Source organism: Streptomyces sp. NPDC001270 (genome assembly GCF_042896695.1).
Classification (GTDB): domain Bacteria; phylum Actinomycetota; class Actinomycetes; order Streptomycetales; family Streptomycetaceae; genus Streptomyces.
Genome location: NZ_JBIAXM010000001.1, coordinates 280,507 through 337,303, shown reverse-complemented (window position 1 = coordinate 337,303; position 56,797 = coordinate 280,507). Strand labels below are relative to the sequence as shown.

The following is a 56,797-nucleotide window of genomic DNA, read 5'->3' as shown; positions in this document are numbered from 1 at the left end:
GAACGCCCTGCCCGGACCGACGGGCCCACCGGGACCGCCGGCCGCAGGACCGGACCCGTCCGGACCCACGTGACCGGGCCCACCGGAACCACCCTCGCCGCTCGGCCCAGCCGGACCGCCGGACCCACCAACCGCACGACCTCCACCGAGGCCACCCGCACCACCGGACCCGAACGTCCCACCAGGTCCGACAGGCCCACCGGCACCACCAACCGCACGACCAGCCCCACCGGCCCCAAACTCACCGCCGGGACCGCCGGGACCGCCGGGACCGAGCGCACCGCCGGTCCTACTCGACAGGCCGGGCCCCACCGTGCCGCCGGGCCCGAGCGCGCCGCGGGGTGCCGGAGCCTGTCCGGCCGGGTCGCTCCGGCCGACGGGTTCGCCGGGGCCGCGAGGGCCGACAAGGCCGCCGGGGCCGGAAAAGCCCTGCGGGCCGGTGCCCTCCGGCTCCTCCGGAGGCGGTACCGGGTCGTAGCCGGACAGCGCCTCCTCAGCCGCGCCGACCGCGAGACCGGTCAGCATCACCCGGCCGTCGTCGCAGACCAGGACCGTACGGGCGGTGATGTTGCGGTGCACCCAGCCGTGCGCGTGCAGCACCCGCAGCGCCATCAGGACGTCGGAGGCGACCTCGGCCGCCCGATAGGGCGTCAGCGGGTGCTCGACCAGCAGCGCGGACAGCGGGCGCGCCGCGACCCATTCACTGACGATCCACAGCGAACCGCCCTCGGCGAACACGTCGAAGACCTGGTCGAGCCGCGGATGGTCCGGGATACGGGCGGCGGCCTGCGCCGCCTCGACGGCGCGCCGCACCGCCGGGTCCAAGGGCCGCCGGGTCGCCGCGCGGGCCTCCGGGGGCCGCCGCGAGCCGTGGTCACGGGCGGTGAAACCGTCGGGCAGCCCGTCCGCGTCGAGTACCTCCGCCTCGACGACCTCGGGCAACGGCACCTGCCGGATCAGCACTTCCTGCCCGCTGTAGGTGTCGAAGGCGCGGGTCTCGGTGAGTTCGTACTCGTCGGAGGGCGGCAGGGGCAGGCGGTAGCGGTCGGCGAGCACCCGACCCGCGTAGTCGTCCACGTTGCCTCCCCCGGCTGCCCTGTCTCTCAATTCCGTTCGCCGTACGGCCCGTTCGGTTGGGATTCCTGGATGCGTACGGTCCGCAACCACTCACGATACGTGCCGGAGGCAACCCGCATTGAGGGCTTGACCGGATTGTCACTCCCCGAAACCGGAGCGGCCCGTCTCAGACCTTGGGTTCGAAGGACGCCGTCAGCGTCTTCCAGGTGCCCGTGCGCAATTCGCTGTTCCACTGCGCGGACTTCGCGGTGTACATCAGCGCGTATCCGGCCCGCCCGTCGACCACGAAACCCCGGTCGACGGTGCGGTACTTCGTGCCGCCGTCCACGTAGGTGAACTCCCAGTCGGCCGTGTTCCAGCCGCGGTAGTCCACCTTCGCTATGCGGATCCGCTGGTACTGGGAACGTCTCATGTCGCGTTCCTGGTTCTTCCAGTCCGCCACCGGGTCGTCCTTGGGGGTGCTGGTCCAGGCGACGAGGAGCTTCTGTCCGTCGGGTCCGGTGAACCGGTCCCCGGCGGCGTCCGAGGACTGGTACTTCCAGCCCGCGGGCAGGCCGATGGAGTACTGCTTCCCCTGGTGCGTCGCCACCACGGGCGCTCCGCCGTTGCCACTGGAGTTCGATGCGCCGGAAGTGGCGTCGTGGTCCGCGCTCTTGCTCGGGTCGGCGCCCGCTCCGGACGCGGAGCCCGTCGCGGTGTCCGCCGTGCCCGTGGCCGAGGAGTCCGCGGTCTCGCCGTCCGTGCCGGTGCCGCCGCCCTTCTTGCCGTCCTTGCTGTCCGCGCTGACGCCCGCACTCGCCACCGGCTTGGTGTCCCCGCCGTCCTTCGCGTTCTTGGAGCCGTTGCCGTCACCGAGGGTGAGGGCGAGCACCGTGCCGAGCACCACGAGTGCCACCACCACGGCGATGATCACCAACGTGCGCTTGGGCACCACGTCCGTGAGCGGTGCCCGGGGCACCGACCGCGGCGGCAGATCCGGCGGCGGCACCACGGGCCACCCGGAACTCGGTCTCGCCGTCGCGGGCTTCGCGTCCGCGCCCGATGCCGCCGGGCCGGCCGAAGCGGACGGGGAGGCGGAGCCGGTCGCGCCCGACGCACCGGAAGCCGGGGCGCCCGCGTCCGGCGCGGCCTCGTCCGCGTCCGCCGCCGTGCCCTCGCCGCTTCCCGCCGCCCGGCCCGCGGCCGCGGCCGTGGCCGCCCCCGCGGCCTTGCGCACCGAACGCAGCGCGCCGCGCAGCCTCTCCGCGGCCTCCTCGCTCCGCTTGCCGCCGCTCGACGGGGCCTTGTCCGCGGCCCCGTCGGGCTGCGCCGGCAGCGGAACAACCCGCGTGGCGTCCAGCGGCTCCGGCTCGGGCTCCGGCTCAGGCGCGTGGATCACCGCGTTGAGCATGGCCCGGGCGCCCGCGTCGTCCAGCCGCTTGGCCGCGTCCTTGGTGAGCAGCCCGCGGATCACGTCCTTGAGCGGGCCCGCGTTCTTGGGCTCCTCCAGGGGCTCCGTCATCACCGCGGTCAGCGTCGCGATCGCCGACCCCCTGTCGTACGGCGGGATGCCTTCCACCGCCGCGTACAGCAGGCCGCCGAGGGACCACAGGTCGGCCGCCGGTCCCGGTTTGTGCCCGCGGGCCCGCTCCGGGGAGATGTAGGAGGGCGCGCCGACGAGCATGCCGGTGGAGGTGATGGACGGGTCACCCTCGACCTGGGCGATGCCGAAGTCGGTGAGCACGACCCGGCCGTCCTCGGCGATCAGCACGTTGGACGGCTTCACGTCGCGGTGCAGGATGCCCTCGCGGTGGGCCGAGCGCAGCACGTCGAGGATCGCGAGCCCGACCTCGGCCGCGCGCTTCGGCGTGAGCAGGCCGTCCTCGCGGATGGCCTCGGCGAGGGATTTCCCCTCCACCAGTTCCATCACGATCCACGGCCGGTCGTCCTCGTCGACCACGTCGAAGACGGTGACGGCGCTGTTGTTGCGGATCCGCGCGATCGCCTTGGCCTCGCGCAGGGTCCGCGTGATCAGGCGCCGCTTCTCGTCCTCGTCGATGTTGGACGGGAACCGCAGCTCCTTGACGGCGACGGTCCGGCCCAGGGTCTCGTCCTCGGCCCGCCACACCGTGCCCATGCCGCCGCGGCCGAGCACTTCTCCCAGCCGGTACCGCCCGGCGAGGAGACGTCCGCTCTTGTCCTGACGGGATGTCCCCGCCCGCTCCGCGTCCGACATGCGTCCCCTCATGCAACCCGCCCTGACAGAGCCACCATTGTCTCTCACCCGACAAGTGGCCGACGCCCAGGGTGCCGTCGTCCTGCCCCCGTCCGTCCGCCGCCGCCTGCTCCCGGCCCGCCGCACGCGGCCCGGGTGCGGCGGCGGAAGCGGGCCGCGGACCCTCCCCGCTCCTGGCCGAATCCCGCCCCCACATCTCTTGGAACGGGCGGGCCGCGAACAAAGATCCCGGTTCACGGCACCCGTTCGAGTGATGTCGGGCCGCGCCGCACGGAAGCGGAGCGACAAGGGCCGGCCGGCGGGCACGCCGCGTCCAGCCGGCCGGGCCGGGGCGGCGCGACGCCCGGTCAGAGGGGCACGATGTCCGGCGCCCCCAGCCGCGCCGCGTCCGCCGTGAGGTCGTCGGGCTGCAACTGGGACTCCCGCTCGGCCTGCACCCGCTTCTCGTAGTGCGCGACCTCACGTTCGATCTGGTTCTTGTCCCAGCCGAGGACGGCCCCCATGAGTTCGGCGGCCTCGCGGGCGCTGCGGGTGCCGCGGTCGAAGGTCTCGATCGAGATCCTGGTCCGGCGGGTCAGCACGTCGTCCAGGTGCCGCGCGCCCTCGTGCGTGGCGGCGTACACGATCTCGGCGCGCAGGTAGTCGTCGGCCGCCTGCAAGGGCTCGCCCAGCGAGGGGTCGGCGGCGACCAGGTCCAGGACCTCGTCCGCCATCGACCCGTACCGGTTCAGCAGGTGCTCGATGCGCACCACGTGCAGCCCGGTGCGGGCGGCGATCCGCGCACGCGCGTTCCACATCGCCTGGTAGCCCTCCGCGCCCAGCAGTGGGATGTCCTCGGTGACGCAGTCGGCGACGCGCATGTCGAGGCCGTGCACCGCCTCGTCGACCGCGTCCTTCGCCATCACCCGGTACGTCGTGTACTTGCCGCCGGCGACCACGACGAGCCCCGGTGCCGGATGCGCCACGGTGTGCTCCCGCGAGAGCTTGCTGGTCGCGTCGGACTCCCCGGCGAGCAGCGGGCGCAGTCCCGCGTACACGCCCTGGACGTCGTCGCGTGTCAGCGGCACCGCGAGCACCGAGTTGACGTGCTCCAGCAGATAGTCGATGTCCGCGCTGGAGGCGGCCGGGTGGGCCTTGTCCAGGTCCCAGTCGGTGTCGGTGGTGCCGACGATCCAGTGCCGCCCCCACGGTATGACGAACAGGACGGACTTCTCCGTACGCAGGATCAGCCCGGACGAGGAGTGGATGCGGTCCTTGGGCACGACCAGGTGGATGCCCTTGGAGGCACGGACGTGGAACTGGCCCCGCTCCCCCACCATCGCCTGGGTGTCGTCGGTCCACACGCCGGTGGCGTTGACGACCTGCTTGGCGTGGATCTCGTACTCCCCGCCCGCCTCCACGTCCTGCACCCGGACGCCGACCACCCGCTCGCCCTCGCGCAGGAAGGCGGTCACCCGGGCACGGTTGGCGACCTTCGCGCCGTACGACGCCGCGGTGCGCACCAGGGTCGCCACATAGCGGGCGTCGTCCACCTGGGCGTCGTAGTACTGCAACGCGCCGACCAGGGCGTCCTTGCGCAGGGCGGGGGCGACGCGCAGGGCGTGACGGCGGCTCAGGTGGCGGTGCACCGGCAGCCCCCGGCCGTGGTCACGGGCCATCGACATCGCGTCGTAGAGCGCGACGCCCGACCCGGCGTACAGCCGCTCCCAGCCCTTGTGCTGGAGCGGGTAGAGGAACGGCACGGGCTTGACCAGGTGCGGCGCCAGCCGCTCCAGCAGCAGGCCGCGCTCCTTCAGGGCCTCACGCACGAGCGCGAAGTCCAGCATCTCCAGATAGCGCAGGCCGCCGTGGATCAGCTTGCTGGACCTGCTGGACGTGCCCGACGCCCAGTCGCGGGCCTCGACCAGGCCGGTGGTCAGGCCCCGGGTGACCGCGTCCAGCGCGGTGCCCGCGCCGACCACTCCGCCGCCCACCACCAGAATGTCCAGTTCGCGCTCGGCCATGCCCGCGAGTGCCTCCGCGCGCTGTCCCGGCCCCAGTGTCGCTGTCCTCACCGCTGCCTCCCGCTGTCGGTCGCATCGGCCGCACCCGGTGGGCGAAGCCCGGCTCGTCCCCACCCCCTGCCCAAATTCTGACCGGGTTGCCCGACTTCAGCCACCACGCGGCCCCGGCCTGTGGACAACGACCGCGTGACCAGCGAGGGACCACCGGAAGACACAGGAACACAATCCCACATCACGGTCATATTTACTCCTAGTGTGACAGTGCGCTCGTCCGTCCTGTCCACCGGGCTTGCGCACCTGCCCCGCTTCGGTTATTGGGAAGGACGGCCCACGCCATGCCCGCAGACCTCGCCGTCATCGGACTCGGTCCCTACGGCCTGCCCCTCGCCCAGGCAGCCGTGGCCGCCGGCATCCCCACACTCGGCTACGCCACCGGACCGGAGGCCGGCCCGCTCAGTCCCGCCGAACTGCGCCGGATGCTCTCGGAGGGCTTCCGGCGGGCCACCGACCCGGCCGGGCTCGGCCGGGTGCGCACCGCCGTGATCTGCGCGCCGACCCCCCGGGCCGCGGACGGCGGACTCGACCTGAGCCAGGTGGAGGCCGCCGCCCGCACCCTGGCCGAGTGGCTGCGCCCGCACACCACGGTGATCCTGGAGTCGCCGGTGCACCCGGGCACCACCGAGGAGTTCCTGCGGCCCCTGCTGGAGCAGGGCTCGGGGCTGCGCGCGGGCCGCGACTTCCATCTCGCCTACGCGCCCAGCCGGGTCGACCCCGGCAACCGGGAGCACACCCCGGCCAACACGCCCAAGGTGATCGGCGGCCTCACCCCGGCCTGCACCGAGTCCGCCGCGGCGTTCTACGCGCGGCTGACCGACAAGGTGGTACGCGCGCGTGGACCGCGCGAGGCGGAGACGGTGCAACTGCTGGAGACGAACTTCCGGCACGTCAACATCGCCCTGGTCAACGAGATGGCCGTCCTGTGCCACGACTTGGGCGTCGACCTGTGGGACGTCATCCGCTGCGCGGAGACCAAACCGTTCGGCTTCCAGGCGTTCCGGCCGGGCCCCGGGGTCGGCGGCCACGGCGTCCCGCAGGACCTGACCGGCCACGCCGGCCGCCCGCTGCGCATGGTGGAGCTGGCCCAGCAGGTCAACGGCCGCATGCCCCGGTACGTCGTCCAGCGGGCCGCGGCCCTCCTCAACGAGCACGGCAAGTCGGCCCGCGGCGCGCGCGTGCTCCTGCTCGGCGTCACCTACAAGGCCGACCTCGCCGACCAGCGGGGCACCCCCGCCCGCGAGGTCGCGATCCGGCTGATGGAGCTGGGCGCCTCGGTCAGCTACCACGACCCCCACGTGGCCTCCTGGAACGTCCTGGACCGTCCGGTCCCCCGCGCCGACTCGCTCTACGAGGCCGCGGCCGACGCCGACCTCACGATCCTCCTCCAGCAGCACCGCACCTACGACATGCAGGGCCTGTCGGTGAAGGCGCAACTGCTGCTGGACACCCGGGGGGCCACACCCACGGGGGCGGCGCACCGGTTGTGAAGGGGGGCGCGTGCGGCGCGGGTTGCTCCAGCGCCGGTGGCAGACGGCGTTCGCGGGCCGGTACCGTACAAAGAGGTGGAGCCCACCGCAGTGGCCACTGCGGTGGGCTCCAGAAAAGTGAACGGAGTGTCCACCCCTAGTCTCTATAGGGGTGGCCGCTCACTTTCCGTAAATCCGCAAGATCCACCTCCTCCGGCGCCGGACCGCCCCACAACGAATCCGGTACCGTACAAAGAGGTGGAGCCCACCGCAGCCGGTACTGCGGCGGGCTCCAGAAAAGTGAACGGAGTGTCCACCCCTAGTTCTCTTGGGGGTGGCCGCTCACTTTCCGTAAATGCGCAAGATCCACCTCCTCCTGAACTTCACCAGCCGGAGCCGGATGTCGTCCCAGCGGGTGGGCCTGCGGTGACGGCCCATGGGCGCGCCCCCTTCCACGATGCCGCCCAGAGGCCCGGTAGGGCGGTCCGTCGGAATTCGGGCCGGGCCCCGAGGGCCGGGGTCCGGAACCGTGTCCTTGGAAGGGGGCGCCCCGGAGAACCGGGTCGCCGATCACTGAAACTACCGGCTGGATACGCCCGTTCAGCCCACAATCGCCCCGAATGCAACCGCGTGCCCCACGCACGCCGTTCACGCCCCCGCCCGGCCGTGACCGCCCGCCCTTCGGGCATACGGACCCTCAGGCATGCGGAAGGGCCCGGCCGTCCGCACAGGCTCACAGGCTTGTGGCGGCGGCCGAGCCCTTTGGACCGGCTCGGGCGCCCTTGCTCAGGCCGGGCGCCGTCGCTCAGGCCGGGCGCGCTGTCACCGTGGCTCAGCGCCGGTGCTGCGAGTCCGCCACCGTGACCTCCACCCGCTGGAACTCCTTCAGTTCGCTGTAGCCGGTGGTCGCCATGGCACGGCGCAGCGCGCCGAAGAAGTTCATCGAGCCGTCGGGGGTGTGGGACGGACCGGTGAGGATCTCCTCGATCGTGCCCACCGTGCCCAGGTCGACCTTCATCCCGCGGGGCAGTTCCTCGTTGACCGCCTCCATGCCCCAGTGGTGGCCCTTGCCGGGCGCGTCGGTGGCGCGGGCCAGCGGGGAGCCCATCATCACCGAGTCGGCGCCGCAGGCGATCGCCTTGGGCAGGTCACCGGACCAGCCGACGCCGCCGTCCGCGATCACGTGCACGTACCGGCCGCCGGACTCGTCCATGTAGTCGCGGCGCGCCGCGGCCACGTCCGCGACCGCGGTCGCCATCGGCACCTGGATGCCGAGCACGTTGCGCGTGGTGTGCGCGGCGCCGCCGCCGAAGCCGACCAGCACACCGGCCGCGCCCGTGCGCATCAGGTGCAGGGCCGCCGTGTACGTGGCGCAGCCGCCGACGATCACCGGGACGTCCAGCTCGTAGATGAACTGCTTGAGGTTCAGCGGCTCGTGCGAGGACGACACGTGCTCCGCGGAGACCGTCGTACCGCGGATGACGAAGATGTCGACGCCCGCGTCCACCACGGCCTTGGAGAACTGGGCCGTGCGCTGCGGGGACAGCGCGGCCGCCGTGACCACACCGGAGTCGCGCACCTCCTTGATGCGCGCGCCGATCAGCTCCTCGCGGATGGGCGCCGCGTAGACCTCCTGGAGCCGGCGCGTCGCCGCCTCGGCGGGCAGTCCGGCGATCTCGTCGAGCAGCGGGCGCGGGTCCTCGTACCGCGTCCACAGCCCCTCCAGGTTCAGCACGCCCAGGCCGCCCAGCTCGCCGATGCGGATCGCGGTGGCCGGGGAGACGACCGAGTCCATGGGGGCGGCCAGGAAGGGCAGCTCGAAACGGTAGGCGTCGATCTGCCAGGCGATCGAGACCTCCTTCGGGTCCCGCGTACGGCGGCTGGGGACGACGGCGATGTCGTCGAAGGCATACGCCCGGCGGCCCCGCTTGCCACGCCCGATCTCGATCTCAGTCACGTCCTGGCCTTTCCCTGATGCGTTCAGCGTCTTCCAGTATCGCCGACGGGCCCGACACCGGCCCCCGCGCCCGTGCGACGAGGGCGGCCCCGATCCGGGACCGCCCTCGGACACGCCGCACGCGCGCGTGCGTCACTTCCGGCTGTAGTGATCAACACCTCTGGCGGGCTGTGGCTTTGTGCCGCGGCCCGCCAGTTTCCTAGCCTTATGCCGTCAACGCCTGTCGTCATCTGTCGCCGTTGGCCACCCTAGGACGGCCCACAGACGGCCCGGCTCGGAGCCCGCAGAGCCTCCAGCGCTAGCAGCAGGGACCGATAACGTTAGCGCCCCCGATAGCGGCCAAAACGGCTGGTGACCAGCACGTTAGCGATTAGCGAGCTATCTGGACAGACCCCCGAATCGGGCCGTTCGGCGCCTCTGCAAGGGGTACCGCCGGATCGCTAGCGGGCCCGGCCGGACCGCGCCCGGCCGCCGGGCCGTCGCAGGGAAGGACAAGAAGGAGCGGCCCAAGGCCGCGCGCCCCTTGGTGGCTCGCTGCGCTCGCGCGGGGCCGCCGTCGGAGTTGGGCGCCGTGCTCCTCTTGGAAGGCCCTCGTGGGTGCCTTCCAAGGGGCAGACGGCAGGCGAGGCGAGGCGTCGTCGGCCTCTCCCCCGCTGGAAGTCGCTCATGGCTCTTCAGTGGGGGGGCATGCGGCCGTTCATGCCGCGATCCCCCCTCCTGAAGAGCCCTCTTTCTCTCTTACTAGAGAGTTGAGGGAAGATAGCGTCCGCAGCGTCCGCCGGACGCTGATCACCCCCTCTGACCTGCACCGTTCCTGCGGACGCTAAACAAAATGTTTAGCGTCCGCTAGCGTCCGCAGCGTCCGGACACGCTCTGTTACTAAGAGCCTCTTTTTGCAGGTCAGGGATGCTCTTAGTAGGGGGCGAGTTGCGGACGCTGCGGACGCTGAGCCCGCGGGAACGCAGAAGACACCACCTCCGGCCGGGCAAGGTGGTGTCTTCATCTGACCGCCGCAGTCCGCCGATGCATAGGGCAAGAGGAGCACCCGCGGCGGGCCGTGCTCCTCTTGCTTGTGCAGAGCGGTCGACCGGTGACGAGCGCGACGGCGCCGTACGGGCTACGGCGGCCATCGCGCGCGAGCGGAGCGAACTGCCAAGGGTCGCGCGGCCGTGGGCCGCACCTCATTTCGTGCTACTGGCGCTGCCGTTGCGGTACTGCCAGCCTTGGCCGGTCCCTCGATATTTGGCTACTGGAATCGGCTCCACTCCGGGCCGCATTCGCTTTCGGTAAAGGACTCCTTCGAGGTGGTCGATTTCGTGCCCAACTAGCCGGGCTACTCCGTGCTCAAATAGCGTGATGTGTCGCTCGCCATTGATGTCTTGGTGTTCCACGCTGATACTCAACGGGCGCGGGACCATTCCGCGCACGTCGAAGAAACTCCAGCACCCCTCGTACTGCTCGTCAGCCTGTGCGGATTCTTCGATGACGTGTGGATTTAGCAGGGTAATTGTCTCACCGCTAGGCGTTCGAACGATTGCGGCTGCCCGGTCGATGCCGATCTGAGGCGCCGCCACCCCCATACCCTTACTGAATACGTGGATGGTGTCGGCGCGATCGGCCGCAGATGCCAATTCGGCTACGACCCGACGTGCGTCTTCTGCTTCTTCCGGAAGGGAGAAAGGCCGCGCAACCCGAGAAAGGATCGGGTCTCCTTCTTGGATAATCCCGATGCTCTGCATCTTCTGACTGGCGCTCGTCGGCGTCATGTCGGAGCCGGTCTCCTCAGTGTTCGGGCGGGCGCGGAATTTCCATTCCAGCCGGTAGCGGGCATGTAGCGGTGGTTCGTCGGTGCTCCAGGAAAAGACTCGCCGGTCTCCATTTTCATCGCGCTGGATAGCCGTCCGAAAGGGGAAGGCTTCGGCTGTCATGGTGGTCTCTGACCCCCATACCACGGGGTCCAGCGAGGTAGGGAAGTCCAGCTTTACGCTGAGCCGATTGGTGGGTAGACGAATGGCGCGCTGAAACCAGGTTCCCCACTTTTCATCGCTGACTGTGTATGAATACTCCAGCCATGCCGTCTCGCCGGGGTATAGTGGATAGCGTCCGTATTCATTCTCGAAGAGGAGCCAGACCTCTTTGAATGCGTCGCGATCATGCTGGACTCGCCACCCTATAGATTCGCCTGCAATGCTTGCTGTGAGCCCCAACTCATCCCAGTTCAGAGGATTCTCTCGGTAGAGCTGATTGGAGCGCTCTGGGTTGCCAGGGTGGCGATCCACAGAAATGCGAATCAGGTATCGAGCAATCGGGTCTGAGCTAGCGTTGTACAGCTTTCGCCGCTGTGTTGCCCGATAACTTCGGCCGTCATAGAACAGCTCTGAGTCCTCGTGCTCTACAACGATGCTGGTCGGCTGAGCTACGCCGTGTTGAGCGTCGGATTTGTGGGCGTGGGGGGTCGCGCCACCATTCCGCCCCCGTGCTTCGAGGTCGGCGAAGCTCCGTCGGATAGCCCCGCCGGCGCGTAGGAAGCGATCGGCTTCATCGGCGAAGCTGACGGACGGCCGTTGTTGCCCACTCTCCACCTTGGAGACGTATGAGGGCGTGTAGCCAACTGCCTTGGCGAGAGCGGACTGTGAGACCCCCCGCACGTCCCTCCATCGTTTGAGTTCGGCGATGAACAACTCTTCCGTCGGGGCCTCGCCCGTCATCTCGTCCCCTCCGCTGTGATCGTGAGTGACCTGTGAGTGAGTCGGTCTCAGCCTGCAATCACAGGCCCGACCTGGTCTTTGCTGTTCTTGCCGCTCCGGAACCTACATGAGAGGGCAGAGACCAATGCTCAGCGCTTCAACGTCAGTGACGGCTCATCAGTTCGCGGACGCATCGGCGGTTCGCTCACCTTCGAGGCGTGCGAGACGTTCGGAAATTTCGCTCACGGTAGCCGTAAGAGCCTGCACCTGCTCAGTGAGCCGAGCGACTTGGTCACCATCCTGCGGAGTGGCTTCGCCGGAGCTCTGTTCCCGAACGAACGTGCCTCGCCCTGGAGTTGAGAACACAAGCCCGTCCTCCCGCAGAGAACGCAGCGCGTTGTTGACCGTCATCGCGGCGATGTTGAAGCGCTCTGAGAGATCTCGGACAGATGGCAACTTCTGACCGGGCTTGTAGCGGCCGGTCTGGATCTCTCTGCGGAGTTCGTCCGCGACCTGCACGTACGGCGGGCGCGGGTCATCAGTCTTCAGGGCCATGCAATGAGGCTACCGCCTAGGTCGGCCTAAGACACCTAACGAGACCGGTTGACAACCTAGGACACCTAGACCAACCTAGGTCATGCACGCCAAGGAAAGAGCGGCGCCCAACCGCCAAGTCAGAACGCCGCTCTCACACCCATCGAAGGGGTACATCCATCATGCCTGGAACTGCCACGACGCGGAGCGGCAAGCAGACGAACTCTCGGGGCAACGGCCCCGACGGGCGGAAGTTGGAGCGGGGCGAGATCATCGCTCTTACGCCCGAGCAGTCGGAGCGGCTGGCTGAGTTGTACGCCGAGTGGGGCGGGGGCCGTCTGGAGAGCTACACCGCCCGCAAGCTGATGAACTACGGGGTGGGTGGCGCCAAGGCCCGTGAGCTGGCTGAAGACCTCACACAGGACGTGTGGGTGGCCGTGGCGAGGGAGACCACCAAGCCGCTCATGACGGCCGAGGACCTGAGCGCGGATGAGCGCCGGATCTTCCTGTTCGGGCGAGTCAAGACGGAGGTTCACCAGTACTTCCGCCGGAAGTCCACCTCGGAGGAGCCGGTGGACTGGACGGACCCGGTGACGTGCAACACCCTGTGCCCGGTGCTGCCGGGCGGGTGCGCCCGTACGACGCTGCCCGCCTACCTGGACGCCATGGTGGCCAAGCTTCCGGAGCGTGAGCGCACGGCCCTGCTGCTGCGGCTGGAGGACATGCCCATGCGGCGGCTGGCTGAGCGCATGGGCGTCAGCTACCCGACGGCCAACCGGCTCGTCGAGACGGCGCTGTTGCTGATCCAGATCGACAACCCGGAGTTGTCGGCGGACCCGGTGCCGGTGGAGTCGCTGGCGAAGTGGGAGCGCGATGAGCTGGCGCGCATGAGTGCTGGCCAGCGGGCGGCCCTGCTGCGCATGGATGAGACGTCCCGCCGGGCCCTGCTGCTGCACGTGGGCCAGGGCCTGAACATCACCGAGGTGGCCCGGCGGCTGGACGTCCCGCGCTACCAGGTGCTGCCGGTGCTGGGTGCCTGCGCGACCGCGCTGCGCTCCCTGACCGCCGATGACATGGAGCAGGCGGCATGAGGCACGCTCACCCGCTCAACTCCGCGCAGCGGCGTGCGCGTAAGGAGCAGCTTGCGCGCCGTCACGGGCAGCGCTGCGCCTACTGCCGCCGTCCGTTCACCAGCCTGCGTGAGGCCACCCTCGATCACATCGCGCCGTGCTCGCTGTGGCGGTCATGGTCGGTCACCTCGCTCATGCTGGCCTGCGTCGACTGCAACCGGGCCAAGGCCGACCGGTTGCCGCTCTCCCTCGCGCTGGTCCTGCTGGCCTGGACCGACCCGGGTACGCCGGTCGTCGAGCCGATCGTGTGGCCGCTGCTGGCCCGACTCGCCGCCGCCCACCACACGGCGCTGACCAGCATGACGACCCCCGTCACGACCGGCGTCACGCCCCGGCCGGTCGATCCGGTCGGCGCACGGTCTACCCCCTGCCTGCATGAATCGACCCCGCACGCCCCCGACCAACGGTCGATCGTGCGGCCCGACTGCCTGCACACGCCCCGACCCGTAAGGGCGTGCGCGGGCCCGACCGGAAAGGCGGTGTCCGCGTGAACACGGTGAACGCCCCCGTGAACGGTGCGCCCCGACCCCTGAACGCCATCGAGCCGACCGTGAACACCTCCGAATCGGCCGTGAACGTCCCCGCGCCGACCGTGAACGAGTCGAGTCGCCCCGTGAACACGCGGCGACAGTCGGGGGACGGCGCGGGCAAGCAGCCTCCCGCTGCCGCGCGGATCGTGGGCATGGCGCGTGAGCGGTACCGGTTCGTGATGTCCCCCGACGGCCGCCCGTACGCGGTCGCCATCGACGGCCCGAACATCGCGCTGCCGCTGCGGAACAAGGGCGGACTGCGCCAGCGTCTGGCCCGCCTGTTCGCCGACGCCTACCCCGGTGAGGTGGCCTCACAGTCCGCCCTTGCGGACGCCATGACCGTGCTGGAGGGCATCGCCGACGACGGCGACCCCGAACCGGTGCACCTGCGGGTAGGGCGTGACCCTGGCGGGGCGGTCGTGGTGGATCTCGGCAGCGCCGACGGCCGCGCGGTCGTGGCCACCGGTACCGGCTGGAACATCGTGGACCGGGCCCCGGTCCTCTTCCGGCGCTCCGGGGCCATGGCGCCCATGCCTGCGCCGGTCCTGGACGGTGACGGGCTGGCCAAGCTCCACGCCCTGGTGAACATGGACACCCCGGAGTTCCGTCAGCTTGTGGCCTGGCTGGTCGCCGCCTGGATTCCCGACATCCCGCACCCCGCCCTGGTCTGCAAGGGCGAACAGGGCACGGGTAAGTCCAAGGCCGCGCAGATGTTCATCAACCTGATCGATCCCTCCCCCGCCGCGAAGCGCAGTCAGCCGCGGGACGAGAAGGCGTGGTCACGGCAGGCGTTCAGCTCTTGGGCCTTGTGCCTGGACAACATCTCTACGATCCCGCCGTGGCTGTCGGACACCCTGTGCAAGGCGGTGACCGGTGACGGTGTTGTCGACCGGGCCCTGTACACCGATGACGACGTGGTCGTGCTCACCTTCAAACGGGTACTGGCCATGACCACCATCGACGCGGGAGCTCTCGCCGGGGACCTGGCCGAACGCGTCCTCTTGCTCGACCTGCAACTCATCGACTCCGGTCGGCGCCGGTCGGAAGAGGAACTTGACGCGACGTTCGAGGCGGTACGGCCTGCCGTGCTCGGGGCCCTGTTCGATGTGCTGGCGTGCGTGCTCGCGGTCCTCCCGTCGGTGCGGCTTCAGTCCATGCCGCGGATGGCGGACTTCGCCCGCGTGCTGGCGGCCATCGACCAGACGCAGGGCTGGAACACCCTCGGGGACTACCTGGCCACCTCCGCGAACGTCGCCACGGACGCGATGGAGGGCGACCCGTTCGCCATGGCCATTGCCCGCCTGGTCGACCAGGCCGGAACCTGGCAGGGCACCGCGGGGCAGCTGCTCGAAGCGCTTCCCGCGCCGCCGGTCCGGCCGCCGAACTGGCCCAAGGACGCGACCCGCGCCAGCGGACGCGTCAAGCGGCTCGCACCTCTGCTGCGGTCTATCGGCATCACCGTGGACGACACGCAGCGTAGCCGGGACCGGACCCGCCACAAGCTACTCACCCTCGCCCGCGCCGCCCCGGACGAAGACACAGCGTCCGCAGCGTCCGCACCTGACCAAGACCCCCTGTGGCCCAACGACACCCCGACCGCACACGACAACACCCCTCCTGACCTGGACTGACGTAGCCGGAACACCTCCGGACCGGGCCGCACACCAGCGACCCGGGACACGTCCACCGTGCGGACGCTAGAGCCGTCCACCACCCCTAGCGTCCGCATCAGCGTCCGCACCTCTCACCCCCTCTGGCCTGCACGAACACCGGCGTGCGGACGCTGGAACGCTGCGGACGCTGAAATACACCAACTCTCTAGGACCGCGACCGCCACCACTCCCACGCACCGCCCAACGGACACGAGGAGTCACCAAAACCATGGCCACCGAGCCGACCGACCCCCGCGCCATCCTGCGTGGCGGCCTCCCGGACCGCTACCTCACCCCCGAAGACCTGGTCACCATGTTCAGCCTCCCGAGCGTCGAGACCGTGTACGCCTGGCGACGCAAGCGCATCGGACCGCCCGGCTTCCGAGTCGGCCGCTACCTCCGCTTCAACCCCACCGCCGTACAAGCCTGGGAGGCCGAACGGACCGCCCTCGAAGACGCCGCCTGAACCGCGCGCCTGCGCGGCAGGTGCGCGGCAGGTGCGCGGTTGCCGCGCGGCCGGAGGTAAAGCCCCCTCCCCCTACCTCTGCCCCGCGGACCGCCCAGCGGGCCAGCCACACCGAAGCCTCTACCCGACCCGTGAGGGTAGAGGGAGCCCTTTACCCCGGTAGAGGGGGAGATAACGGCCCCTGACCTGCAAGGTAAGGCAGGTAAAGGGGGCGCCGCCCGACCCCCTCACACCCCCGGAACCGGGTCTAGGAACGGGGGGAGGCACCACCGCAACCTCCCCGAAAACCTCCTCTGGAAGCCCTCGCCAAGCCCCTGCTTCTGCCTCCCCCGCAGGGCCCCAGCGGACCCGTGAACGGCAGGGAGGCACCGCCCTCCGCCCAAGGGAGGCAGGGAGAACTCCCTGACCGCCTCCCTGACCCGCCTCCCCCTGTCTGACCAGCACATATGGCCTCCCAGGGAGGCAGGGAGGCACACCCCGCGCACCCCCGAAAACCCGCTCTGGAGGCCACCCGAGACCCCCTGTCTCTGCCTCCCTGAGACCCCATCACACCCACCACCAAGAAAGGAGTCAGCCCCGCATGGCTGGCCACATCCAAGACCGCTGGTACAAGACCGAAACCGACACCAACGGCAAGACCGCCCGCGTCAAGACCGACCGCCACGGCACCGGCATGCGCTACCGGGCCCGGTACATCGGCCCCGACGGCACCGAGAAGTCCAAGAGCTTCCCCGACGGACAGAAGCGCGTTGCCGAGAGGTGGCTGTCTGGGATCGAGGCCGACATGACGCGCGGCCAGTACATCGACCCCAAGGCCGGACGCCTCACCGTCCGCCAGCACGCCGACCGCTGGCTGAGCTCCCTCACGATGGACCCCGGCACCTTCGTGGGCACGGAACAGCGCGTCCGTCTTCACATCCTGCCCAACCTCGGCAGCCGCCCCCTGGGCTCGCTCCGGCCGATCCACATCCGCGAGTGGCTGCGGGAGCTCCAAGACGCGGGTATCGCACCGTCGTACCAGCGGGTCATCTACGCGACCCTGAGTGCCATGCTGACAGCGGCCGTCGACGACCAGACCATTCCGAGCAACCCGTGCCGCTCTAATTCCGTGCGGGCGCCCAAGGCGGACCCTCGTCGTGTCGTTCCGTGGGAGCGCGAGCGGGTGTTCGCTGTCCGGGCCGCCCTGCCGACGCAGTACCGGGCATTGGTGGACCTAGCGAGCGGCTGCGGCCTGCGTCAGGGGGAAGTCTTCGGCCTGGCAGTCCAAGACATCGACTTCGCCGCGAACGTGGTGCACGTCATCCGTCAGGTCAAGCGCATCCGGAACCGGCCCCTCTTCGCTTCACCCAAGAGCGGCAAGCCGCGCACCGTCCCTCTCCCGGCTTCCGTCGCCCGGCGGCTACGAGAGCACATCGTCGAGCACCCGCCAGCGGGCGTGACGCTGCCATGGCGCGTGCTCGACGGGCGGCCCGTCACGGCGACTCTACTGTTCCACCAGGGCGCCGCTGAGCCCGTGAACCGCAACAGCTTCAACAGGTGGACGTGGCGGCCCGCTCTGGCTGCCGTGGGCGTCCCGGACGGCCGGGAGAACGGCACGCACGCGCTGAGGCACTTCTACGCCTCCGTGCTACTGGATGCGGGCGAGTCCATCAAGGCTCTGTCCGAGTATCTGGGCCACCATGACCCCGGCTTCACCCTCCGGACGTACACGCACCTCATGCAGAGCAGCGAGACCCGTACACGGTCGGCCGTTGACCGGGTGTTCGGCGGCTCTCCGGAGGACGACGACGGCCCCACGACGGCCCGAGCGGCCTGACCTACCGGCAAAGCGGCAGGTCAGACCCCATGTGGCGTTACTTCCGGCTGTAGTTGGGTGCCTCGACCGTCATCTGGATGTCGTGCGGGTGGCTCTCCTTGAGGCCGGCCGAGGTGATGCGGACGAAGCGGCCCTTCGCCTCCATCTCCTCGATGGTGCCGGCACCCACGTAGCCCATGGTCTGGCGCAGGCCGCCGACCAGCTGGTGCAGCACGTTGGCCAGCGGGCCGCGGTAGGGCACCTGACCCTCGACGCCCTCGGGCACGAGCTTGTCGTCGGAGGCGACGTCGGCCTGGAAGTAGCGGTCCTTCGAGAACGAGCGGCCCTGGCCGCGGGACTGCATGGCGCCCAGCGAACCCATGCCGCGGTACGACTTGAACTGCTTGCCGTTGATGAACAGCAACTCGCCGGGCGACTCCTCACAGCCCGCGAGGAGGCTGCCCAGCATCACCGTGTCGGCGCCGGCGGCCAGAGCCTTGCCGATGTCGCCGGAGTACTGCAGACCGCCGTCGCCGATCAGCGGGACACCGGCCGGACGGGCCGCGAGGGACGCCTCGTAGATGGCGGTGACCTGCGGGACGCCGATGCCGGCCACCACGCGCGTCGTGCAGATGGAACCGGGGCCCACGCCCACCTTGATGCCGTCGACACCGGCGTCGATGAGGGCCTGTGCGCCGTCCCGGGTGGCGACGTTGCCGCCGACGACGTCGACGGACACACTCGACTTGATCTTCGACATCCAGCTGAGGGCGTTGCTGTTGTGGCCGTGCGAGGTGTCCACGACCAGGAAGTCCACACCGGCCTCGGCCAGGCCCTGGGCGCGCTCCAGCGCCTCCGGGCTGGCGCCGACGGCGGCGCCGACGATCAGCCGGCCCTCCGAGTCCTTGGCCGCGTTCGGGTACTGCTCGGCCTTGACGAAGTCCTTGACCGTGATGAGGCCCTTGAGGATGCCCTGGTCGTCGACCAGCGGGAGCTTCTCGATCTTGTGCTGGCGCAGCAGTGCCATCGCCTCGACGCCGGAGATGCCCACCTTGCCGGTGACCAGCGGCATCGGCGTCATGACCTCGCGGACCTGCCGCGAGCGGTCGCTCTCGAAGGCCATGTCCCGGTTGGTGACGATGCCGAGCAGCCGCCCCTCCGGGTCGGTGACGGGGACACCGCTGATGCGGAACTTGGCGCACAGGGCGTCCGCGTCGGCGAGCGTGGCCTCCGGGTGCACCGTGATCGGGTCGGTGACCATGCCGGACTCGGACCGCTTGACCAGGTCGACCTGGTTGACCTGGTCCTCGACCGAAAGATTGCGGTGCAGCACGCCGACGCCGCCCAGCCTGGCCATGGCGATGGCCATGCGGGACTCGGTCACCTTGTCCATCGCCGCCGACAGGAGCGGGATGTTGACCCGCACGTTGCGGGAGATGCGGGACGAGGTGTCGACCGCGTTGGGCAGCACCTCGGATGCGCCCGGCAGCAGCAGCACGTCGTCGTAGGTCAGCCCGAGTGTCGCGAATTTACCGGGCACTCCGTCGACGTTCGCAGTCATGACACCTTCCCCAATGGCCTTGATCGGTGCGGATGCCCATGCTAACGGGAAGCGCACCTCACGGATTCCACGGTCCAGGTCGGTCCCGGCCTTCGTATGTCCGTACGGACCTCGTGCGCCGTCCGTCGGCTACTGCTCGGCCAGGGCCCGCAGCCGACTGAGCGCTCTGTGCTGGGCCACCCGTACCGCGCCGGGTGACATTCCCAACATCTGACCTGTCTCCTCCGCGGTCAAGCCCACCGCGATGCGCAGCAGCAGCAGTTCGCGCTGGTTCTCCGGAAGGTTGGCCAGCAGCTTCTTCGCCCACTCGGCGTCGCTGCTGAGCAGGGCCCGCTCCTCGGGGCCCAGGGAGTCGTCCGGCCGCTCCGGCATCTCGTCGGAGGGGACTGCGGTCGAACCGGGGTGGCGCATCGCGGCGCGCTGCAGGTCGGCGACCTTGTGCGAGGCGATGGCGAAGACGAACGCCTCGAAGGGGCGGCCGGTGTCCCGGTAGCGGGGCAGGGCGAGGAGGACGGCGACGCAGACCTCCTGCGCCAGGTCCTCGACGAAGTGACGCGCGTCGCCGGGGAGCCGGGACAGCCGGGTGCGGCAGTAGCGCAGCGCCAGGGGGTGGACATGGGCGAGCAGGTCGTGCGTGGCCTGCTCGTCTCCGTCGACGGCGCGATGCACGAGCGCACCGATCGCCCCTGGGGCCGTGCTCGCCTCGTCGTCGCGCATCGGTCCATGGTGCCCTGAGGCCGTCCGGTCCGTCGCAGGGTGCTGATGGTTGTGCATCGAAGCGTTATGAGCAGGTGCGCCGGCACTCATCTCCTGCGCCCTCCCCTTCCGCTCGACCGACTCGTCCCCGAGAGACTCCACACCTCAAGGATGCGGCATCCGCGGCGAAACAAGCAGCGGGCACCCGCCGGACGGTGCCGTCCGGACCGGCGACCGCGCCCCCGAGGGGGCGCGGGGAACCGCGTGACCAGCAACGAACGGCCCGCACTTCGCCGACCCGGGCACTCTTCGCGACCCTTGGGCCACTTGAGCGGACCGCACGCCCGGCCGGGGTCTAGCGGACCAGACCCCAGCGGAAGCCGAGCGCCACCGCGTGGGCCCGGTCCGAGGCGCCGAGCTTCTTGAACAGACGCCGGGCGTGGGTCTTCACGGTGTCCTCGGAGAGGAACAGCTCGCGGCCGATCTCGGCGTTGGAACGGCCGTGGCTCATGCCTTCGAGCACCTGGATCTCACGCGCGGTGAGCGTCGGCGCGGCGCCCATCTCGGCCGACCGCAGGCGGCGCGGGGCGAGCCGCCAGGTCGGGTCGGCCAGCGCCTGGGTCACCGTGGCGCGCAACTCGGCACGCGAGGCGTCCTTGTGCAGATAGCCCCGGGCGCCGGCCGCGACCGCGAGCGCCACGCCGTCGAGGTCCTCCGCGACGGTGAGCATGATGATGCGCGCCCCCGGGTCGGCGGACAGCAGTCGGCGCACGGTCTCGACGCCGCCCAGTCCGGGCATGCGCACGTCCATCAGGATGAGGTCCGAGCGGTCGGCGCCCCAGCGGCGGAGGACTTCCTCGCCGTTGGCCGCCGTCGTTACGCGCTCGACACCGGGCACGGTCGCGACCGCGCGGCGGAGCGCCTCTCGGGCAAGCGGGGAGTCGTCGCAGACGAGGACGGATGTCATGACCGCCCTCCGCAGCTGATGCGCATCACCTTGAGCCTCCAGGCTGGTACGGAATCGTCACCTGTGCGGTCGACCGTCTCGGACGCCTGCCCGAGCGCTTGTGTTCTCAACCGCCTCCGCACTCTCAACGACGGTCACTCGAAAGAGTTACGGGGCTGCGTGCCATCTTCGGCACTCTACGTGAGGGCGCGCACACGGTGCATACATGCCCGACAGACTCTCAACTTTTCATCACAACCTATGCCCCGTTTAGCCCCTTTTCTTCCCCTTTGACGGTGTCTGGGGCTAGATTCGCAATGAGTCATATTTTCATCTTCTTAGACCGGACATGTACGGTCGTTGGCACCGTATCCGCCCAGAACGGCTGCAAGGGGTCACGTAATGGCAGATTTCTCCCGCCTTCCCGGACCGAACGCGGACCTGTGGGACTGGCAGCTGCTGGCTGCCTGCCGTGGGGTCGACAGCTCGCTCTTCTTCCACCCGGAAGGGGAGCGCGGGGCGGCTCGGAGCGCTCGCGAGAACTCGGCCAAGGAGGTCTGCATGAGGTGCCCGGTCCGTGCGGAGTGTGCGGCGCACGCGCTGGCCGTGCGCGAGCCGTACGGCGTCTGGGGCGGCCTGACCGAGGACGAGCGCGAGGAGCTGATGGGGCGGGCGCGGAACCGACTGGTTTCGGCATCGTCGACCAGCGGGAATACCGCCCCGAACGCCTGAAGGAACGTTTCTTTAAATTGCATACCATTGTGCAGGGTCTGCGGCGTTTGCGGCGTGTGCCGCGGTTGCCGCGTGCTCCGCGCTCTCTGCGTTCTCGGCGTCCACCGCGCCGTCCCGGTGCCGTGGTCCGCGTACGTGTGCCCGCGTCCGTGGCCGCACGACGCACGGCCCCCGGCCCTTTCGCCACCGCGTGACGCGGCCCGCACGGCTCGTCACCGCATGCGGCGCCCACCGCACCCGCCGCCACGCAGCAGCCCCGCCGCGCCCGTCACTGCGGTCGCGCGGCCCGCTCCAACTGCTCCAGCGTCGCCGCCACCGCCGGCACCAGCGCCAGGTCGGGCAGGGTGAGAGCGACGATCTCCCGCCGGACCGCCGGCTCCAGCGCCACCGTGCGCGCGCCCCTCGGGCGCACCGACTCGATCGCCAGCTGCGGCAGGACGGCCACGCCCAGTCCGGCGCCGACCAGGCCGACCACCGCCGGATAGTCGTCGGTGGCGAAGTCGATGCGCGGGGTGAAGCCCGCGGCCGCGCACACCTGCGTCAGCTGGCCGCGGCAGCGCGGACAGCCCGCGATCCAGGGTTCCTCGGCGAGGTCGCCGATGGCGACGCTCCCCGCGCGGGCCAGCCGGTGCCGCTCGGGCACCAGGGCGACCAGACGGTCCGTCAGCAGCGGCCGTACGACGAGGTCGTCCCACTCCTCGGCGCCCGCCGCGCCCGCGTACCGGAACGCCAGTGCCACGTCGCAGTCGCCCGCGCGCAGCAGCTCCACGGACTGCGGAGGCTCGGCCTCCTCCAGAGAGACCCGGGTCCCCGGGTGGGCGGCGCGCAGCGCGGCGAGGGCGGTGGGCACCAGGGTGGAGCTGCCGCTGGGGAAGGACACCAGGCGGACCCGGCCGGCCCGCAGCCCGGCGATGGCGGCGATCTCCTCCTCGGCCGCGGTCAGCCCGGCGAGGATCCCCGACGCGTGCCGCACGAGCACCGCGCCCGCCTCGGTCAGCCGCATCTCCCGGCCGCTGCGGACCAGCAGCGGGGTGCCGACCGAGGTCTCCAGGGCCTTCATCTGCTGGCTGACGGCGGGCTGGGTGCAGCCCAGTTCCCGGCCGGCCGCCGAGAACGAGCCGGTGGTGGCGACGGCGCGCAGGACGCGGAGATGACGGGCCTCGATCACCCTTCGAGCATAAGCCGTCCTTGGATCAGATGGCCAATATTGAGTCGACGCTTTGAGTGAGGTGACGTAGCGTGGCCGCATGGAGCTTCTTTCGGTGAATCTGGGGCGTCCGAAGGCCGTCGGCTACACGGACCAGCCGGAGGGTCTGACGGGCATCGACAAGCGTCCGGTGGACGGACCGGTGCGGGTGGCCGCGCCGGGCCCGAAGGGGAGCGGCGCGAGCGGGCTGGCCGGGGACGCGGTCTGCGACCTGCGCCACCACGGGGGCGACGACCAGGCGGTGTACGCGGTCGCGCGCGAGGATCTCGACGACTGGGAGCGCGAGCTGGGCCGGACGCTCGCCAACGGCGCCTTCGGGGAGAACCTCACGACGAGCGGTCTCGACGTCTCCGGAGCGCTGATCGGCGAGCGCTGGCGGATCGGCCCGCGGGTCGTACTCGAAGTCACCTCCGGGCGCATCCCGTGCCGGACGTTCCAGGGCCATCTGGGCGAGCGGGGGTGGGTGAAGAGATTCACGCGGAAGGGTGCGCCGGGTGCCTACCTCCGGGTGATCGAAGCGGGCGAGATCCGGGCCGGCGATCCGGTGGAGATCGTGCACCGGCCGGACCACGACGTGACGGTCGCCGTGCAGTTCCGCTCCGAGACGACCGACCGGGAACTGCTGCCCCGGGTGCTGGCGGCGGGCGCGGCCCTGCACCCGGAGTCGCTGGCCGACGCCCGCGCGTACGTGGCGAAACACGGCGGCGGCCAGGGCGGCTGAGCGGCTGTCACGAGCGGCCCGCGCGCGGGGCGGCGCGGGAGCGAACGGCCCGGCGCAGGCAGCGAGCTCTCGCGCTCCGGGTAACTACTCTTGGGCCATGACAACGGCTCTGATTACGGGATCGACGTCGGGGATCGGTGCCGCGTTCGCGCGGCGGCTGGCGGCGGACGGGCATGACCTCGTCCTGGTGGCCCGGGACACCGACCGGCTGCGCGAGCAGGCCACCGAGCTGCACGACCGGCACGGCATCGAGGCGGAGGTGCTGACCGCCGACCTGTCGCAGGACAAGGGCATCGAGACCGTCGCGGCCCGGCTGGGCGACCGCAAGAGCCCCGTCGACCTGCTGGTCAACAACGCCGGCTTCGGCAACAAGGGCCGCTATCTCGACGTGCCCATGACTGACGAGCTGCGCATGCTCAAGGTGCACGTCGAGGCGGTGCTGCGGCTGACGTCGGCGGCGGCCGAGTCGATGCGGGAGCGCGGGCGCGGCGGAATCGTGAACGTGGCCTCGGTGGCGGCCTTCGTGCCGCGGGGCACGTACGGGGCGTCGAAGGCGTGGGTCGTGCAGTTCACCCAGGGAGCGGCCCGGGACCTGGCCGGTACGGGCGTCCGCCTGATGGTGCTGGCCCCCGGCTTCGTGCGCACCGAGTTCCACGAACGGGCCGGGATGCGCACGGACAGCATCCCGGGGTGGATGTGGCTGGACGCGGACAAGCTGGTCGCGTCGGCGCTCACGGACCTGGCACGCGGCAAGACGCTGTCCATTCCGGACCCCCGCTACAAGACCCTGATGGGCCTGGCGAAGGTGGCCCCGCGCGGGCTGGTGGGCGGGATCAGCTCACGGACCCGCAAGTACGGCCCGCAGTGAGCACCCGGCGGGCCCGGTTCGCGCCGGGGGTGACGGGCGCCGCCGCGGTGGGAAAATGGGCGTGACGGAACCGGACCCAGGGGGGCCGGAGGCGGCGTCATGACGTTCGTACAGCTCATCGAGTGCAGGACCAGCCGGTTCGACGAGATGAACCGCTTGCTGGACATGTGGGTCGAGCAGACCAAGGGGAAGCGGACCGCGACGTACGACCTGGTCGGCAAGGACCGGTCGGACGCGGCGCACCTCGTCGAACTGGTGGAGTTCCCCTCGTACGAGGACGCGATGCGCAACTCGAACCTGCCGGAGACGGACAAGGTCTTCCGGCAGCTGGTCGCCCTGTGCGACGAGCTGCCGACCTTCGTCGACCTGGACGTCGTACGGGAGGAGCCGCTGGGCGCGGGCACGGTGCGCCGCTTCTTCGAGACGCTGACGACGGCGGGTGAGCTGCCGCCGCTGAACGACCTGCTCGACGAGGACGTGCACAGCCACGACCCGCTCAATCCGCAGGACACGATCGGGCTGGACTCGGTACGGGCCGAGTTCGAGATGTGGCGGGCCGCCTTCGACTCCGCCTTCACCGTGCAGGACCTGATCGTCCAGGGCGAGCGGGCCTGCGCCCGCTGGAGCTGGCACGGCACGCACAAGGGGGAGTTCCTGGGGATCGCGGCCACCGGCCGGCGGGTCACGACGACGGGTACGACCGTCTTCCGGTTCGGCGCGAACGGGCGGATCGCCGAGACGTGGTGGCAGCACGACCAGCTGGGGCTGATGCAGCAGTTGGGCGCGCTGGACCAGCTGGAGCAGTAGCGCCGCCGCGCCGGCGACGCGCGAGGGCCCGGCTCCCTTCCGGGTGCCGGGCCCTCGATCGACCGACCGGTGTCAGTGGGCGTGGCCGTGGCTGTGGCCCGCGGCGGCAGCCGGCTCCTCCTCTTCCTTCTTCTCGACGACCAGGGTCTCGGTCGTGAGCAGGAGGGAGGCGATGGAGGCGGCGTTCTCCAGGGCGGAGCGGGTGACCTTCACCGGGTCGATGACGCCGGCCTTCACCAGGTCGCCGTACTCGCCGGTGGCGGCGTTGTAGCCGTTGCCCTTGTCCAGTTCCTTGACCTTGGAGACGATGACGTAGCCCTCAAGGCCCGCGTTCTCCGCGATCCAGCGCAGCGGCTCGACGACGGCGTTGCGGACGACCGCGACACCGGTGGCCTCGTCGCCGGACTTGCCGAGGTTGCCCTCCAGGACCTTCGCGGAGTGGACGAGCGCGGAGCCACCACCGGAGACGATGCCCTCCTCGACCGCGGCGCGGGTCGCGGAGATGGCGTCCTCCAGACGGTGCTTCTTCTCCTTCAGCTCCACTTCGGTGGCGGCGCCGACCTTGATCACGCACACGCCGCCGGCCAGCTTCGCGAGGCGCTCCTGGAGCTTCTCGCGGTCCCAGTCGGAGTCGGTGTTCTCGATCTCGGCCTTGATCTGCGCGATCCGGCCCTGGACGTCCGACTTGTTGCCGGCGCCGTCGACGATCGTGGTGTCGTCCTTGGTGACGGTGATGCGGCGGGCGGTGCCGAGCACGTCCAGGCCGACCTGGTCGAGCTTGAGGCCGACCTCCTCGGAGATGACGGTGGCGCCGGTGAGGATCGCCATGTCCTCCAGCATCGCCTTGCGGCGGTCGCCGAAGCCGGGGGCCTTCACCGCGACGGCGTTGAAGGTGCCGCGGATCTTGTTGACGACCAGGGTCGACAGGGCCTCGCCCTCGACGTCCTCGGCGATGATCAGCAGCGGCTTGGAGGAGCCCGCCTGGATGACCTTCTCCAGCAGCGGCAGGAGGTCCGAGATGGCGGCGACCTTGCCCTGGTTGATGAGGATGTACGGGTCCTCCAGGACGGCCTCCATGCGCTCCTGGTCCGTGACGAAGTACGGCGACAGGTAGCCCTTGTCGAAGGCCATGCCCTCGGTGAAGTCCAGTTCGAGGCCGAACGTGTTGGACTCCTCGACGGTGATGACACCGTCCTTGCCGACCTTGTCCATGGCCTCGGCGATCAGCTCGCCGACCTGCTGGTCCTGGGCGGACAGCGCGGCGACGGCGGCGATGTCGGACTTCTCGTCGATCGGCCGGGACGAGCTGTGCAGGTCGTCGGAGACGGCCTTGACCGCGGCGTCGATGCCCTTCTTCAGGGCGGCCGGGGAGGCACCGGCGGCGACGTTCCGCAGGCCCTCGCGCACCAGGGCCTGGGCCAGCACGGTGGCGGTGGTGGTGCCGTCACCAGCGATGTCGTTGGTCTTGGTCGCCACCTCCTTCACCAGCTGGGCGCCGAGGTTCTCGTACGGGTCCTCGACCTCGACCTCGCGGGCGATGGTGACACCGTCGTTGGTGATGGTGGGGGCGCCGAACTTCTTGTCGATGACGACGTTGCGGCCCTTGGGACCGATCGTCACCTTCACCGTGTCGGCAAGCTTGTTGACGCCGCGCTCAAGGGCGCGACGGGCGTCCTCGTCGAACTTCAGGATCTTCGCCATGGCAGCGGGAGCCCTCTCGGAAATCTGGGAGAAAAAAACGCTGCGCCCCAAGGCGCCCGGCTTCTTATCGATCGCGGGGGCCAGGGGCGCAGCTCACAGCAGGACTGCTCGGGGTGAATTACTTCTCGATGATCGCGAGCACGTCGCGAGCCGAGAGCACGAGGTACTCCTCGTTGTTGTACTTCACCTCGGTGCCGCCGTACTTGCTGTAGAGCACGACGTCGCCGACGCTGACGTCGAGCGGAAGGCGGTTTCCGTCCTCGAAACGGCCCGGACCGACGGCCAGGACGACGCCCTCCTGGGGCTTCTCCTTGGCGGTGTCCGGGATGACCAGGCCCGAGGCCGTGGTCTGCTCGGCGTCCAGCGGCTGGACCACGATGCGGTCCTCGAGCGGCTTGATGGCAACCTTGGTGCTGGCGGTCGTCACGATCCGACCTCCCCCTTCGGAGATCTCACGGGGTTGACTGTCTGAGGTGGCGACCAGGTGGATCCGTCGTCGCGGGTGCCGGACCTGCCCGTCGCGTTGTTGGCACTCTCCGGTGGGGAGTGCCAGAGCCGAGACTATGACTGCGATTAGCACTCGGTCAAGCGGAGTGCCAATTGGCGGCGGCGCGTCCTGCGGAGGTGGCCCCTCCGGCGCACGGCCGGATCACAGGTAGTCCCCCAGACGGCCGACCGTCAGCCCCTCGGACTGGATCCGCCGCAGCAGCCGCGTCGTGCGCTCCCGCAGCGCCGGCCCGGTGGACTCGTCGGGCCCGACCTGGATGATGTCGCCGGGTCGCAGGCGCCGCTCGCCCCGGGTGTAGTCCAGGGTGTCGCCGTTCATCGCGGCCCGCCACAGGACCACCGCCGCCACCCCGCAGTCGGCGGCGGCGCGCAGGGTCGTCGTGTCGTAGCTGCCGTAGGGCGGGCGGAAGAGGCGGGGCCGGATGCCGAACCGGGACTTGAGCTTGTTCTGCTGGCCGCAGATCTCGGCGCGCTGCCCGGCGTACGGCAGTCCGCGCATGGCCGGGTGGTCGAGGGTGTGGTTCTCGATGCCGGCGCCCACCGACCGCAGCCGGGCGAAGTGGCCGTACCCGGGGCCGACGACGCTGTCGGTGAGGAAGAAACTGACCGGCAGGCGCAGTTCACGGACCATGTCGACGAAGCGGGGGTCCCGCTCGGCGCCGTCGTCGTAGGTGAGGAAGACGACCTTGTCGGAGGTCGAGACGTGGTCGACGACCGGCGGCGGGGAGCCGCCGGCCGGGCCGGCCGTCCGGGGGCGTGCGGCGGGCGTGGGCGCGGGGGCGAGCGGGGCGCTCAGGCCCCAGTGGCGGTAGGCCTGCCCGGGGTCCGGGCGGTGCGACCGTACGCTCTGGGCGGCCTTCTTGCCGAGTCGTTCGATGGGGTCGACGGACTGGGCGCAGCCGGCCAGGAGCAGGGCGCAGGCCGCCACGACGGCGGTCGGCGTCCGGTACCGGGCCGCCGCCGCGGGCCGCCCCCGGCGCCTCACAGGTAGTCCTCCAGGCGTGCCACCGCGTACCCCTCGCGGGTGACCTTGTTCAGGAACCGCCGGACCATGTCGGTCATGCTGCCGTCCCAGTCGGAGCGGCCCCTGAAGTGGGTGAGCACGATGTCACCGGGGTGCAGGCCGCGGTCCCACTCGCGGTACTCCCAGTGGTCGACGAAGACCTCCTCGTCCCAGATCGGCGCGTACTTGATCCCGCAGGACTTGGCGGCGAGCAGGGTGTCCCGGTTGTAGTCGCCGTAGGGCGGGCGGAAGACGGTCGGGCGCTTGCCGAACTGCCGCTCCATGATGTCCTGCATGCCGCAGATCTCCTCCTGCTGCTCCTGGAGGGACAGGGCGGGCAGGTAGGGGTGGTGGAGGGTGTGGTTGTTGAGGGTGATCCCCTGCGACTGCATCTTCCTGAAGTAGCCGTAGTCGTCCTTGGCCAGGTAGTCGCTGAGGAACGCGGTGTACGGGATCTTCAGGTCGCTCATCATGCGCAGGAACGCCGGGTCCTTCTCGGCGCCGTCGTCGATGGTGAGGAAGACGACCTTCTGCTTGGTAGGGACCGTGGTGAAGACCGGGGGCAGGTTCCACTTCTCCTGGTCGTCGACCTCGAAGCCCTCGCGCGCGGTGATCTCCGGCTTGTCCGCCGGGGGCCGCGGGGGCACGAGCGGGACCGCGTCCAGGCCCCAGCGCCGGGCAGCGGCGGCCAGGGTGGCGTGGTCGGTGGCGCGCCGGACGTCGTAGTCGTCCAGGCGCGGGGCGGGAGGCGCCTGGTGCGGCTGCCGGCCGGCGGCCCCGGCGCCGGCGCCCTCGCCTGCCGGTGCCGTGCAGCCGGAGACGACGGCGGCGACGACGAGCAGCGCGAGGCCGCCCCGGACGGTCACCTTTCCGCGACGTACCCCATTTTTGTCATTTTGTACTACTAGTCGCATGGTGCCGGATCTTTGCAGGCACCGGGCGCCGATCCGGTCCGACACCGCCGCCGGAGGCGCAGCATCCACCGACTGGCCCACAATGACCCGGTGAACGACGCCCCGGTGAACGACCTGCTCCCCTTCCGCGCGCTGCTCACCTCCGAGGGCCGCGCCGTCCTCGACGAGGTGCGCGGCACCGCACCGGCCGACGAGTTGGCCGTGGCCACCCGGCTGCGCCGCGAGCACTCCCCCGGGCTGGTGTCGGCGGCGCTCGGCCAGGCCAGGCTGCGGCAGCGGGCGGCGGCGAAGTTCGGGGCGCCGGACGCCGAGCGGATGTTCTTCACGCCGGGCGGGGTGGAGCAGTCGACCCGGACCAGCGTGGCGACGTACCGGGCGGGGCGGCTGCGCGCCCTGGGCGTCCGCTCCGTCGCCGACCTGTGCTGCGGCATCGGCGGCGACGCGATCGCGCTCGCCCGGACCGGGATCCGGGTGCTCGCGGTGGACCGCGATCCGCTGACCGCCGAGGTCGCCCGGGCGAACGCGGCGGCGCTGGGCCTGGACGGGCTGATCGAGGTGCGCGAGGCGGATGTCACCGAGGTCGACACGTCCGGCTGGGACGCCGTGTTCGTCGACCCGGCACGGCGGGGCGGCGGGCCGGGCGGGCGGCCCGGCGGCGGGCGGATCTTCGATCCCGAGGGGTACTCGCCGCCGTTGTCGTGGGCGCTGCGGGCGGCCTCGGCGGCACCCGCCGCCGCGCTCAAGGTCGCGCCGGGGATCCCGCACGAGGTGGTCCCGGACGGGGCCGAGGCCGAGTGGATCTCGGACGGCGGGGACGTGAAGGAGGCGGTGCTGTGGTTCGGCACGGGCGCGCCGGGCAGCGTCCGGGCCACGCTGCTGCCGGGTCCGCGCACCCTGCCCGGCCGCGGGCTGCCGAATCCGGAAGTGCGGTCCGTGGGGCGGTACTTGTACGAGCCCGACGGCGCCGTCATCCGGGCGCACCTGGTGGCGGAGGCCGCCGCGGAGGTGGGCGGCGGGCTGATCGACCCGACGATCGCCTATGTGACGGCGGACGAACTGCGGGCGACGCCGTACGCCACCGCGTACCGGATCACCGACCAACTCCCCTTCAACGTCAAGAAGCTGAAGGCGCTGCTGCGGGAGCGCGGGGTCGGGACGCTGACCGTGAAGAAGCGGGGGTCGGCGGTGGAGCCGGAGGAACTGCGCAGGAAGGTCAGGCCGCGGGGGCCGAACGCGGCGACCGTCTTCCTGACCCGGGTCGCGGGCGCGCCGACCATGCTGATCGGGGCGCCGGCCCCCGCCCCTGCCGACGGTCCGTCCTGAGCGGGTCCGGCCGGACGGCGGGCGGATCGGCGGGGCCGGAACGGCCGGGTCAGCGCAGGGACTTCCACAGGTCGCTCGCCGCCGGTTCGCGGGCGACCACCCGGTTGCGGTCGGTCGGCGCCGTCACCACGGGCATCATCACCGTCGTCACCCGGTCCGCCGTCAGTCCCCGCAGGCTCTCGCCGAGGCTCATCAGCTCGCTCAGGGAGTCGAGTCCGGTGTCCGTGGTGAGACCGGCGGTGACCGCGTCGGCGACCCGGTAGAGCCGGGCGGGATCGCTGAGCAGGCTGGTGTGGGCCATCTGCTCCAGCAGCGCCTTCACCAGCGTCTGCTGGAGACCTATCCGGCCGAGGTCGCTGCCGTCGCCTATGCCGTGCCGGGTGCGGGCGAGGGCCAGGGCCTGGGTGCCGTCGAGGTGGTGGGTGCCCTTCGCCAGGTGCAGATGACTCAGGTCGTCGTCAATGTCCTGGCCGGTGGTGACCTCGACGCCGCCGAGGGCGTCGACCAGCTTGGCGAAGCCGGAGAAGTCGATCTCGATGTAGTGGTCCATGCGGACGCCGGTGATCGACTCGACGGTCTTCACCGCGCACACCGGCCCGCCCACGGAGTAGGCGCTGTTGAACATCGCGCCGTACTGCACCGCCGTGGCACCGCCGGACGGCAGCGGGCAGGAGGGCCGGGTGACCAGGGTGTCGCGCGGGATGCTGACGACGGTGGCCCCGGTCCGGCCCGGGTCGACGTGCACGACCATCGCGGTGTCGGAGCGGGCCCCGGCGCTGTCGCCGCCGCCGAGTTCCTGGTTCTCCTTGCCGCTGCGCGAGTCCGAGCCCAGGACGAGGATGTTCATGGCGCCGGTGGGCAGTGGCGACGCGGCCGGTGCGGCGCCGGCCGAAGCGGTGGGCGAGGGGGTGGCGACCGCCTTCGGCGGCCGGTCGTCCCCGAGCGCGCTGTTGATGTCGACGCTCTTGATGTTGTCGTTGAGGTGCCAGTAGACCCAGCCGCCCGCCGCGGCGCCCAGCGCCAGGGCACCGGCGAGGGCGAGGCCGGCGGCCCTGAGCGCTCTCGACCTCGACCGCCCGCCCGTACGTCTGTCCTCGTCGCCGTTCTCGCTGTCGCCGTTCTCGTGGTGTCCGGTCACGAGGAGAACATAAGTCCGAATTATTAGGGGACTGTTAGAGGATGGGATGTGAGACCCGTCTCTTCGGAAAATCTCACCATTCCGGTACCGGCCCCCGCCCCACGGGGTGTTGCGGTCGGCCCTCACTCAACCGCCGTCCCACGCCGGCCCGTTGTGCGGCTCGCACGGCGGGCGGCCCGACGGCCGCACCGCGCGACCGCGCCGGCGGCAGGGGAGCGAACCGTTCAGGACGTTTTCAGGCTCGCCCCGGCAGGGTCTGACGGGAGTTCCGCACCCCCCACCCCGCAGGAGCACCCGTGACGACGTCGATGTCGGCGACGAGCAAACTGCCCGAAGTCACCCTGGCCTTCTGGATCATGAAGATCGCCGCGACGACCCTGGGCGAGACGGCGGGCGACCTGTTCGCCCAGACCCTCGGACTCGGCTACTTCCTCACCACCATCGCCCTGTTCCTGGTCTTCGTGGCGACCCTGGTGGTCCAACTGCGCGCGTCCCGCTACCACCCGTTCTTCTACTGGACCGTGATCCTGTCGACCAGCATGGCCGGCACCACGATGTCCGACTTCATGAACCGGGACGCCAGCGCCACGTACCTCTCGGGCGGCGCCACCGCGCTGGGCTGGGGCCCGCAGGGCCTCGGGCTCGGCTACCCGGCGGGCGCCGCGATCCTCGTCTCGATCCTGCTGGCGATCTTCCTCGCCTGGAAACTGAGCGGGACGACCTTCCGCATCCGGGACATCGTCACCTTCCGCGCGGAGGCGCTGTTCTGGGCGGCGATCCTGGTCTCCAACACCCTGGGCACGTCGATGGGGGACTTCCTCTCGGACAGCTCCGGCCTCGGCTATCTGGGCGGGGCCATGCTGGTCACCGGCGTGCTGGCCGTCCTCGCCGCGCTGATGAAGGCTCCTGCGGTGCCGAACGTGCTGCTGTTCTGGGCCGCCTTCGTGCTGACCCGCCCGCTCGGCGCCACGTTCGGCGACTTCCTCACCAAGCCGGTCGCCAAGGGCGGCCTTGACCTCGGCACGGCGGGATCCTCGGCCGTCCTGCTCGCGGTGCTGTTCGGGCTCATGGCCTACGCCCACACCCGGGAACGGCGCTCCGGCGAGGGGGTTCAGACCGGATCGGCGCCGGCCGACTCGAATCTCCAGCGGTGGACCGGCCGCGACACCACGTCACCGGCCGGCTCGGGCAGTTCGGGCAGTTCGTCGTCGTAGGACCCGTCCCACCAGGTGATCACCAGGACCCGGTCCTGCGGCGCCCGGAAGGTCTCGCGGCGCACCGGCCGCCGGGGCAGCCGCTGGGCGCGGGCCCAGGCCAGGAGGTCGTCACCACGGCCCGGCACCGCCCGCGCCTCCCACATCAGCGCGACCGTCACGAGTACAGGTTCTCCTTGCTGACCTCGTGCACGTGGTCGTGGGAGTGGGAGTGCGCCCCGGCGTGGGTCCGGCCCGGCACGTGCGGGTCCGTGACCGGCAGCGAGGAGTCCGCCGACAGGTCCCAGTCCGACGCGGCCCGGCCCCGCGCGACCATCTCGGCACCCAGCGCGGCCACCATCGCGCCGTTGTCGGTGCACAGCTTTGGCCGCGGCACCCGCAGCCGGATGCCCGCCGCCTCGCACCGCTCCTGGGCCAGGGCGCGCAGCCGGGAGTTGGCGGCGACCCCGCCGCCGATCATGAGGTGGTCGACGCCCTCGTCCTTGCAGGCCCGTACGGCCTTGCGGGTCAGCACGTCCGCCACGGCCTCCTGGAAGGACGCGGCGACGTCCCGCACCGGGACGTCCTCGCCGGCCGCCCGCCGGGCCTCGATCCAGCGGGCCACCGACGTCTTCAGCCCGGAGAAGGAGAAGTCGTAGGCGGCGTCGCGCGGGCCCGTCAGACCGCGCGGGAACGCGATTGCCTCCGGGTCGCCCTCGCGCGCGTACCGGTCGATGACCGGGCCGCCCGGGAAGCCGAGGTCCAGTACCCGGGCGATCTTGTCGAACGCCTCGCCCGCCGCGTCGTCGATCGTCGCGCCCATGGGACGGACGTCCGCGGTGATGTCCGTCGACAGCAGCAGGGACGAGTGGCCGCCGCTGACCAGGAGGGCCATCGTCGGCTCGGGCAGCGCACCGTGCTCCAGCTGGTCCACGCAGATGTGGGAGGCGAGGTGGTTCACGCCGTACAGGGGCTTGCCGAGCGCGTACGCGTACGCCTTCGCCGCCGAGACGCCGACCAGCAGCGCGCCCGCCAGGCCCGGACCCGCGGTGACCGCGATGCCGTCCAGGTCCCGCGCGCTCACTCCGGCGTCCTTCAGGGCGCGCCGGATCGTCGGGACCATCGCCTCCAGGTGCGCTCTGGACGCCACCTCCGGCACCACCCCGCCGAAGCGGGCGTGTTCGTCGACGCTGGACGCGACGGCGTCCGCGAGCAGCGTGGTGCCGCGGACGATGCCTACGCCGGTCTCGTCGCAGGAGGTCTCGATCCCCAGGACCAGCGGTTCGTCAGCCATTGTTCTCGGTTCCTCGTACGGGGGTGGGCGGGGTGGACGCGGACGGGTCGGCCAGGCGCATCACCAGGGCGTCGACGTTGCCGGGCTGGTAGTAGCCGCGTCTGAAGCCGATCGCTTCGAAGCCGAAGCGCTCGTACAGCTGCTGCGCGCGGACGTTGTCGACGCGGCACTCCAGCAGGACCTCGGCGCACTCGAAGGCGGTCGCGGCCCGCAGCAGTTCGGCCAGCAGCATGCCGCCGAGACCGCCGCCCCAGTGGTCGCGGGCGACGGCGACGGTCTGGACGTCGGCGAGGTCGCCCTGGGCGGCCAGGCCCGCGTAGCCGACGACCTGGTCGCCCTCGACGGCCACCACGTACCGCCGGGTGGCCTCCGGGCCGCGGGCGTGGGCCAGTTCGGACCAGAACATGCCGCGCGACCAGGCGTCCTCGGGGAAGAGGTCCTTCTCCATGCCGAGCACGGCGTCGATGTCCCACCAGCGCATCTCGCGCAGCGCGGGCTTCACGGACTCGGTCACTTGGGGGTGACCACCTTGTAGTTCTTGGGCACCTGGGCGTCGGGGCGGCGCAGGTAGAGCGGCCGGGGTTCGGGCAGCGGCAGGCCGGCGGCCAGCCGCTCGGCGGCCAGCGCGGCGAGGGCCGCGGCGGAGACGTGCTCGGGCTCGTGGGCCTGCGGGAAGGTGTCGGGGTACAGCAGCGCGCCCGCGCCGACGGCGGGCAGTCCGGCCACCCGCTCGGCGATGTCCGCGGGCCGGTCCACGGCCGGCTCCGTCACCCGCGTGCGTGAATCGGCGTACGTCGCCCAGTAGACCTCCTTGCGCCGGGCGTCGGTGGCCACGACGAAGGGGCCCTTCTCGATGTCGGCCGCGTAGGCGAGGCCGTCGAGGGTGCACACACCGTGTACGGGGACGCCCAGCGCGAGGCCGAAGGTGTCGGCGGTCATCAGGCCCACGCGCAGCCCGGTGTAGGGGCCGGGGCCGGTACCGACGACGATCCCGGTGACGGCGTCCAGCCGGAGCCCGGCCTCGGCGAGCACCCGGTCGACGGCCGGCAGCAGCAGCTCGCCGTGGCGGCGCGCGTCCACCTGGCTGGAGGAGGCGATGACGGCGTCGCCGTCGTGCAGGGCGACGGTGACGGCTGGGGTGGCGGTATCCAGAGCGAGCAAGAGCACGCAAACAGCCTACGGCTCCGCGGGCCCCGTGCACGCCCGCCCGGTCAGGCGGTCACTGACTGCTACGGTCTGGTCGAACCACAGCAGAAGTACGACATATGACACGAAACAGAGGTGGGCGTACGTGGCACGGACCAGCTCCTCGATCGTGGCCGGGCTCACCGCGGCGGCCCTGGGGGCGGTCGCCTTCCTCGCCTACCAGGCGTCCGCGAACGCCCCGGCCGGTGCCGCCGGCCGGCCCGGCCCGAGCGCCTCGCGCGCGGTGGCCGTCACCAAGGCGCCCCGGGACAAGAGGAACCCCACCGCGCTGCCCGCCGGGTCCGGCAGGGGCGAACGGGTCGTGTACTCGGTGGACGACGACCGGGTGTGGCTGGTCGGCGAGAACGGCCGGGTCCAGACCACGTTCAGGGTCTCCCCCGGCACCGTCGACCCGAAGCCGGGCCCGTACGCGGTGACGTCCCGCTCGAAGGCGATCACCGGCACCGACGGCGCCCCCGTCGAGCACGTCGTGCGCTTCACCAGCGTGCGTGACGTGGTCGTCGGCTTCAGCGCCGCGGTCAAGAAGGCGGCCTCGGCGCCCGACCCGTCGGTCAGGACGGGTGGCATCCGCGAGTCCCGCCGGGACGGCGACGCCATGTGGAAGTTCGCCACGATCGGGGTCCGGGTGGTGGTGATCCGCTGAGCGCGGGCCGGGCCGGCCGACGCCCCCACCGGACCCGGGTTCACCAGGGGTCACGCCGGGGATCACCCACTCGCCACGCACCGCACCTGCGCCAACGGCAGGTCAACAGCTCGTCCCGGCGGGTAAAAGGTCGCCGATCCTCCGAACCTTTGCCGCACAGCAAGCCTCATACCCCCCAGAGATGCCCGAACAGGACATCCAGAAGGGAAACGAACATGCTCACCGGCAAGCGCACCCGACGCCTGGCCACCCCCGCCCTCGCCCTGACCGCGGCCTCCGCCGTCGCCCTGGTCGGACTCGCCGCCGGCACCTCGCAGGCCGCGACCCGACCGGGCTGGGCGGACACCGACTCGCTGTCCGTACGCATCCACGCCCTCAACCCCGGCGCGGGCCAGCACTACGCGGCCGTGGTGCTCACGAACAAGACCCACAAGACGATACGGACCCAGGGCTACGTCGGTCTGCAACTGCTCGACGCGCACGGCAAGGACGTCACCACGCACGTGGTACGGGACCACGGCAACACCGCCCGGATCACGCTCAAGCCGGGGCAGAGCGCGTACACCCGGCTGCACTGGACGGTCGTACCCGGCGCCGGCGAACCCACCAGGGCCGAGAAGAACCCCACCAAGATCGAGGTCACCCCGCCCGACTCGCGCCACCACCTGACCACGGCATGGAAGATGGGCGAAGTCCTCCAGAAGGGCCGCATCGACATCACGCCGCTGGCCAAGGGCACCGGCCCGAAGTACTGAGCGCGGCGCGGGACGCGCCGACAGGGGCGCGGGCAGACGGTTTACGCGGCTTCCCGGCGACCGCGCCCCTGCCCGTGCTTTTGCTCGCGTTCCTGCTCGCACCCTTGCCCGGACCCGGGCCGCTGCTCGGCGTCCCGTCCAGGAGTCGTCCGTTCCGGCGCGCGCGGCGGTGTGGAGATCACGTCCGCGGCCGCGCACGCCGCCAGCAGCTCGCGCATGGACACCCCGGCGATCCCGCGCGGCTGCGGCTGCGGCTCCGGGTTGCTCTCTGTGACCGGCATGGACGCCTCCTGATGTGCGGGGGCGAGGTAGTTAGGTACACCTAACTACGAACTGGATACCATGTGACCACGCGCAGGACACCGAGCGCAACATCTTGCCGACGTCTTGTCGGAACCTTCGCCGCGGACGGTCGGAACCTTCGGGGCGAACCGTCGGAGCCCACGGGGCGGAGCGGCACCCACGGGGCGTAGCGGGAAAACGCCCGCGCAGGTCCGCGGCGGGCCGCGGAACCGTCGCGGACCCAAGTCCGGGCCGGGCCCGGGAGCGGACCCACATCCGAGCCGGGCCCGGCATCCGTTCCGGCGCGAGCGCGCTCGGCCCGGTGTCCGGCCGTGATCGCGCTCGGCCCGGTGTCCTTGCCGCGTCGGCCGGCCGGCCCGTAGAACGCTCAGGCCGCGCCGCTCAGGCCGTGAGCACGCTCAGGCCGGCCCGCGCCCACCGGTCCCCCAGCCCCGTCAGCGTCACGTGCCGCACCTCGTCGGCGGTGTCCCCCACGGCCCGGTGGATGAGGATCCGCAACCGCTCGTCGGTCAGCTCCTCCACCTTGCCCTCGCCCCACTCCACCACGACCACCGAGTCGGACAGCGAGACGTCGAGGTCGAAGTCCTCCATCGTCTCCAGGCCGCCGGACAGCCGGTAGGCGTCGACGTGGACGAGCGGCGGGCCGTCGCCCAGCGCCGGGTGCACCCGGGCCATCACGAACGTCGGCGAGGTGACCGCCCCGCGCACCCCGAGGCCCTCGCCGAGCCCACGGGTGAGCGTCGTCTTGCCCGCGCCCAGCTCCCCGCTCAGGATCACGAGGTCGCCCGCGCGCAGCAGCTCGGCGAGCTTTCGCCCCAGCTCCCGCATCTGGTCGGGGGAGCTGACGGTGATCTCGACGATCTGCGGCTCAGCCGGGTCGGGCGGCGCTGCTGGTGCTTCCATAGCCACTTACGGTAGCCCCTGCCGGCACGGCACCCGCGCGGGTGAGCAGGTCGGCGAGCCGGTCGGTCACCAGTTCCGGGTGCTCCAGCATGACGAGGTGCCCGGCGTCCGGCACCAGCACCAGCTCCGCGTCGGGCAGCAGGCCCGCGATGGCCTCGCTGTGCTCGCTGGGCGTGATCAGATCCTGGACCCCGGCGAGCACGAGCACGGGCATGTCCTTGAAGTGGACGAGCGCGCCGGTCTTGTCGTGGTCGGTGAAGGCGGGATAGAACTCGGCGACCACGTCGATCGGCGTGGACTCGATCATCCGCTCGGCGAACCGCTCGATCGCCGGGTCGACGTCCCGGGACGCGAACGAGTACCGCTTGATGATCCCGGCGAACAGGTCGGCCGTCGCCCGGCGCCCCTTCTCCACCAGCGCCGCCTGCTGCCCGAGCGCCTTCAGCACCCCGGGCAGCACCCGGCGCACCACGGTGACGCCGGCCGACGGCAGTCCGAAGCTCACCTCGGCGAGCCGCCCGGAGGACGTACCGACCAGGGCGGTGGCGACCACCCGGTCGCGGATCAGCTCCGGGTACTGGGCGGCCAGCGCCATCATCGTCATGCCGCCCATGGAGTGGCCGACGAGCACTATCGACCCCTCCGGCACGGCCGCGTCTATGACGGCCTTCAGATCGCGGCCCAACTGGTCGATGGTGAGCGGTACGTCGTCCTGGTGCTGGGCCACGCCCCGCCCGGACCGCCCGTGACTGCGCTGGTCCCAGTGGACGGTCCGGACGACGCCGCGCAGGGCCGCCCGCTGGAAGTGCCAGGAGTCCTGGTTGAGGCAGTAGCCGTGGCTGAAGACGACGGTGACCGGAGCGGGCGCCTTGCGGCCGAACAGCCGGCGCCGTCGCGGCGCCGGACCGCCCTCGGGTTCGACGTCGTCGACCTCGTAGTACAGCTCGGTGCCGTCGTCGGCGTACGCCTTGCCCGGGGTGCCGCGCAGCGCGCCGTACGGGCCCGCCGAGTCCAGCGCCAGCCGCGCCCTGCGGCGCATCCCGCGTCCCACGGTCATCCGCTCGACCGCGACGCCGGCCGCCGCGCCCGCGGCGAGCACGCCTATCGCGGCGCCGGCGATGCCGGTCGCCCTGCGCCAGCTGGCGGCGTCCCCCACGACGGAGGCGACGGCCGCCGCGGCGGCGCCCGTGACGGCCTCCGCTCTGCTCTCGCTCACGTACCGCTCTCCTTCGCCGGTGGTGTTCGCGGGTGGGTGGTGCGGGCGCCCGTACCGCCCGCCGGTACGGGTGGTGGCCGGACCCGGCCGCACCGGTGCAGGTTCACCGGAACGGGTGCACCCGGGTCCGGACCCCTGCGCGGTTCAGCCGCTCCCCCGTCCTGTTACCCGTCCCGGCCCTCGTTCACGTAGACGCGGGGGACCCGGGTTCCGATCCGGGTGACGATCTCGTACGCGATGGTGCCGGCCGCCTGCGCCCAGTCCTCGGCCGTCGGCTCGCCGCGGTCGCCCGGCCCGAACAGGACCGCCTCGGTGCCGGTCCCGGGCTCGTCGCCGCCGAGGTCCACCACGAACTGGTCCATCGCGACCCGCCCGGCGACGGTCCGCCACTTGCCGCCGACCAGGACCGGGCCGCTCCCGGAGGCGTGCCGCGGGATGCCGTCCGCGTAGCCGACCGGCACCAGGCCGAGGGTCGTCCCGCCCGGGGTGACGTAGCGGTGGCCGTAACTGATGCCGTGCCCGCCCGGTACGTGCTTGACCAGCGCCAGCGACGCCGACAGCGTCATCACCGGGCGCAGCCCGAAGTCGGCCGGGGTGCCGATCTGCGGTCCGGGCGAGATGCCGTAGACGGCGATGCCGGTGCGCACCAGGTCGAAGTGGGCCTCGGGGAGGGTGAGCGTGGCCGGCGAGTTGGCCATGTGCCGTACCTCGGGGCGTACGCCCTGTTCCTCGGCGTACGCCGTCATCTCCCGGAAGCGGTCGAGCTGGGCGGCGATGGACGGATGGCCCGGCTCGTCGGCACAGGCGAAGTGCGACCACAGCCCGGTGATCCGGAGCAGTCCGTCCGCCTCGGCGCGCAGGGCGGCAGCGACGAGTTCGGGCCAGTCGCCGGGCTGGCAGCCGTTGCGTCCGAGTCCGGTGTCGGCCTTGAGCTGCACCCGCGCGGGCACGCCCGCCGCCCGGGCCGCCGCGGTGACCTCTCGCAGCGCCCACATCCCGCTGACCGACACGTCGACGTCGGCCTCGATCGCCTCCCGCCAGGGGCCGCCCGGCGTCCACAGCCAGCACAGGACGCGCCCCGGCAGCCCGGCCGCGCGCAGCGCGAGGGCCTCCTCGGGGGTGGCCGTGCCGAGCCAGGTCGCCCCCGCGTCGAGGGCCGCCCGTGCGCACGGCACCGCGCCGTGGCCGTACGCGTCGGACTTCACGACGGCCATCAGGGCGGCGCCCGGCGCGAGGGCGCGCAGGGCCCGCACATTGGCTCGCAGGGCGGCCAGGTCGATCTCGGCGCGGGCGCGGAGGGGCGCCGTCGGCGCGGGTGCTGTGTCTGTCATGGCGTCCCCAGTGTCTCAGAGGCAACCGGTGGCATCGGGGCGCACGCCCCGCGCGCGCCCCTCGTCACACGCCGCACGCACCACCACGCGCCCCGGACCACACCTCGGTCCCACGGCCGCGCGCCCCACCACACCTCGGCCCCGCCTCCGCGCCCACGCATCCACCCCGGCCCGTCGAACCACCCCATCTTCCTGCCAGGTCTCCTCCCGCCTACCAGCCTTCCTCCCGCACATCACGCCAAGCCTCCGGAATCGCCGCCGCCACGTCGTGCGCGCCCGCCGGCGCCCCGTCCGCCGCGAAGCGCCCCGCCAGCCCGTGCAGATACGCCGCCACACTGCCCGCGTCCCGCGCGGACAGCCCCGACGCCAGCAGGGACCCGGCGAGTCCGGACAGCACGTCCCCGCTGCCCGCGGTGGCCAGCCACGCCGTCCCGGTCGCGTTGACCCGCACGGTCCCGCCGTCCGGGTCGGCGACCAGCGTGGTCGAACCCTTGAGCAGGACGGTGGCGCCGTACCGCGCGGCCAGTTCCCGCACCGCGGGCAGCCGCGCCCCCTCGACCTCCTCGCGGTCCACGCCCAGCAGCGCGGCCGCCTCCCCGGCGTGCGGGGTCAGCAGGGTCGGCGCCGTACGGGCCCGTACGGCGTCCCGGTCGGCCAGCCGCAGCCCGTCCGCGTCGATGAGCACCGGCACCTCCTCCCCGACCACCTCGGCCACGGTCCCGGCGTCGTCCCCGGCGCCCGGCCCGGTCACCCATGCCTGTACCCGCCCCGCCTTGTGCGGGCCCCGGTCGGACACGAGGGTCTCCGGGAAGCGGGCGATCACGGCGTCCCCGGCCGGTCCGACGTACCGCACCGCACCGGCACCGCCGCGCAGCGCCCCGGACACGGCGAGCACGGCGGCCCCCGGATACCGCGCCGACCCGGCCGCGATCCCGACCACTCCGCGCCGGTACTTGTCGCTCTCCGCGCCGGGCAGCGGCAGCAACCGGGCGGCATCGGCGTGTTGCAGCGCCTCCAGGCCGGGCTCGGCGGGCAACCGCGGCCCGAGCCCGATGTCGATGAGACGGACGACGCCCGCGTGCTCCCGCGCCGGATCGATCAGCAGCGCGGGCTTGTGCGTCCCGAAGGTCACGGTGAGGTCGGCGCGGACGGCGGCGCCCAGCACCTGGCCGGTGTCCGCCTCGACGCCGCTCGGCAGATCGACGGCGACGACCGCGGCCCGGGACCGCTCGGCGGCGGCGGCCAGGGCCGCGGCCTCGGGCCGCAGGCCGCCCTTGCCACCGATCCCGACGATGCCGTCGACGACGAGGTCGGCGCGCGCGATGGCCGCCTGTGCGCCACCCGGCGCGGCGACGGTGCCACCGGCCCGGCGCACCGCGGCGAGTCCGCCGGGATGGGTACGGTCGGGCGCGAGCAGCACGGCCGTCACCCCCGCGCCCCGCCGCGCGAGGCGCGCCCCCGCGTACAGGGCGTCACCTCCGTTGTCCCCGCTGCCCACCAGCAGCACGACCCGGCTGCCGTAGACACGCCCGAGCAACTCGGCACAGGCGGCCGCCAGTCCGGCGGCGGCACGCTGCATGAGCGCCCCCGCCGACAACCGCGCCATGAGGTCCCGCTCGGCGGCCCGCACCGTCTCCACGCTGTACGCAGTACGCATGGCTTCGAGTCTGCCCCGGATGCCCCCACGCCCGCACCCGCGGGTACGCAACACCGCGCCGCACCACGGCCGCCGCCCCAACGCCCACGGCCCGCCACGGCCGTCACCCGCAACGCCCACCGCTTACGCCCACCACCCGCAGCCGCGGTCGTCCCACCCCCGTCGCCTCGCCTCGGTCACCCCGCCGCGGTCACCCCTCCGCAATCACCACCGCGGAGGCCACCCCGGCGTCATGGCTCAGCGACACGTGCCAGGAGGTCACCCCGAGTTCCGCGGCCCGCGCCGCGACCGTACCGGTGACCCGCAGCCGGGGCTGCCCGCTGTCCTCGACGAACACCTCGGCGTCCGTCCAGAGCAGGCCGGGCGGCGCACCGAGCGCCTTGGCCAGTGCCTCCTTGGCCGCGAAGCGGACGGCGAGCGAGGCCGCCCCGCGGCGCTCCCCGCTGGGCAGCAGCAACTCGCTTTCCCGGAAGAGGCGTCCGACCAGTCCGGGCGTCCGCCTCAGCGACGCCTCGAACCGGTCGATCTCGGCCACGTCGATACCGACCCCGATGATGCTCATGCGGAGCACCCTACGGCGCTCCGCACCCACCGCCCCCGCCGCCGCGGTGCGCCTTCCCACCCCATCGCCCACCAGGAGTTGAAACGTTTTTCCGCTACTCGAAAGAGTGAACGTCCTCCGATCTCCCCGAACGACCGGTCATCACCTCACCAAGCTGGCGTCCATGGTCACATCAACACACGAGACCTCACATCGGATTTTTCAGGATCATCCGGAGGTCCTCGGTCAGATCGGTCGAGGCCCAGACCAAGAAGGCTCCCGACAAGGGAGTCAACTGGGCCTACTACGTCAGCTATTTGCACGCGAAGTACCAACTGCCCGTGCTGCTGGTAGCCGTCTGTCGCAACCGGTCGACCGCCGCCTGGGCGAAGGGGCCCTTCGAGTGCCGGGTCGGTCCCTGGGAAACCCAGGTGACCCGTCCCTTCGTCCTGGGACCGGACACCGTTCCGCGGATCACCGACGAGTCGGACGTGGCAAGGCAGCCGGCGTTGGCAACGCTCAGTGCCATCGTGCACAGCGAAAGCGAGCACATCGAAGCCATACTGGAACTGCTGGCCCGCGGAATGCGGTCGTTCGACAAGTCCACCGCCCTGTACTGGTCCGAATTGCTGGAAGTCGGCTTGGAGAACACTCCGGCCCGCGCGTTGTGGAGGGAACTGGAAAAGATGGTCGTCACATTTTTCCCCGGCAGGGGCACGGTCTTCGAAGAGGCGTACCTGGACGGCCAGGCCAAGGGGTACGCCGCCGGCGTGGCCGAAGGCAAAGCCGCTGCCATGGCCGAAGGCAAAGCCGAAAGCGTTCTGCGGATCCTGGAAGTACGCGGGCTCTCCGTCTCGGACGACGTACGCGAACGCATCTCCGCCTGCACCGACCTCGCCCGTCTCGACGACTGGCTGGACCGCTCCGGCACGGTCGAGCGCGCGGAGGAGCTGTTCGACGGCGACCCGCACGGCGCGGGGAGCCAGGAGAGCAAGGAAGACCAGGAGACCCGGTCGGAGACTCCCGTCTCGGAATGACCCGATCGCCCCGGCCGGAGCACCGCAGCCCGCCCCGGCCGGGGTAGTCGTCGTACCCGTCGGTGCCCTTGAGGGCCCCCGGGCCCCAGGGCCCTCAAGGCACCCACCCCGCTATTCCACCGTCACCTATTCCACCGTCACCGACTTGGCCAGGTTTCGCGGCTGGTCCACCTCGTTGCCGCGGGCCGTGGCCAGTTCGCAGGCGAAGACCTGGAGCGGGACAGTCGCCACCATCGGCTGGAGCAGAGCCGGTGTCACCGGGATGCGGATCAGATGGTCGGCGTACGGGACCACCGCCTCGTCGCCCTCCTCCGCGATCACGATCGTCCGCGCGCCCCTCGCCCGGATCTCCTGGATGTTGGACACGATCTTTCCGTGCAGCATCGACCGCGCACCCGGCGACGGCACGACCACCACCACCGGCACGTCCTCTTCGACCAGCGCGATCGGCCCGTGCTTCAACTCCCCCGCCGCGAAGCCCTCGGCGTGCATGTACGCCAGTTCCTTCAGCTTCAGCGCGCCCTCCAGCGCCACCGGATACCCCACGTGCCGCCCCAGGAAGAGCACCGTGTCCTTCGAGGCGAGCGTGCGCGCCAGCGCCCGTACCGGTTCCATCGTCTCCAGGACCCTCTCGACCGCCCCGGCGATCCGCGACAGGTCCCGGATGACCGCCCCGATCTCGTCGCCCCACGTGGTGCCCCGCACCTGCCCCAGATACAGCGCGACCAGGTAGCACGCCACCAACTGCGTCAGGAACGCCTTGGTCGAGGCGACCGCGACCTCCGGTCCGGCGTGGGTGTACAGCACCGCGTCCGACTCGCGGGGGATCGTCGAACCATTGGTGTTGCAGATCGCCAGCACCTTGGACCCCTGCTCACGGGCGTGCCGCACCGCCATCAGGGTGTCCATCGTCTCCCCGGACTGGGAGATGGCGACCACCAGCGTCCGGTGACCGAGGATCGGATCCCGGTAGCGGAACTCGCTGGCCAGCTCCACCTCGCACGGAATCCGCGCCCAGTGCTCGATGGCGTACTTGGCGATCAGACCCGCGTGGAACGCCGTACCGCACGCGACGATGACGACCTTGTCCACCTCACGCAGCTCACCCGCGCCGGTCCGGACCTCGTCCAGACTCAGCGAGCCGGCCGCGTCGATGCGGCCGAGCAGCGTATCGGCGACCGCCTTCGGCTGCTCGGCGATCTCCTTGAGCATGAAGTAGTCATAGCCCCCCTTTTCCGCGGCCGACGCGTCCCAGTCCACGTGATACGACCGGACCTCCGCCGGACGGCCGTCGAAGCCCGTCACCGTGACGCCGTCCCGGCGCAGCTCCACCACCTGGTCCTGACCCAGCTCGATCGCCGACCGCGTGTGGGCGATGAACGCGGCGACGTCCGACGCGAGAAAGGACTCACCCTCTCCAACGCCCACCACCAGCGGTGAGTTCCGCCGCGCGCCGACGACCACGTCCGGATCGTCCGCGTGCACCGCGACCAGCGTGAACGCACCCGCCAGCCGCCCGCACACCAGCCGCATCGCCTCCGCGAGATCGGCGGTCGCGGAGAACTCCTCGGCCAGCAGGTGCGCGACCACCTCCGTGTCGGTCTCGGACGCGAGGTCGTGGCCCCGCTCCGCCAGCTCCGCGCGCAGCAGGGCGAAGTTCTCGATGATCCCGTTGTGCACGACCGCGACCCGCCCCGCGTTGTCCAGGTGCGGATGGGCGTTCGTGTCCGTGGGCGCCCCGTGCGTGGCCCACCGGGTGTGTCCGATGCCCGCGGTCCCGGCCGGCAGCGGCCGTTCGACCAGTTCCTTCTCCAGGTTGACCAGCTTTCCGGCCTTCTTCGCGGCGGCGAGTCCACCGTCCGCGGGCACGGCGACACCGGCCGAGTCGTACCCCCGGTACTCCAGCCGCTTCAACCCGGCCATGACGACATCAAGCGCCGATTGCGCCCCCACGTATCCCACGATTCCGCACATGGGGCGCAGCCTACGGGCCGAAACCCGCACAAAACCGGCACAGCGTGCCCGAAATCGGAAATTCCCACCGTCGTACGACCGCCGGACCACCGACACACGCCCGCGCCGTGACCGCCACCGCCACCGCCACCGCCACCCCATCCAGCCGTCTCACCACGCCCGCCCCACGGACACCGCCCCGCCTCACCACCGCCCCGCCCGGCGGACGGTACGTGACCCACCCCACCCCGCGTTCCGTTCAAACTCCGTTAACAATGGACTGTGATCTCTCCGGTCTCCGCGATTCCCCGGAGCGCCCACCGGCACCGGCCGGAGGCGACTCCCTACGTCGACCTCACCCGTACCGAGTGGAGCGCGCTGCGCGACAAGACGCCGCTGCCGCTCACCGCCGAGGAGGTGGAGAAGCTGCGCGGCCTCGGCGACGTCATCGACCTCGACGAGGTACGCGACATCTACCTCCCGCTGTCCCGGCTGCTCAACCTGTACGTCCGCGCGTCGGACGGACTCAGGAGCGCCCTGAACACCTTCCTGGGCGAACAGGGCTCCCAGTCCGGCACGCCGTTCGTCATAGGCATCGCCGGATCCGTGGCCGTGGGCAAGTCCACCGTCGCCCGCCTCCTCCAGGCCCTGCTGTCCCGCTGGCCCGAACACCCGCGGGTCGAACTGGTCACGACGGACGGCTTCCTGCTCCCCACCAGGGAGTTGGAGGCGCGCGGCCTGATGTCCCGCAAGGGCTTCCCCGAGTCGTACGACCGCCGGGCCCTCACCCGTTTCGTCGCCGACATCAAAGCGGGCAAGGACGAGGTCACGGCCCCCGTCTACTCCCACCTCATCTACGACATCGTCCCCGGCGAACGGCTCACGGTCCGCCGCCCGGACATCCTCGTCGTCGAGGGCCTGAACGTCCTCCAGCCGGCCCTGCCCGGCACGGACGGCCGCACCCGGGTCGGCCTCGCCGACTACTTCGACTTCAGCGTGTACGTCGACGCGAGCACCGAGGACATCGAACGCTGGTACCTGAGCCGCTTCCGCAAACTGCGCGCGACCGCCTTCCAGGACCCGTCCTCGTACTTCCGCAAGTACACACAGGTGTCCGAGGAGGAGGCCCTCGACTACGCCAGTACGCTCTGGCGGACCATCAACAGGCCCAATCTGGAGGAGAACATCGTCCCCACCCGCGGCCGGGCGACCCTCGTCCTCCGCAAGGGCCCGGATCACAAGGTCCAACGGCTACGGCTGCGCAAGGTGTGACCGCTACCCTTCCGCCATGCTCCACCTCCGGCTGATCACCCCGCCCGATACGACCGACGACGTGCTCCGGCTCATCGAGCGGACGGCCGGCACCGCGCACCTCGTGGTGCTGCCCGGCGCCGCGCGCAACCCCGTCGGGGACGTCGTCCTGTGCGACGTGGCCCGCGAGGCGGGCGACGAACTCGTGGCCGAGCTGCGGGCGTCGGGCCTCGACGAGACCGGGTCCATCGCCGTCGAGAACATCGACCTGTCCCTGTCCCGGCGGGCCGACAAGGCGGAGGAGGAGGCGCCGGGCGAGGGCGCGGACGCGGTGCTGTGGGAGCAGCTCACCGAGGCGACGCACGAGGAGTCGACGCTCACCGTCACCTACGTCGCCTTCCTGGCCATCGCCACCATGCTCGCCGCCTGCGGTGTGATGCTGGACAACGCGATCCTGATCGTCGGCGCGATGGCCGTCGGCCCGGAGTTCGGGCCGCTCGCGGGGATATCGACGGCGCTGGTCCAGCGGGCGCCGCGGTTGGTGTGGCGGTCGCTGTGGGCGCTGCTCGCCGGGTTCGCCGTCGCGATGGTGCTGACGGTCGGCTTCAGCCGGCTGCTGGATGTGCTCGGGCTGTTCGACAGATCGATGGTGGAGGCGGCCCGGCCGAACACCTCGTTCATCTGGAAACCGGACGCGATGTCCCTCGTCGTGGCGTTCCTCGCCGGCGTCGCCGGCACCCTGTCCCTCACGTCCGCCAAGTCGGGCGCGCTGATCGGCGTGGCGATCTCCGTGACCACGGTCCCGGCGGCCGCGAACGCCGCGGTGGCCTTCAGCTACTCCGACTACTCGCAGACCTGGGGATCCACCTGGCAGCTGCTGGCCAACCTGGGCGGCATCGTCCTCGCGGGCACCCTCACGCTGCTCGCCCAGAAACTCTTCTGGCGCAGACGACGACACCGCCGGACGGCGGGCTGAGCACGGCGCGGGGCGGTCGACCTGCGGCTGCCCGCCACGACCGCCCCGCCCACCTACCCCAGCGCCGACTTCACCGCGTCGGCCAGCCGGCCGGCCACGGTCCGGGCCTGTTCGATGTCCGCCGCCTCGACCATCACCCGCACCAGCGGCTCGGTGCCCGAGGGACGCAGCAGTACCCGCCCGGTGGACCCCAGTTCCCGTTCCGCCTCGGCGACCGCGGCGGCCAGGTCGGCGGAGGTCCGCACCCGGGACTTGTCCACGTCCCGCACGTTGATCAGGACCTGGGGCAGCCGCTCCATGACCGCCGCGAGGTCCCGCAGCGTACGGCCGGTCTCAGCGACCCGCGCGGCCAGCAGCAGCCCGGTCAGCGTGCCATCGCCGGTGGTGGCGTGGTCGAGGATGATGACGTGCCCGGACTGCTCGCCGCCGAGGGCGTAGCCGTGTCCCTTCATCTCCTCCAGGACGTAGCGGTCGCCGACCGCGGTCTGCACGAGGTGGATGCCCTCACGCTCCATCGCCAGCTTGAAGCCCAGATTCGACATCACGGTCGCGACGACGGTGTCGGAGCGCAGCGCGGAACGCTCCCGCATCGCCAGCGCGAGCACGGACAGGATCTGGTCGCCGTCGACCTCTTCGCCGGTGTGGTCCACGGCCAGACAGCGGTCGGCGTCGCCGTCGTGCGCGATGCCGAGGTCGGCGCCGTGCGCGACGACCGCGGCCTTCAGCTGGTCCAGGTGGGTGGAGCCGCACCCCTCGTTGATGTTGAGCCCGTCGGGCTCGGCGCCGATGGTGACGATCTGCGCCCCGGCCCGCGAGAACGCCTCGGGCGACACCGCGGCGGCGGCGCCGTGCGCCTCGTCGAGGACGATCTTCAGCCCGTCGAGCCGGTTCGGCAGCGCGCCGAGCAGGTGGGTGACGTACTGGTCGAACCCCTCGTCGTAGGTCCGCACCCGCCCCACGCCGGCGCCGGTGGGCCGGTCCCAGGGAGCACCCGTGCGATGGTCCTCGTAGACGCCCTCGATCCGGTCCTCCAGCTCGTCGGCCAGTTTGTGGCCGCCGCGGGCGAAGAACTTGACACCGTTGTCCGGCATCGGGTTATGGCTTGCGGAGAGCATGACACCCAGATCGGCTCCGAGGGCGCCGGTCAGAAAGGCGACCGCGGGCGTCGGCAGCACGCCGACCCGCAGCACGTCCACCCCCGCGCTCGCCAGTCCCGCGACGACCGCGGCCTCCAGGAACTCCCCGGACGCACGCGGATCCCGCCCGACCACTGCCGTCGGCTTGTGGCCCTCGAAGGTGCCCGCCTCGGCCAGTACGTGCGCCGCGGCGACGGAGAGGCCGAGCGCCATCTCGGCCGTCAGATCCGCGCCTGCGACACCGCGCACGCCGTCCGTACCGAAGAGTCGTCCCACTTGTCCTCCTGAGGAAACGTCAGTTACGGAAGCCGCGGAGGCATGCGATGGTTCGATGCCCGTTCGGTCGGCTCCGCATCCCAGGCGCCGCGCACCTGGACATCCGATCACACAAGCCTTTGAGCGTCTTGTGCCGTTATACGCCTTTGGATCGCGATAGACGAACGCCCCGGTGGCACTGTGGCGTGCCGCCGGGGCGTTCGGAGTACGTGCAGGCAGCTGTGCTTAGCGCTTGCTGTACTGCGGAGCCTTGCGGGCCTTCTTCAGACCGGCCTTCTTGCGCTCGACCGCACGGTCGTCACGACGCAGGAAGCCGGCCTTCTTCAGCGGGCCGCGGTTGTTGTCGACGTCCGCCTCGTTCAGCGCACGGGCGACACCGAGACGCAGCGCACCGGCCTGGCCGGAGACACCGCCACCCGCGATACGGGCGACCACGTCGTAACGGCCGTCCAGCTCCAGAACCTTGAACGGCTCGTTGACTTCCTGCTGGTGCACCTTGTTGGGGAAGTAGTCCTCAAGGGTGCGGCCGTTGATCTTCCACTTGCCGGAGCCCGGAACGATCCGGACCCGGGCGATGGCGTTCTTGCGGCGGCCCAGGCCGGCGGCCGGCTGCGGCTCGCCGAAGCGGGAGGCCATGGACTCCGAGGTGTACTCGCCCTCGACGGGGACCTCGGACTCGGTGGTGTAGCTGTCGATGTCAAGCTCTTCGAGCGGCTGCTCGGCAGTGGTCTCGGCCACGATTCTCCTCAGATTCTCTTCAGTCTTAGGGGGTGGCCGGACTTACTGCGCGACCTGGGTGATCTCGAACGGCACCGGCTGCTGAGCGGCGTGCGGGTGCTGGTCACCCTTGTAGACCTTCAGCTTCGTGAGCATCTGACGGCCCAGGGAGTTCTTGGGGAGCATGCCCTTGACGGCCTTCTCGATGGCCTTCTCCGGGTGCTTGTCGAGCAGCTCGTCGTAACGGACCGAGCGCAGACCGCCCGGGTAGCCGGAGTGGCGGTACGCCATCTTCTGGGTCCGCTTGTTGCCGGAGAGGTGCACCTTGTCCGCGTTGATGATGATGACGAAGTCACCAGCGTCGACGTGGGGGGCGTAGATCGGCTTGTGCTTACCCCGGAGGAGGGTGGCGGCGGTCGTGGCCAGACGGCCCAGGACGACGTCCTGAGCGTCGATGACGTGCCACTGGCGCGTCACATCGCCGGGCTTGGGGCTGTACGTACGCACGGTTCGTAGCCTTCGCTTCTCAGTGAATGGTCCTGACAAGGTCACCGAAGACGATCACGACAGCCCTGACCGCACTGCGGTGACGCAAACCGCATGCTGGTCGCTGGTCATCGGCCTGGTGGACCGGTGTAAGGGCCCGTCCCGTGAGAATGAGCAAGCCAATACACAACGAAGAAGCAGGATACCGGGGTGCCTCGTACGGGTCAAAACGAGTGGCCTCCGACACTCGGCACCGCAGGATGCTCCACCCTGCACCGATAGGTCCACTATGGCCCGTCGTAGCGACCCGCCGGGCCGCCCGGTCCCCGTCTAGGATGCGCCCCATGAGTTATGGGCAGGGGGGACCCCAGTCCGGTTGGGATCCCTGGAAACCGCATTCTCAGCAGGGCGGGAACAGCGACAGCGGCCAGACCCCGGACTGGGCCGCGCTGGCGGAGGCATCGGAGGCCCGGAACAAGCGGCGCAGGCTGCTGTTCATCGGGGGTGGCGCGCTCGCCACTGTGGCAGTCGGCACGGCCGTCGCCCTCGCCGTGGTCTCCGCGGGCGGCAGCGACGACACCGCGGGCGGGCCCTCCGACCTGCCGGCCAGCGCCTCCCTGCCGAGCGGTTCCGACGCGGCGGTGCCGTCCTTCGCGCCCACCACCGCACCGCCGCCGCTGGACCCGAAGGACTTCATATCCAGCGCGCGGAAGGACACCGCGCCCCTCAGCATCGCGACCCTCTTCCCGGGCGCCCAGCTGACCACGGGCGGGACCGTCTACCGCAAGGGCGCCACCGCCGACACCGCGGACTGCACCTCGGCGGCCGGCGGCACCCTCCCCAAGGTCCTCACCGCGAACCAGTGCACCCGCCTGCTGCGCGTCACCTACACGAAGGACGACATCGCGGTCACCGTCGGTGTCGCCGTCTTCGAGACCGAGGCCCAGGCCGGCCGGGCCAAGAGCCAGGCCGACACGAAGAGCATCGTGAAGTCCCTCACGGGCAACGGCGTCAAGACCTTCTGCGACGCGGCGATCTGCCGCTCGACGACCAACTCCTACGGCCGTTACGCCTACTTCACGATCACCGGCTTCACCGACGGCAAGGACGTGACGACCAAGGACACCCAGGTCTTCACCACCGGGGACGACCTGGCGGCGTTCGCGTTCGGCCAGATCCGCCGCCGGGGCGAGGCCCAGGCGTCGGCGGCCGCCCACGAGTGACACGCGGGTGACCGGCGAGAACCCGGGCAGCAGCGAGCGCGCCCACACCGCAACCGGCACGATCACGTCCGGCCGGCGCCGGGACGCCGGGCGAACCGAGAGCGACGCCCCGACCGTGGCGCGGATCGTCGCGGACCGGACGTGACGCCGTGGAAAGGCGAGCGCGGGTCAGGCTGATGGGGGCCGGCGCCGGGGCGGCCGTGCTGGCCGCGCTGGGTGTGTGGGCCGGGCCCCGGGAGCGGGCGCCGAGGGCCGCCCGGCCCGTCCCCATCGATCTGCGCGAGCGGGACCCCTCGGCGACGCCTGCCGCCCGCCGGGTGTACGCGCTGCTGGCCGGCCTGGAGAACGACGCGCGCCGCGGCCGGCCGAGCCGCACCGTGATCGGCCAGCACGTGGAGCTCCAGAACGAGCGGTACAACACGGAGTACGGCGACTACCGGGGCACCAAGCAGCCGGGCTACTACTACCGCAAGGCCCGGGACATCACGGGACGGCTGCCCGGCTTCGTGGAACTGGACCTGGGTCCCGGCTACGGCCGGCCCGGCTGGGCGGTGGGCGAAGCCCGTTCCTACTCCGCGGCCTGGCCGTCCTGCCGCCCCATGTGGGGGTACGTGGAGGATGCCGTGGACCTCGCCGTCGGGGTGTGGGCGGGCCTGCCCCGGGCGGCCGACGGTTCGTACCGGCCCTCCGGCACGCACACGGAGTGCGCCTCCGGCGCCGAGGTCGCCCTGCCGCACGTCGAGGGCTCCCGGGCGGGCCTGGTCGGCTTCTCGTTCCACCAGCCCTACCCGGGCAGCCCCGTCAAGGGGTTCCCGCAGACGCTGCACCGCAACTCCCCCGGGGCCAAGGACTCCGGCTGGTTCGGCCGGGTGGTCACCGAGGGCAGTCGCGAGCACCAGGACCTGCTGCACGACCTCGCCTTCCTCGCGGACCACCTGGGTTACCTGGCCGGCCGCGGGGTGCCGGTGCTGCTGCGGCCGTACCACGAGATGAACGCGTCACGGCGGGGCGGTTTCTGGTGGGCGGGGCAGGATCCGGCCGCGTTCCGCAGGCTGTGGCGGCTGACGTACGACTATCTCGTGGAGCGGCGCGGCCTGCACAACCTGATCTTCGTCTGGGCGCCGAACTCCTGGGACGGGACGTACGGGCACGAGCCCCGCGCGTACTACCCGGGCGGCGGCTACGTCGACGTCGTCGGCGTGGACGACTACAGCGGCACCCCGGCCGACCCCTTCGGCGACGGCGCCTGGACCGAGGTCTGGTATCGCGGGCTGGAGGCGTACCGCAGGCCGCGGATCGTCGCCGAGTCCTTCCACGTGCCGCTCAACGCGGCGCAGCCCCGGACCCTGTCGCGTACGCCATGGGTGCTGTGGACGGTGTGGGGCCAGGCCCTGACGTACGACAACGTCTCCGCTCCCCGGCAGCAGAACACCACGGCGGATGTGCGGCGGACCTACGGTTCACCGCGGGTGATCACCGGCGATTCCGGGTTCGGGTGACGGACGCCGGGCGGGGGCGGACCCGCCGGAGAGAAGTCGACACCGCTGCTTCAACAGTGAACTTTTGATGTCACCTTTATTACGGGCATTCCTCAAGTCCCGCATATATGCAACACTCGCTCTCCTGTTCGGTCAGCGGCTCCGGAGCCTGGGGGGGTATCTGAGGCCCCGCTGACCGAAGCGCCAGAAAAGGCGTTGAGGGGGATGGAACCCGGAACAATCCAGTCGTTGCGGTGTGCCCATGCCTGCCGTGGCGGAGATCCGTCAATGCCTCAACGCATCACCGATCTCACGGGAGTTCCGCAGCAGTCATGGCATCGACAGTCGTCGACGGGGGTGTGCCGCATTCCCGGCACAACGCGAAACTGGCACAACGCACGGCCGGCTGGAAGCCAGGCATCCTGCCGTTCCTGATTCCGCTGGTGGGCCTGCTCTGTTTCAGCCTCTGGTCGTACACCCCCAGCCACTCACCACTGGCCTGGCTGGTCACCATCGCCTGGGCCCTCCCGGTGCCCGGGGTCCTCGTGTCGGTCCAGGGCTTCGTGCTGATCCGCCGCAGGCTCCGCAAGGCACATCTGATGACTCCGCCCGCCCCGGTCGAGCAGGACTCCCTGATCGTCCTCGTCCCCACCATCGGGCGGCACGACACGTATCCGGCCCTGGAACGGTCGGTCCTCTCGTACGTGGAACACCTGCCCACGTGGTTCCCGTACCTGCGCGTGGACGTGCTCACCGAAGAGGGCTGCGAGGCCGCCGACCGCATCGCCGACCTGGCCGCGAGCAGCCCGCTGATCCGCGTGGTTACCGTCCCGAAGAGCTACGAGACCAGGAACGGCACCCGCTTCAAGGCCCGGGCCAACAACTACGCCCACGAACTGCGCATCGAGGAGGGCGAGGCCCTCGACCACGTGTGGGTGCTGCACATGGACGACGACACCGGTGTCGGCCCGGACACCGCCGCCTCACTGGCCCAGTTCGTCAACCGCCAGCGCCGGGCCTCCGCCGACGAGGTCAAGCACATGGCGCAGGGCATCCTGACCTACCCGCGCGAGAACGCGGTGAGCCTGCTCACCTGGTTCGCCGACGCCATCCGTCCGGCGGACGACATCGCGCGGTTCCGCGCCTTCACCGGACTCGGCACGCCGGCCGCCGGCGTGCACGGTGAACTCCTCGTCATCCGCGCCTCCATCGAGGCCGAGATCGGCTGGGACTTCGGCCCCAAGGAGATCGTCGAGGACGCCCGGCTGGCCCTGACCTTCTGCCGCCTCTACCCGGGGCGCAGCGACTGGTTCAACGGCCGCTGCTACGGCGCGTCGCCCGCCAACGTCAAGGACTTCGTCAAGCAGCGCGAGCGCTGGGCCTGGGGCCTGGTCGCCCTCTGCTTCAACCGTGAGGTGCCGCTGCGCTACCGCTGGTTCCTGACCATCTGCGTGACCAGCTGGATCCTGGGACCGCTCCAGCACGTCGGCACCGTGCTGTTCGTGGCCTGGTTCATCGGTGACACGAACACCTCGCCCGTGACCCAGTCGGTCGTCCTGCTGTGGTCGATCAGCTTCGCGTACGTGATCTGGGCGTACTGGGAAGGGCTGCGGCTGAACGCGATCGCCTCGGCTAACGGCCGGCGCAAGTGGTGGGAGCCCCTCGCGGTCCTCGTCCTGCTGCCCTACTTCTCCCTCATCGAAGGCGCCGGCGGCATCAAGGGCCTGTGGAAGTTCATCCGCCGCGAGGAGAACAACTTCGTCGTCATCGCCAAGCCCGCCTGACCCGGAAGAGACCGACAGCTCATGAAGCGCGCCCGCTTGCCCCTGCTCGCCGTGCTGCCCGCCACCGTCATCTCCTTCGTGGTCGCGGTCCCCTTCGTCGCGGGTGACCATCCGCTGCGCTGGGAGTCCGGCTCCCTCCTGCCCGAGCTGGTCCTCAAGGGCGGGGACGGCCCGCGGTCCGGCGACACCCCCGGCTCGGACCACGACGGCACCACCGGCCCCTCGCCCGCCAGGACCGAACAGGTCGCCAGGGTGGACAAGGAGTGGAAGAAGGGGATGCCGCAATGGGGCATCCAGATCTACTGGGAGGACGACCCCCGGCACTCCCCGGAGTACATCGAGAAGCAGGCCCGGCTGCAAGCCGACTACCTGGTCGGCCTGCACGCCAACTCCGTCAGCCTGTCCTTCCCGTTCTTCACCGGCGACCGCACGTCCACGAAGATCAGCGCCGGTGACAGGACGCCCACCGCGAAACGGCTCGGCGAGGTGCTGCGGATCTTCCACGAGGCCGGACTGCGCACCACCGTCCGGCCCCTCATGGACGAGGACTCCCTGGAGGCGGAGGACGGCTGGCGCGGCAACGTCAAGCCCGCCGACCGCGACGCCTGGTTCGCCGCCTACCAGCGGTTCCTCACCCCGTACCTGAAGGCCGCGAACGCCGAGAAGGCCACCACCTTCGTCATCGGGACCGAGCTGAACTCGTTGGAGGGCGACTCGCGCTGGAACCGTCTGGTGGACGACGCCGAGCGGCTGTTCGACGGCGAGGTCTCCTACGACGCCAACTGGGACAACTACGTCCACGGCCCGATCTCCATGCCGGTCAGTCACCTCGGCGTCGACGCCTACTTCCCGGTCAAGGTCGCCGACGACGCCACGATCGGCGCCCTGGTCGACGGCTGGAACGCCTGGCTGGACAAGAAGTCCACCGGCGATCTGCCCAAGATCACCATCGCGGAGGCCGGCATCGGCGCGATGGACGGGGCCTACCACGCCCCCGGCGACTTCTACAACAAGCGGCCCCTCAACCCGACGGTGCAGGCCAACTGGTACACGGCCGTCTGCAAGGTGGTCCAGGAACGCCGGATGTCCGGCGTCTACTGGTGGTCGATCTACTTCGACGACGACCCGAACACCAAACCCGACGACAAGGTTGCCTCCCGGCTCGACTTCGCGGGACGGCCCCTCTCCGAGAAGGCCATCACGTCCTGTTTCACCTCGGACTACGCAGGCCCCGGGACCGACACCGCAAGCTGACCGAGCGGAGGCAGTCATGCAAGAAGCCATCATCCTGGTGGGCGGCAAGGGAACCCGCCTGCGCCCCCTGACGAACCACACCCCGAAGCCGCTGCTCGACGTCGCCGGCTCGTCCTTCATCCGGCACCAGGTGGCCAAGCTCATGGCCGCGGGCGTCGACCACGTGGTGTTCGCCACCTCGTACCTGGCCGGCCTCTTCGAGGAGGAGTTCCGGAACTTCACCCGGGACCTGGAGATCTCCTACGCCGTCGAGGAGGTCCCGCTCGGCACGGGCGGAGCGATCCGCAACGCCGCCCGTCTGCTGCACGGTCCCGCGCAGGCCCCGGTCCTCGTCCTCAACGGCGACATCCTGTCCGGCGTCGACCTGCGCACGATCCTGGCACGGCACGAGGCACGGCGCGCGGACGTGACCCTGCACCTCACCCGTGTCCCCGACCCCCGTGCCTTCGGGCTGGTCCCCACCGACGGGGCCGACCGGGTGCTGTCCTTCC

Annotated in this window: 52 protein-coding genes (2 of these 52 running past the window's edge); 23 read left to right on the top strand and 29 right to left on the bottom strand. The window is 71.1% G+C overall.

What is annotated here, in order from left to right; genetic code table 11:
- From ACFY2B_RS01640 to ACFY2B_RS01630, 3 genes are all read right to left on the bottom strand, one after another.
- Positions 1-1,077 carry the 5' end (the start) of a protein kinase gene (locus tag ACFY2B_RS01640; protein WP_390761120.1) on the bottom strand. Its footprint begins 1,935 nt before the window's first position, so 1,077 of the gene's 3,012 nt are visible here — the first part of the coding sequence; its start codon is at positions 1,075-1,077; its stop codon lies beyond the left edge, outside the window.
- A 166-nt stretch (positions 1,078-1,243) separates the two neighbouring features.
- Positions 1,244-3,292: a serine/threonine-protein kinase gene (locus tag ACFY2B_RS01635; protein WP_390761119.1), complete on the bottom strand. Its 2,049-nt coding sequence runs from the start codon at positions 3,290-3,292 to the stop codon at positions 1,244-1,246.
- A 347-nt stretch (positions 3,293-3,639) separates the two neighbouring features.
- A complete protein-coding gene (locus ACFY2B_RS01630) occupies positions 3,640-5,346 on the bottom strand; it encodes a glycerol-3-phosphate dehydrogenase/oxidase (RefSeq protein WP_390761118.1) in 1,707 nt (568 codons plus the stop codon).
- A 284-nt stretch (positions 5,347-5,630) separates the two neighbouring features.
- Here ACFY2B_RS01630 and ACFY2B_RS01625 point away from each other — a divergent pair, with 284 nt between their 5' ends.
- Positions 5,631-6,839, top strand: a complete 1,209-nt coding sequence (locus ACFY2B_RS01625; protein ID WP_390761117.1) for a nucleotide sugar dehydrogenase — start codon at positions 5,631-5,633, stop codon at positions 6,837-6,839.
- 811 nt (positions 6,840-7,650) lie between these two features.
- Here ACFY2B_RS01625 and ACFY2B_RS01620 read toward each other — a convergent pair.
- The 3 genes from ACFY2B_RS01620 to ACFY2B_RS01610 all read right to left on the bottom strand — a co-directional run bounded on the left by ACFY2B_RS01620 (position 7,651) and on the right by ACFY2B_RS01610 (position 12,017).
- Positions 7,651-8,775: a GuaB3 family IMP dehydrogenase-related protein gene (locus ACFY2B_RS01620; RefSeq protein ID WP_390761116.1), complete on the bottom strand. Its 1,125-nt coding sequence runs from the start codon at positions 8,773-8,775 to the stop codon at positions 7,651-7,653.
- A gap of 1,181 nt (positions 8,776-9,956) precedes the next feature.
- Entirely contained in the window at positions 9,957-11,483 is a 1,527-nt protein-coding gene (locus ACFY2B_RS01615) for a peptide deformylase (protein ID WP_390761115.1), read from the bottom strand.
- A 156-nt stretch (positions 11,484-11,639) separates the two neighbouring features.
- Complete coding sequence (locus ACFY2B_RS01610; RefSeq protein ID WP_390761114.1) at positions 11,640-12,017, bottom strand: GntR family transcriptional regulator; 378 nt, start codon at positions 12,015-12,017, stop codon at positions 11,640-11,642.
- Between the two features lie 161 nt (positions 12,018-12,178).
- Here ACFY2B_RS01610 and ACFY2B_RS01605 point away from each other — a divergent pair, with 161 nt between their 5' ends.
- The 5 genes from ACFY2B_RS01605 (at position 12,179) to ACFY2B_RS01585 (ending at position 17,590) form a co-directional block, all read left to right on the top strand.
- Positions 12,179-13,087: a sigma factor-like helix-turn-helix DNA-binding protein gene (locus ACFY2B_RS01605; protein WP_390761113.1), complete on the top strand. Its 909-nt coding sequence runs from the start codon at positions 12,179-12,181 to the stop codon at positions 13,085-13,087.
- On the top strand, positions 13,084-13,617 hold the full coding sequence (locus tag ACFY2B_RS01600; protein ID WP_390761112.1) for an HNH endonuclease: 534 nt from the start codon (positions 13,084-13,086) through the stop codon (positions 13,615-13,617). Before ACFY2B_RS01605 ends, ACFY2B_RS01600 begins: the two co-directional genes overlap by 4 nt.
- Positions 13,614-15,287, top strand: coding sequence for an ATP-binding protein (locus ACFY2B_RS01595; protein WP_390761111.1), 1,674 nt, complete (start codon positions 13,614-13,616; stop codon positions 15,285-15,287). The genes ACFY2B_RS01600 and ACFY2B_RS01595 overlap by 4 nt, the downstream gene beginning before the upstream one ends.
- A 250-nt stretch (positions 15,288-15,537) precedes the next feature.
- Positions 15,538-15,774, top strand: coding sequence for a helix-turn-helix transcriptional regulator (locus tag ACFY2B_RS01590; RefSeq protein ID WP_390761110.1), 237 nt, complete (start codon positions 15,538-15,540; stop codon positions 15,772-15,774).
- A gap of 580 nt (positions 15,775-16,354) precedes the next feature.
- Positions 16,355-17,590, top strand: a complete 1,236-nt coding sequence (locus ACFY2B_RS01585) for a tyrosine-type recombinase/integrase (RefSeq protein ID WP_390761109.1) — start codon at positions 16,355-16,357, stop codon at positions 17,588-17,590.
- Positions 17,591-17,627: 37 nt separating this feature from the next.
- Here the strand turns inward: ACFY2B_RS01585 and guaB are convergent, their stop codons facing one another.
- The 3 genes from guaB to ACFY2B_RS01570 all read right to left on the bottom strand — a co-directional run bounded on the left by guaB (position 17,628) and on the right by ACFY2B_RS01570 (position 20,793).
- Positions 17,628-19,130, bottom strand: a complete 1,503-nt coding sequence (gene guaB, locus ACFY2B_RS01580; RefSeq protein ID WP_390761108.1) for an IMP dehydrogenase — start codon at positions 19,128-19,130, stop codon at positions 17,628-17,630.
- Positions 19,131-19,259: 129 nt separating this feature from the next.
- Positions 19,260-19,847 (bottom strand): sigma-70 family RNA polymerase sigma factor, encoded by a 588-nt coding sequence (locus ACFY2B_RS01575; RefSeq protein ID WP_376537750.1) that lies wholly within the window; start codon positions 19,845-19,847, stop codon positions 19,260-19,262.
- A gap of 334 nt (positions 19,848-20,181) precedes the next feature.
- A complete protein-coding gene (locus tag ACFY2B_RS01570) occupies positions 20,182-20,793 on the bottom strand; it encodes a response regulator transcription factor (protein ID WP_003948568.1) in 612 nt (203 codons plus the stop codon).
- A gap of 381 nt (positions 20,794-21,174) precedes the next feature.
- Here ACFY2B_RS01570 and ACFY2B_RS01565 point away from each other — a divergent pair, with 381 nt between their 5' ends.
- Positions 21,175-21,504: a WhiB family transcriptional regulator gene (locus tag ACFY2B_RS01565; RefSeq protein ID WP_376537748.1), complete on the top strand. Its 330-nt coding sequence runs from the start codon at positions 21,175-21,177 to the stop codon at positions 21,502-21,504.
- A gap of 268 nt (positions 21,505-21,772) precedes the next feature.
- Here the strand turns inward: ACFY2B_RS01565 and ACFY2B_RS01560 are convergent, their stop codons facing one another.
- A complete protein-coding gene (locus tag ACFY2B_RS01560; RefSeq protein WP_390761107.1) occupies positions 21,773-22,672 on the bottom strand; it encodes a LysR family transcriptional regulator in 900 nt (299 codons plus the stop codon).
- A 79-nt stretch (positions 22,673-22,751) separates the two neighbouring features.
- Here ACFY2B_RS01560 and ACFY2B_RS01555 point away from each other — a divergent pair, with 79 nt between their 5' ends.
- The 3 genes from ACFY2B_RS01555 (at position 22,752) to ACFY2B_RS01545 (ending at position 25,107) form a co-directional block, all read left to right on the top strand.
- A complete protein-coding gene (locus ACFY2B_RS01555; protein WP_390761106.1) occupies positions 22,752-23,432 on the top strand; it encodes an MOSC domain-containing protein in 681 nt (226 codons plus the stop codon).
- Between the two features lie 97 nt (positions 23,433-23,529).
- Positions 23,530-24,300, top strand: coding sequence for an SDR family NAD(P)-dependent oxidoreductase (locus ACFY2B_RS01550; protein WP_390761105.1), 771 nt, complete (start codon positions 23,530-23,532; stop codon positions 24,298-24,300).
- A gap of 99 nt (positions 24,301-24,399) precedes the next feature.
- Positions 24,400-25,107 (top strand): ester cyclase, encoded by a 708-nt coding sequence (locus ACFY2B_RS01545; protein WP_390761104.1) that lies wholly within the window; start codon positions 24,400-24,402, stop codon positions 25,105-25,107.
- Between the two features lie 72 nt (positions 25,108-25,179).
- Here ACFY2B_RS01545 and groL read toward each other — a convergent pair whose 3' ends face one another.
- The 4 genes from groL to ACFY2B_RS01525 all read right to left on the bottom strand — a co-directional run bounded on the left by groL (position 25,180) and on the right by ACFY2B_RS01525 (position 29,232).
- Positions 25,180-26,808 carry a chaperonin GroEL gene (gene groL / locus ACFY2B_RS01540; RefSeq protein ID WP_390761103.1) on the bottom strand — a complete coding sequence of 543 codons (1,629 nt, stop codon included), beginning with the start codon at positions 26,806-26,808 and terminating at the stop codon, positions 25,180-25,182.
- A gap of 118 nt (positions 26,809-26,926) precedes the next feature.
- Complete coding sequence (gene groES, locus ACFY2B_RS01535) at positions 26,927-27,235, bottom strand: co-chaperone GroES (RefSeq protein WP_376537736.1); 309 nt, start codon at positions 27,233-27,235, stop codon at positions 26,927-26,929.
- Positions 27,236-27,457: 222 nt separating this feature from the next.
- On the bottom strand, positions 27,458-28,300 hold the full coding sequence (locus ACFY2B_RS01530) for a polysaccharide deacetylase family protein (protein ID WP_390761102.1): 843 nt from the start codon (positions 28,298-28,300) through the stop codon (positions 27,458-27,460).
- Entirely contained in the window at positions 28,297-29,232 is a 936-nt protein-coding gene (locus tag ACFY2B_RS01525) for a polysaccharide deacetylase family protein (RefSeq protein WP_390761101.1), read from the bottom strand. The genes ACFY2B_RS01530 and ACFY2B_RS01525 overlap by 4 nt, the downstream gene beginning before the upstream one ends.
- Before the next feature lie 105 nt (positions 29,233-29,337).
- On the opposite strand from ACFY2B_RS01525, the gene ACFY2B_RS01520 reads away from it, so the two are divergent.
- Positions 29,338-30,555: a methyltransferase domain-containing protein gene (locus tag ACFY2B_RS01520; RefSeq protein WP_390761512.1), complete on the top strand. Its 1,218-nt coding sequence runs from the start codon at positions 29,338-29,340 to the stop codon at positions 30,553-30,555.
- Positions 30,556-30,604: 49 nt separating this feature from the next.
- Here ACFY2B_RS01520 and ACFY2B_RS01515 read toward each other — a convergent pair whose 3' ends face one another.
- On the bottom strand, positions 30,605-31,693 hold the full coding sequence (locus tag ACFY2B_RS01515; RefSeq protein WP_390761100.1) for an LCP family protein: 1,089 nt from the start codon (positions 31,691-31,693) through the stop codon (positions 30,605-30,607).
- Positions 31,694-31,989: 296 nt separating this feature from the next.
- On the opposite strand from ACFY2B_RS01515, the gene ACFY2B_RS01510 reads away from it, so the two are divergent.
- Positions 31,990-32,907: a hypothetical protein gene (locus tag ACFY2B_RS01510; RefSeq protein WP_390761099.1), complete on the top strand. Its 918-nt coding sequence runs from the start codon at positions 31,990-31,992 to the stop codon at positions 32,905-32,907.
- On the opposite strand, the gene ACFY2B_RS01505 is transcribed toward ACFY2B_RS01510, so the two are convergent.
- From ACFY2B_RS01505 to tsaB, 4 genes are read right to left on the bottom strand one after another with little or no spacing between them, the layout of a single operon-like run.
- Positions 32,805-33,068: a hypothetical protein gene (locus ACFY2B_RS01505; RefSeq protein ID WP_390761098.1), complete on the bottom strand. Its 264-nt coding sequence runs from the start codon at positions 33,066-33,068 to the stop codon at positions 32,805-32,807. The genes ACFY2B_RS01510 and ACFY2B_RS01505 overlap by 103 nt on opposite strands.
- Positions 33,065-34,180 carry a tRNA (adenosine(37)-N6)-threonylcarbamoyltransferase complex transferase subunit TsaD gene (tsaD, locus tag ACFY2B_RS01500; RefSeq protein ID WP_390761097.1) on the bottom strand — a complete coding sequence of 372 codons (1,116 nt, stop codon included), beginning with the start codon at positions 34,178-34,180 and terminating at the stop codon, positions 33,065-33,067. The genes ACFY2B_RS01505 and tsaD overlap by 4 nt, the downstream gene beginning before the upstream one ends.
- Positions 34,173-34,694, bottom strand: a complete 522-nt coding sequence (rimI, locus tag ACFY2B_RS01495; protein ID WP_390761096.1) for a ribosomal protein S18-alanine N-acetyltransferase — start codon at positions 34,692-34,694, stop codon at positions 34,173-34,175. The genes tsaD and rimI overlap by 8 nt, the downstream gene beginning before the upstream one ends.
- Positions 34,691-35,347: a tRNA (adenosine(37)-N6)-threonylcarbamoyltransferase complex dimerization subunit type 1 TsaB gene (gene tsaB / locus ACFY2B_RS01490; protein WP_390761095.1), complete on the bottom strand. Its 657-nt coding sequence runs from the start codon at positions 35,345-35,347 to the stop codon at positions 34,691-34,693. Before tsaB ends, rimI begins: the two co-directional genes overlap by 4 nt.
- Before the next feature lie 124 nt (positions 35,348-35,471).
- On the opposite strand from tsaB, the gene ACFY2B_RS01485 reads away from it, so the two are divergent.
- On the top strand, positions 35,472-36,029 hold the full coding sequence (locus tag ACFY2B_RS01485; RefSeq protein ID WP_390761094.1) for a hypothetical protein: 558 nt from the start codon (positions 35,472-35,474) through the stop codon (positions 36,027-36,029).
- Between the two features lie 215 nt (positions 36,030-36,244).
- Entirely contained in the window at positions 36,245-36,784 is a 540-nt protein-coding gene (locus ACFY2B_RS01480) for a DUF4232 domain-containing protein (RefSeq protein ID WP_390761093.1), read from the top strand.
- A gap of 41 nt (positions 36,785-36,825) precedes the next feature.
- Here the strand turns inward: ACFY2B_RS01480 and ACFY2B_RS01475 are convergent, their stop codons facing one another.
- The 6 genes from ACFY2B_RS01475 to ACFY2B_RS01450 form a co-directional block, all read right to left on the bottom strand.
- Entirely contained in the window at positions 36,826-37,065 is a 240-nt protein-coding gene (locus ACFY2B_RS01475; protein ID WP_390761092.1) for a hypothetical protein, read from the bottom strand.
- A 403-nt stretch (positions 37,066-37,468) separates the two neighbouring features.
- The gene (tsaE, locus tag ACFY2B_RS01470; RefSeq protein ID WP_390761091.1) at positions 37,469-37,990 is read right to left on the bottom strand and encodes a tRNA (adenosine(37)-N6)-threonylcarbamoyltransferase complex ATPase subunit type 1 TsaE; all 522 of its coding nucleotides are present in this window, start codon (positions 37,988-37,990) and stop codon (positions 37,469-37,471) included.
- The gene (locus tag ACFY2B_RS01465) at positions 37,956-39,206 is read right to left on the bottom strand and encodes an alpha/beta fold hydrolase (protein WP_390761090.1); all 1,251 of its coding nucleotides are present in this window, start codon (positions 39,204-39,206) and stop codon (positions 37,956-37,958) included. Before ACFY2B_RS01465 ends, tsaE begins: the two co-directional genes overlap by 35 nt.
- Positions 39,207-39,370: 164 nt before the next feature.
- The gene (alr, locus tag ACFY2B_RS01460) at positions 39,371-40,537 is read right to left on the bottom strand and encodes an alanine racemase (protein ID WP_390761089.1); all 1,167 of its coding nucleotides are present in this window, start codon (positions 40,535-40,537) and stop codon (positions 39,371-39,373) included.
- A gap of 211 nt (positions 40,538-40,748) precedes the next feature.
- Entirely contained in the window at positions 40,749-42,194 is a 1,446-nt protein-coding gene (locus ACFY2B_RS01455; protein WP_390761088.1) for an NAD(P)H-hydrate dehydratase, read from the bottom strand.
- A 190-nt stretch (positions 42,195-42,384) separates the two neighbouring features.
- Entirely contained in the window at positions 42,385-42,756 is a 372-nt protein-coding gene (locus ACFY2B_RS01450) for a holo-ACP synthase (protein WP_376537706.1), read from the bottom strand.
- Positions 42,757-43,076: 320 nt separating this feature from the next.
- On the opposite strand from ACFY2B_RS01450, the gene ACFY2B_RS01445 reads away from it, so the two are divergent.
- A complete protein-coding gene (locus tag ACFY2B_RS01445; protein ID WP_390761087.1) occupies positions 43,077-43,772 on the top strand; it encodes a hypothetical protein in 696 nt (231 codons plus the stop codon).
- A 126-nt stretch (positions 43,773-43,898) separates the two neighbouring features.
- On the opposite strand, the gene glmS is transcribed toward ACFY2B_RS01445, so the two are convergent.
- On the bottom strand, positions 43,899-45,746 hold the full coding sequence (glmS, locus tag ACFY2B_RS01440) for a glutamine--fructose-6-phosphate transaminase (isomerizing) (protein WP_390761086.1): 1,848 nt from the start codon (positions 45,744-45,746) through the stop codon (positions 43,899-43,901).
- 261 nt (positions 45,747-46,007) lie between these two features.
- On the opposite strand from glmS, the gene coaA reads away from it, so the two are divergent.
- Together coaA and ACFY2B_RS01430 are read left to right on the top strand one after the other, a co-directional pair.
- Positions 46,008-46,997 (top strand): type I pantothenate kinase, encoded by a 990-nt coding sequence (coaA, locus tag ACFY2B_RS01435; RefSeq protein ID WP_390761085.1) that lies wholly within the window; start codon positions 46,008-46,010, stop codon positions 46,995-46,997.
- 16 nt (positions 46,998-47,013) lie between these two features.
- Complete coding sequence (locus ACFY2B_RS01430; RefSeq protein ID WP_390761084.1) at positions 47,014-47,952, top strand: DUF389 domain-containing protein; 939 nt, start codon at positions 47,014-47,016, stop codon at positions 47,950-47,952.
- Positions 47,953-48,005: 53 nt separating this feature from the next.
- Here ACFY2B_RS01430 and glmM read toward each other — a convergent pair whose 3' ends face one another.
- The 3 genes from glmM to rplM form a co-directional block, all read right to left on the bottom strand.
- Positions 48,006-49,364 carry a phosphoglucosamine mutase gene (glmM, locus tag ACFY2B_RS01425; protein WP_390761083.1) on the bottom strand — a complete coding sequence of 453 codons (1,359 nt, stop codon included), beginning with the start codon at positions 49,362-49,364 and terminating at the stop codon, positions 48,006-48,008.
- Positions 49,365-49,589: 225 nt separating this feature from the next.
- On the bottom strand, positions 49,590-50,102 hold the full coding sequence (gene rpsI / locus ACFY2B_RS01420) for a 30S ribosomal protein S9 (RefSeq protein WP_376533019.1): 513 nt from the start codon (positions 50,100-50,102) through the stop codon (positions 49,590-49,592).
- A gap of 42 nt (positions 50,103-50,144) precedes the next feature.
- Positions 50,145-50,588, bottom strand: a complete 444-nt coding sequence (rplM, locus tag ACFY2B_RS01415) for a 50S ribosomal protein L13 (protein ID WP_390761082.1) — start codon at positions 50,586-50,588, stop codon at positions 50,145-50,147.
- 323 nt (positions 50,589-50,911) lie between these two features.
- Here rplM and ACFY2B_RS01410 point away from each other — a divergent pair, with 323 nt between their 5' ends.
- From ACFY2B_RS01410 to ACFY2B_RS01385, 6 genes are all read left to right on the top strand, one after another.
- Positions 50,912-51,790: a hypothetical protein gene (locus ACFY2B_RS01410; RefSeq protein WP_390761081.1), complete on the top strand. Its 879-nt coding sequence runs from the start codon at positions 50,912-50,914 to the stop codon at positions 51,788-51,790.
- A gap of 7 nt (positions 51,791-51,797) precedes the next feature.
- Positions 51,798-51,935, top strand: coding sequence for a hypothetical protein (locus ACFY2B_RS01405; RefSeq protein WP_390761080.1), 138 nt, complete (start codon positions 51,798-51,800; stop codon positions 51,933-51,935).
- A 4-nt stretch (positions 51,936-51,939) separates the two neighbouring features.
- Positions 51,940-53,289, top strand: coding sequence for a glycosyl hydrolase (locus ACFY2B_RS01400; RefSeq protein ID WP_390761079.1), 1,350 nt, complete (start codon positions 51,940-51,942; stop codon positions 53,287-53,289).
- 311 nt (positions 53,290-53,600) lie between these two features.
- Positions 53,601-55,052 (top strand): glycosyltransferase family 2 protein, encoded by a 1,452-nt coding sequence (locus tag ACFY2B_RS01395; protein WP_390761078.1) that lies wholly within the window; start codon positions 53,601-53,603, stop codon positions 55,050-55,052.
- 21 nt (positions 55,053-55,073) lie between these two features.
- Positions 55,074-56,306 (top strand): glycoside hydrolase family 113, encoded by a 1,233-nt coding sequence (locus tag ACFY2B_RS01390; protein ID WP_390761077.1) that lies wholly within the window; start codon positions 55,074-55,076, stop codon positions 56,304-56,306.
- 16 nt (positions 56,307-56,322) lie between these two features.
- A protein-coding gene (locus ACFY2B_RS01385; RefSeq protein ID WP_390761076.1) for a sugar phosphate nucleotidyltransferase crosses the window boundary here: on the top strand, positions 56,323-56,797 show its 5' portion. Its footprint extends 623 nt past the window's final position; 475 of the gene's 1,098 nt are visible here — the first part of the coding sequence; its start codon is at positions 56,323-56,325; the stop codon falls past the right edge of the window.

Excerpts from the sequence above, each read along its gene's own strand:
- ACFY2B_RS01635 (WP_390761119.1), bottom strand. The coding sequence starts at position 3,292 with ATGTCGGACGCGGAGCGGGCGGGGACATCCCGTCAGGACAAGAGCGGA.
- ACFY2B_RS01625 (WP_390761117.1), top strand. The coding sequence starts at position 5,631 with ATGCCCGCAGACCTCGCCGTCATCGGACTCGGTCCCTACGGCCTGCCC.
- ACFY2B_RS01615 (WP_390761115.1), bottom strand. The coding sequence starts at position 11,483 with ATGACGGGCGAGGCCCCGACGGAAGAGTTGTTCATCGCCGAACTCAAA.
- ACFY2B_RS01610 (WP_390761114.1), bottom strand. The coding sequence starts at position 12,017 with ATGGCCCTGAAGACTGATGACCCGCGCCCGCCGTACGTGCAGGTCGCG.
- ACFY2B_RS01605 (WP_390761113.1), top strand. The coding sequence starts at position 12,179 with ATGCCTGGAACTGCCACGACGCGGAGCGGCAAGCAGACGAACTCTCGG.
- ACFY2B_RS01600 (WP_390761112.1), top strand. The coding sequence starts at position 13,084 with ATGAGGCACGCTCACCCGCTCAACTCCGCGCAGCGGCGTGCGCGTAAG.
- ACFY2B_RS01590 (WP_390761110.1), top strand. The coding sequence starts at position 15,538 with ATGGCCACCGAGCCGACCGACCCCCGCGCCATCCTGCGTGGCGGCCTC.
- ACFY2B_RS01585 (WP_390761109.1), top strand. The coding sequence starts at position 16,355 with ATGGCTGGCCACATCCAAGACCGCTGGTACAAGACCGAAACCGACACC.
- guaB (WP_390761108.1), bottom strand. The coding sequence starts at position 19,130 with ATGACTGCGAACGTCGACGGAGTGCCCGGTAAATTCGCGACACTCGGG.
- ACFY2B_RS01575 (WP_376537750.1), bottom strand. The coding sequence starts at position 19,847 with ATGCGCGACGACGAGGCGAGCACGGCCCCAGGGGCGATCGGTGCGCTC.
- ACFY2B_RS01570 (WP_003948568.1), bottom strand. The coding sequence starts at position 20,793 with ATGACATCCGTCCTCGTCTGCGACGACTCCCCGCTTGCCCGAGAGGCG.
- ACFY2B_RS01565 (WP_376537748.1), top strand. The coding sequence starts at position 21,175 with ATGGCAGATTTCTCCCGCCTTCCCGGACCGAACGCGGACCTGTGGGAC.
- ACFY2B_RS01555 (WP_390761106.1), top strand. The coding sequence starts at position 22,752 with ATGGAGCTTCTTTCGGTGAATCTGGGGCGTCCGAAGGCCGTCGGCTAC.
- ACFY2B_RS01550 (WP_390761105.1), top strand. The coding sequence starts at position 23,530 with ATGACAACGGCTCTGATTACGGGATCGACGTCGGGGATCGGTGCCGCG.
- ACFY2B_RS01545 (WP_390761104.1), top strand. The coding sequence starts at position 24,400 with ATGACGTTCGTACAGCTCATCGAGTGCAGGACCAGCCGGTTCGACGAG.
- groL (WP_390761103.1), bottom strand. The coding sequence starts at position 26,808 with ATGGCGAAGATCCTGAAGTTCGACGAGGACGCCCGTCGCGCCCTTGAG.
- ACFY2B_RS01525 (WP_390761101.1), bottom strand. The coding sequence starts at position 29,232 with ATGCGACTAGTAGTACAAAATGACAAAAATGGGGTACGTCGCGGAAAG.
- tsaD (WP_390761097.1), bottom strand. The coding sequence starts at position 34,180 with ATGGCTGACGAACCGCTGGTCCTGGGGATCGAGACCTCCTGCGACGAG.
- ACFY2B_RS01480 (WP_390761093.1), top strand. The coding sequence starts at position 36,245 with ATGCTCACCGGCAAGCGCACCCGACGCCTGGCCACCCCCGCCCTCGCC.
- ACFY2B_RS01475 (WP_390761092.1), bottom strand. The coding sequence starts at position 37,065 with ATGCCGGTCACAGAGAGCAACCCGGAGCCGCAGCCGCAGCCGCGCGGG.
- tsaE (WP_390761091.1), bottom strand. The coding sequence starts at position 37,990 with ATGGAAGCACCAGCAGCGCCGCCCGACCCGGCTGAGCCGCAGATCGTC.
- alr (WP_390761089.1), bottom strand. The coding sequence starts at position 40,537 with ATGACAGACACAGCACCCGCGCCGACGGCGCCCCTCCGCGCCCGCGCC.
- ACFY2B_RS01455 (WP_390761088.1), bottom strand. The coding sequence starts at position 42,194 with ATGCGTACTGCGTACAGCGTGGAGACGGTGCGGGCCGCCGAGCGGGAC.
- ACFY2B_RS01450 (WP_376537706.1), bottom strand. The coding sequence starts at position 42,756 with ATGAGCATCATCGGGGTCGGTATCGACGTGGCCGAGATCGACCGGTTC.
- glmS (WP_390761086.1), bottom strand. The coding sequence starts at position 45,746 with ATGTGCGGAATCGTGGGATACGTGGGGGCGCAATCGGCGCTTGATGTC.
- ACFY2B_RS01430 (WP_390761084.1), top strand. The coding sequence starts at position 47,014 with ATGCTCCACCTCCGGCTGATCACCCCGCCCGATACGACCGACGACGTG.
- ACFY2B_RS01410 (WP_390761081.1), top strand. The coding sequence starts at position 50,912 with ATGAGTTATGGGCAGGGGGGACCCCAGTCCGGTTGGGATCCCTGGAAA.
- ACFY2B_RS01395 (WP_390761078.1), top strand. The coding sequence starts at position 53,601 with ATGGCATCGACAGTCGTCGACGGGGGTGTGCCGCATTCCCGGCACAAC.
- ACFY2B_RS01390 (WP_390761077.1), top strand. The coding sequence starts at position 55,074 with ATGAAGCGCGCCCGCTTGCCCCTGCTCGCCGTGCTGCCCGCCACCGTC.